Origin of the sequence: Pseudomonas quebecensis (assembly GCF_026410085.1) — a bacterium.
GTDB lineage: Bacteria > Pseudomonadota > Gammaproteobacteria > Pseudomonadales > Pseudomonadaceae > Aquipseudomonas > Aquipseudomonas quebecensis.
Window position 1 is genome coordinate 3067833 of sequence record NZ_CP112866.1, and the last position, 57353, is coordinate 3125185.

A 57353-nucleotide genomic window follows, 5' to 3' on the forward strand; every position below is an offset into this window, starting at 1 on the left:
CGAGCTGACCCGCAGCTTCGGCGGCATGCCGGTGTTTTACGGCGACCCGCAGCGCCCGGAAATCCTGCACGCGGCCAAGGTGGATCAGGCCGAATTCTTCGTGATCGCCATGGATGACCCGGAGATCAACATCAAGACCGCCGAGCTGGTACGCAACCTCTACCCGCACATGAAGATCATCGCCCGCGCCCGAAACCGTCAGCACGTCCATCGCCTGGTGGACCTGGACGCCTCGCCGGTGCGCGAGACCTTCTACTCCAGCCTGGAAATGAGCCGCCGCGCCCTGGTCGGCCTGGGGCTCAGCCAGGCTCAGGCCGATGCACGCATCACGCGCTTCAAGAACCACGACCAGCAAGTGCTCGCCGCCCAACACGCGGTGTACGACGACGCCGCCAAAGTGATGCAGACCGCCCAGGAAGCTCGGGCGGAGCTGGCGCGGTTGTTTGAGATGGACCGACTTGAGGAAGAGTCCGACAAGGTGTGAGGTAAGGGATGAACGATATTGCGAAATTTCTGACAGAATACGGCGCAATTTCGTTTATCCCTGGAGCGCTTCATGGCCACCTTCACCAAGACCGCCATCCTGCTGGCCCTTGCGCTTACCGCCGGCAGCGTATTCGCCGCCGCCAAGCCGACCACGCAAACCATCACCACCCTGGGCGGCAAATTCAACTTCATGCTGCCCAAGGCTTACGTCGCCGACACCCTGCCGGTCGACAAGGCCCAGGACGGCACCGGTGTCACCCAAGGCACGATGTACGCCAACCAGACCAGCAAAAGTGTGGTGATCGTCGCCGAAACCGTGCGCAACGATGGCATCGACGTCCAGGACAACGACGCGCAGTTCCTTGATGGCGCCGTGGCCGGTTTCGTCAAGGATCAGAGCGCCGCCCTGCCCGATTTCAAGAAACTGAGCGAGAAAAAACTCACCTTCAAGGGCCTCGGCCTGCGCCAGGTCGACAGCACCGCCACCCAGGGCGGCGGCAAGACGCTTAACTCCACGTTCCTTGGCGGTTCAGGCAATCACTTGCTGGTGATCCAGGCCATCTCGCGGGCGGACGATGTCAAGGGTCACGCGGCGCTGGTCAAGCAGATTACCGGCGGCAAATAACCCGACTCGCTAGTTGTGCAGAAGATGAGTATCGACCCATCGGGGGCAAGCCCCCTCCCACATTTCCGGTCTACCGTGGGAGTGGGCTTGCCCCCGATGGCGGTGTGAATTGCGCCCCAAAAGTTGGATCAGGCATTACTTCAGGCTGTCTTCCAACCAAACCTTAATGTCCTGCACTTCTGCTTCGCTGATGGTATGCGGCATCCCCGGATAGCCATGAAACGTCGGTTCAAGCCCCAACCCGCTCAACACCTCGTTCGCCCGCGTCGCCGATGCGTACGGCAGCGCCTGATCCAGGGTGCCGTGGCCGATAAAGATCGCCAGCTGATTCAAGCGCGGATCCGGTTTCAGCTCGGCCTTGAGCGCCGGCAAAACACTGCCGCTCAACGCCGCGATGCCCCGTACGAGTTGCGGGTCACGCAACGCTACTTCGTACGTCATGATCGCGCCCTGGCTGAACCCGACCAGGAACACCCGGTCACTGCGGGTGTGGTATTTGGTGGTGGCTTGGCTCACAAAGTCTTTGATCAACCCGGCACTGCGCTGCAGGTCGGCGGGCTCGCCGTCGTATTCGCCATCCCCCGGGGTCTTGGTGAACCAGCGGTAACCGCTGGGCGCCACCGGCATCGGGGCGCGTGCGGACAGGTAGGTCCAGGTCGACGGCAGCGCGTCCTTGATGCCGAACAAGTCTTGCTCGTCGCTGCCGAACCCATGCAGGAAGATCACCAGCGGCTGGTTACGCGACTCGCTCCGGGCCTGCTCCAGGTAGGCCAGCGGCAAATCAGTGTGCAACGCAGTGTCGGCATGCGCGGCACCCGCCACCAGTGTCAGCGTCAGAGCGAACCATTTGAACATCAGGCGTTACCTCAGGGTTTGCGCAGCAAATAAGTATCCATGATCCAGCCATTGGCCTGGCGCGCCGCCTTGCGTACGCGCTGGATATCGTCCGCGACTTCGGCGACCTTGCCGCTGATCAGTATTTCATCCGGCGTGCCCAAATAAGCGCCCCAGTAGATCTCCAGGTCTTGATCGGCCACGCTGCGGTAGGAATCTTCAGCATCCAGCATCACCACCAGGGTATCGGCGTCGCTGGCCTGCCCTGCCGCCAGACGGCGCCCGGTGGTGATCTCGACAGACTTGCCGATGCGATTCAACGCGACCTTATGCTGGGCCGCCAGGGCCTGCACGCTGGTGATGCCGGGGATCACTTCGAATTCAAACACGCAACGGCCACTGGCCAGGATCGCCTGCAGGATGCGAATGGTGCTGTCGTACAACGCCGGGTCGCCCCAGGCCAGGAACGCACCGACTTCGCCGTCAGCCATTTCCTCGTTGATCATGCGTTCGAAGGTGGCTTGCTTGTCGCGGTTGAGGTCTTGCACGGCGGTGGTGTAGTCGATATCGCCGCGCACGCGCTCGGGGCAATCGGCCTCGACAAAGCGGTAGCCGGGCTTGGTGATGTAGGTCTGGCAGATCTCGCGGCGCAGGTCGATCAACTTGTCTTTGCTTTGGCCCTTATCCATCAGGAAAAACACGTCGGTGCGGTTCAGCGCCTTCACGGCCTGCATCGTGATGTAGTCAGGGTTGCCGGCGCCAATGCCGATGATCAGGATGCGTTTCATGGGGTGCTCTCAGTGCGGGGCGTGGATTTTGCCATGTTCACCCACTCAAGCGTGAGTTTCCAGGCGCAGGCGCCACACCTGGTTGAAGCGCAACTCGACGGCGGACAGCGGCTCCACGTCTATGCGGTAGAACATCGCCGCCGGAAACTGCATGACGCACAGCATCGCCGCACGGATCACAAAAGGATGAGTGATCGCCACGCTATGGCCCGGCTGGCACTCAAGAGACTTCAGACACAACGCGACACGGGCGCAGAGCTGATCGACCGACTCGCCACCGTGGGGCGAACTGGCGCTGTCGGCACGCCAGCGGTCCAGCGCGGCAGGGTCGAGTGTGCGGATATCGCGCCCCCGCCATTGGCCCAGGTCAATGTCGCGCAGCGCCTCGTCGATCTCGGCATGGGCGCCGAACAACCGCGCCGTTTGCCGGGTCCGCGCCTCCGGCCCGCTCAGCAGCCGCGCGCCTGGCTTGTAACGAGCGGCCAGTGACAGCGCGGCGCCCTGCCAGTCCATCGCTACCGATTCGTCATCGGCAAAACGCCCCTGCTTTTGCAGGGGCGTGACGGCATGGCAGATCAGGGTCAAACGGGTGGCCCGCATCGCAGGTCGCTCCAACGCAGCAGTCGAGGCCCGCAAGCCTGGCGCAGTTGGCGCAACGATGCAACGCCTGACAAAGCCACCCTCACACCGCCCGGCGTCAGGCCGCGTGGCTTTCTTTCTTCAAGCTGTCCATATCGATCACGAAGCGGTACTTCACGTCGCCCTTGAGCATGCGCTCGTAGGCTTCATTGATGCCCTGGATGTCGATCATTTCCACGTCCGAGACGATCCCGTGTCTGGCGCAGAAGTCCAGCATATCCTGGGTCTCCTGGATGCCGCCGATCAGCGAACCGGCCAGGCTGCGGCGCTTGAAGATCAGGTTGAATACCGTGGGCGATGGGTGCGGGCTGTCGGGGGCGCCGACCAGGGTCATGGTGCCGTCGCGCTTGAGCAGGTTGAGAAACGCATCCAGGTCGTGGGGCGCGGCGACCGTGTTGAGGATGAAATCCAGGCTGTTGGCAACCTTGGCCATTTCATCCGGGTTCTTCGACACCACGACCTGGTCGGCGCCCAGGCGCAGGCCGTCTTCGCGCTTGTTGGGCGAGGTGGTGAACAAGGTCACATGGGCGCCCATGGCATGGGCGATTTTCACCGCCATATGGCCCAGGCCGCCAAGGCCGACTACGCCGACTTTCTTGCCCGGCCCGACCTTCCAGTGATGCAGCGGCGAATAGGTGGTGATGCCGGCGCACAGCAGCGGCGCCACCGCGGCCAGGTTGCTGTCATCGTGGGAGATGCGCAGCACGAACTTCTCCTTGACTACGATGTTGTCCGAGTACCCGCCGTAGGTGTTTTCACCGCCGAACACCGGGCCGTTGTAGGTGCCGGTAAAGCCGTTCTCGCAGTACTGCTCTTCGCCTTCGGCACATGACGCGCAGTGCTGGCAACTGTCGACCATGCAACCGACGCCGGCCAGGTCGCCGACCTTGAATTTCTTCACATTGGCGCCCACCGCCGTTACGCGGCCGACGATTTCGTGCCCCGGCACCGATGGATAAAGGGTGTTGTTCCACTCGTTGCGCGCGGTATGCAAATCGGAGTGGCAGACGCCGCAATAGAGAATGTCGATTTGTACGTCATCCGCCCCTGGGGTGCGGCGCTCGAAGGTAAAGGGCTTGAGCGAGTCCTTGGAGTCCCGAGCGGCGTAGCTGTAAGTCTTGGCCATTTCGTTCACCTGTGTGATCTGACGTTGAGGTCAGTGGACCAGCATAGACGCTGAAACGTTCAACCGAGCACGCCCGTACAATTCCCCTCGCGCCACGCCGCCTAACCTCACGACTTTCGATCATCTGGAACACGGAGAGCAGGCATGGTTAACAGAGCAATCAGGGTAAGCCTGGCAGTGACGCTGCTGGCCGGCGCGGTGATGGGCACTGCAGTCGCGGCGACACCGAGCGTAGCGGTGGCCCCGCAGTACGACACCAGCCACGTGTATGTCGCTCCGGCGGATGTCGACCGGTTTGCCCAGAGTTTCCTCGCTACCTTTGGCGGCAAAAGTACACCCCAGGTGGTGGTCAACGTGTTGCCGGTGCCGAGCAGCACCACCTCGCAATTGCTGCAGACGCCGGCCGGCACCGTGTCGCTGTTCGGCTTTACCACGCCGATCCCGCACCCGTTCGGCCAGGAACGTAACGGCTATCTGGTCAAGGATATGGACGTGGCGCTCAAGGCCGCCCGCGAAAATGGCGCGGCGGTGATCGTCAGCGACTTCCCCGACCCCATCGGGCGCGATGCGGTGGTGCAATGGCCGGGCGGCGTGAACATGCAGCTCTACTGGCACACCAAGACCCCGGACTACGCCGCGTTCCAGACCGTGCCGGAAAACCGCGTGTACCTGTCAGCCGACCGCGCCGATGCGTTTATCAAAGCCTTCCTGGGGTTTTCCCACGGCAAAATCCTGGCCGACAACCAACAGGCACCCGGCGTGGACGTAGGGCAAGGCAATGGCACCTACCGTCGCGTGGACATCGAGTCTTCGTTCGGCCGCATGGCCGTGCTGGTCACCAACGGTCAACTGCCCTACCCCTTCGGCCATGAAACCACCGGTTACCAGGTCGCCGACCTGAACGCCACCCTGGGCAAGGCCACCGGCTCAGGGGCCAAAGTGCTGGTGCCGACGTTCGACAGCAAGGGCCGTCGCAGTGCATTGGTTGAATTCCCCGGCGGTTACGTCGCCGAGATCCACCAACTCAACGCGGCCCAATGATTCGTTGCACAGGCTGGAGCCTGGCCGTGCTGTGGCCGCTGCTCGTAGGCGGCGTCCACGCCGACGAGCAGCCGACGCGCCCGTCCATCAAGGCCAATCGCTGGCAGGAAGACTGGTCGGTACTCAAGGACCCGGCGCTGCGCACGCAGCCGCTGGACAACCTCAAGTACCTGCCGTTGTCCAGCGCCAACCCGTTCACCTATCTGTCGTTGGGAGCGACCTTGCGCGAGCGCTTCGAAATGAACGACGCCAGTGGCTTCGGTGTGAAGAACGTGGACCGTGATCGTTACCTGATCCAGCGCTTGCAGGTCCACGCCGACCTGCACCTGAACGAGCACTGGCGGGTGTTCACCCAGCTTGAGGACGTGCGCGCCTACGACAAGACCACGGTCGGCGGCGCCGACCAGAACCGTGTCGATCTGCGTCTGGCGTTCGCCGAGTACGTCAACACCTTCGACAGCGGCACGCTCAAGGCCCGCGCGGGGCGCCAGGATTTCGCCTTCGACCTGCAGCGCTTTATCTCATCGCGCGACGGGCCGAATGTGCGTCAGTCATTCGATGCGTTGTGGGCCGACTGGGAGACGTCTGACTGGCGCTTTATCGGGATCGCCAGCCAACCGGTGCAGTATCAGGACGGCCGGCATTTCGACGACAAGTCCAACAGTGACGCGCGCTTCCATATGCTGAGGGTCGAGCGCCTGGTGGGCGGCAAGAACGAGTTGTCGGCCTACTACGGCGTGTATGAACGCAGCGCCGCGCACTATCTGGATGCAGACGGCGACGAGGCCCGCCACCTGTTCGACGCACGTCTGGGCGGCGCGGCCATGGGTTTTGACTGGGACATCGAAGCGATGCTGCAAAGCGGCTCGGTGGGCAGCAAGGACATTCGCGCCTGGGCCGGCGGCAGTCGCACCGGCTACACCTTCGACAGCCTGGCCTGGAAACCGCGCATCGGCCTGCAACTGGACATCGCCTCGGGCGACCGCAAAACCGGGGACGGCACAGTCGGCACGTTCAATCCGCTGTTCCCCAACGGCTACTACTTTTCCCTGGCCGGCTATACGGGCTACAGCAACCTGATTCACGTCAAACCGTCGATCACCGTCAAGCCCATCGACAAGCTCAGCGTGCAGACCGCCGTCGGTCTGCTGTGGCGCCAGACCACCAGCGACGCGGTGTACACGCAACCGAATCTGCCGGTCGCCGGCACCGCAGGCCAGGGTGAACGCTGGACCGGTGCCTATGGTCAGCTACGTACCGACTATGTGTTTACACCGAACCTCACCGGCGCCGTTGAAGCAGTGCATTACGCCGTGGGCCGTACCTTGCGCGATGCCGGCGGCGATGACAGCAATTACCTGGGGGTGGAACTCAAGTTCAGCTGGTGAACCCAGGCAAGCACACCCGTACAAGCCCCAGGCCCGGTTTCGGGCAATAGTGAGGCGGGTTTTTCAGTCCCTCAATCAAGGAGTTTTCAATGAGCACATTCGTTGCCAAAGACGGTACCCAGATCTACTTCAAGGATTGGGGCAGCGGCAAGCCCGTGCTGTTCAGCCACGGCTGGCCGCTGGACGCCGACATGTGGGAATACCAGATGGAGTACCTCAGCAGCCGCGGCTTTCGCACCATCGCCTTCGACCGTCGCGGGTTTGGCCGTTCGGACCAGCCGTGGACCGGCAACGACTACGACACCTTTGCCGACGACATCGCGCAGTTGATCGAGCACCTGGACCTCAAGGACGTGACCCTGGTGGGTTTCTCCATGGGTGGCGGAGACGTCGCGCGCTACATCGCACGCCACGGCAGCGCACGGGTGGCCGGCCTGGTGTTGCTGGGCGCCGTGACGCCGATCTTCGGCCAGCAATCCGATTACCCGCAGGGCGTACCGCTCGACGTGTTCGCTGGTTTCAAAGCCGAACTGCTCAAGGATCGCGCGCAATTCATCAGCGATTTCAATACGCCGTTCTATGGCCTCAACAAGGGCCAGAACGTATCCGCAGGCGTGCAGACCCAGACCTTGCAAATCGCCCTGCTGGCCTCCCTCAAGGCAACGGTCGACTGCGTCACCGCGTTCTCCGAAACCGACTTCCGCCCGGACATGGCCAAGATCGATGTACCGACCCTGGTGATCCACGGCGACGGCGACCAGATCGTGCCGTTCGAAACCACCGGCAAGGTGGCGGCCGAGATGATCAAGGGCGCTGAACTGAAGGTGTACAAGGATGCACCTCACGGCTTCGCGGCCACCCACACCCAGCAGTTGAACGAAGACCTGCTGGCCTTCCTGAATCGCTGAAACACCCGCACCTGATGATCACTTGCACGTTCTGCGTGCAAGCGATCATCACCCGTGCATCACCCTCTCCTTATTTTGGCCGGGCTTGCCCGGCCGTTTTTTTGCTCAAGAAAAACGCCGGCTCAGCACCAAGCGCCCAGGCCCTGCGATCAGCACGCTGGAAAAAATGATCAGCAGCAGCCAACCGAACTGCCCCTCAAACAACGTCCACTCCGGATGCACCACCACCATGGCGATCAACAGCACCGCCAGGATCGGCAGGCACGCCAGGCGCACCAGCACGCCGGCAATGATCAGCAGCGGGCACAGCACCTCGGCAAAAATCGCCAGCAGCAAAGTGAACTGGCCCCCCAGGTGGAACGGGTCTTCGATCAGCTTCAATTGCCCGCTGTAGTCGAGCAGTTTGGGCAAACCATGCACCCACAGCAGGAACAGCGCCCCGCTGCCGCGCAAAAACAACAGCCCCAAATCCTGACATTTTGATTCGTTCATGCGTGCTCCCTGTTGGATGGCCTCTAACGCCATCCATTGTCCGGGCAGCGCTGCACGCACGCTTGCAAGCCTGTGCTGACTAGTCTCCCGTTCCCGCAAACCCCACGACAATTTCATCGATCACCGCCCGCACGCGCGCGGTGTGACGCAGGTCGGCGTGGGTCACCAGCCAGACATCGTAGGGCAGCGGCCGGGTGCGCTCCGGCCACAACCGCACCAGCCCGTCGCGCTCGCCGGTGAGGATGGGGATCTCGCCGATGCCGATCCCGGCGGCGATGGAGCGACGTACCAACAGGCTGGAACTCAGGGACGCGACGATGCGCCCACGGCCCAGGGGTTCGCAGACCAGGGTCATGTCTTTCTGGCTGTGCAGGTACGGTTGATACACCACCAGGTCATGCCCTTCAAACAGGCCGCCCGGCTGCGGCGAGCCATGACGATCGATATAAGCCTGGGAAGCAAACAGCCCCACCGGCCAGCGTGCAATGCGACGAGCGATCAGGTCGGGGTTGTCCGGACGCGTGTTGCGCACGGCGATATCGGTTTCACGTTTGGCCAGGCTCAGGAGCTGGGTAGACGCGTCCAGCTGCACGCGCACATCCGGGTGCCGGTCGTGCAGCCGCGCAATCGCCGGGATCAGGAAATCGATCGCCAGGGAGTCGGTGGTGCTGACCCGCACGGTGCCGGTCAGGCGATCATCCAGGCCCTGGATCTGACGCTCCAGCTCCAGGGCCGAGCGCTCCATTTTTTCCACCGAGTGCAAGGCGGCCTCGCCAACGGCGGTCAGGGCATAGCCTTGCGAGGTGCGCAGGAACAGGGTTGCACCCAGGGATTTTTCCAGGGCATTGACCCGGCGCCCCACGGTGGCCTGGTCGACACCCAGTACCCGCGCGGCTGCGCGAAGGGTCGACTCACGGCAGACCGCGAGGAACACGCGTGCATCATCCCAATTCATGTGCGCTCCCATGCTGCATATATGCATCATTATGACGTGTAATCGCTGCATTATTGCATCGATAAATCTGGATATGCTGGGCGCCGGACAAAATACCCAGGATTGTCATCATGCTCGACACTCACCTTCCCTCCCACAGCCCTTCATGGCTGGCGATTTTCGCCGGCCTGTGTGCCAGCCTGGTCAGTATCGGCCTCGCGCGGTTTGCCTACACGCCGCTGATTCCGTCGCTGATCCAGGCGCACTGGTTCAGCGCCAATGACGTGGTGTACCTCGGTGCGGCCAATCTTGTGGGTTACCTGGTCGGCGCGCTGATCGGGCGGCCCCTCGCCCGGCACACCTCGAACACGACGGCGCTGCGCGGCATGATGGTGGCGGTGACCCTGGCGTTCTTTGCCTGCGGCTTCCCGCTGTCGGTGGTGTGGTTCTTCATCTGGCGCCTGCTGTCGGGGATCGCCGGTGGCGCAATCATGGTGCTGGTGGCGGCGACCGTGTTGCCCCATGTTCCGGCCGCGCGTCGAGGCGTGGCCAGTGGTGCGATTTTCCTCGGTATCGGGCTGGGCATCGCCGGTTCCGGCACCCTGGTGCCGCCCCTGTTGAGCCTGGGCTTGCAACAGACCTGGTTCGGCCTGGGCCTGCTGGCGCTGGGGCTGACCGCCGCCAGCTGGTTTGCCTGGCCCACAGGCACGCTGTACGAAGCCCCGGCGCAATCGGCCACGGCGGTGCCAACGCCGCCGGGGGTGTACCTGTTGTTTGCTCAATACGCTTTTATGGCCGCGGGCCTGGTACCGGCCATGGTCTTTCTGGTGGATTACGTCGCCCGAGGGCTGGGCGCCGGGGCCCATATAGGTGCGATGATCTGGGTGATGTACGGCCTGGGCTCGATTGTGGGACCGGTCACGTACGGTTTCCTGGCCGACAAGCTCGGTGCTCGGGTGAGTATCCGCCTGGTGCTGGCAGTGCAGGCGATTGCCGTCGGCTTGCTGGCCGTCTCCAGTTCGTTCACGGCGCTGGCCGTACTGGCCGTGATCCTCGGCTCATTCCCGCCGGGTATCGTGCCGCTGGCGCTGGCGCGGGTTCACGAACTGATCCCCACTCATCACCAACAACAGGTAGCGTGGAGCCGTGCTACGGTGTCCTTCGCGACGTTCCAGGCGGTCGCGGGGTTTGCCTATTCCGCGCTGTTCAACGCCAGCGGCGGTCAACATGCAGTGCTGTTCACGATCGCCGCCGGCGCCATTGTGATCGCGTTGCTGCTGGAACTAGGCATGCTCCTGCTGAACCGCAAACCGCCTGATGCGGTCCCAACCCATACGCTCATCGTTGCAGGTAACTTCAAATGACGCTTCCCACCGAAATGACCCTTATCGAAATCACCACCCCCGGAGGCCCCGAGGTGCTGCAACCACGCCAGGCGGCGGTGCCGGTGGCTGGCCCTGGCGAGATCCTGATTCGCGTGCACGCGGCCGGGGTCAACCGCCCCGATGCCCTGCAACGCGCCGGCAAGTACCCGATGAAACCCGGCATGAATCCGCTCCCAGGCCTGGAAGTGGCCGGTGAAGTGGCCGCCCTGGGTGACGGCGTGACCGAATACGCCTTGGGCGACAGGGTCTGTGCCCTGACCAACGGCGGCGGTTATGCGCAGTTCTGCGCCGTGCCGGCCGGCCAGGCCTTGCCGATCCCCGAAGGCATGGACTGGATCCAGGCCGCCGCCGTACCGGAAACCTTTTTTACCGTCTGGGCCAACCTGTTCGGCCTGGGCGACGCCCACACCGGCCAGCGTGTGCTGATCCACGGCGGCACCAGCGGCATCGGCACCACTGCGCTGATGCTGTGCCGCGAGTTCGGCATCCAGGCCTTCGCCACCGCCGGCAGCGCCGATAAATGCGCGGCCATCGCCACACTCGGCGGCGAACCGATCAACTATCGCGAACAGGACTTTGCCGACGTCATCGCCGAGCAGACCGACGGCCATGGCGTGGATGTGATCCTGGACATCATGGGTGCCTCGTACCTGAACAATAACCTCAAGTCACTGGCCATGGACGGGCACCTGGTGATGCTCGGTTTCCTTGGCGGCGGCAAGGCCCATGATGTCGACCTGCTGAGCATCCTCAGCAAGCGCGCGGTGATCACCGGCTCGCTGCTGCGCGCGCGCACCGGGGCCGAAAAAGCCGCCATCGCCGACCAACTGCGTGAATACATCTGGCCGGTCCTGAGCGCCGGGCGTTGCCTGCCGATCATCGACAAGGTCTACCCCTACACCGACGCCGCCCAGGCCCATGCGCGGATGGAAGGCGGCGATCATATCGGCAAGATTGTGTTGCAGGTCGCCTGATTCAAAAACACTACAAATCAATGTGGGAGGGGGCTTACCCCCTCCCACATTGATTGCGTGATTAGTCGCAATAGGTGGGATAGTCGATATAGCCCGCCTCACCGCCACCGTACATCCCCTCCTCCCGCAACGGGTTCAGCGGCCAGCCATTGAACAGGCGCTGGGGCAGGTCCGGGTTGGCAATGAATGGCCGCCCGAACGCGATCAAATCCGCCAGCCCCGCCTGCACCAGGCGCTCGCCGCGTTCGGCGGTGTAGCGCCCGGCGTAGATGATGCGGCCGCTGAAGGTGCTGCGCACTGCCTCACGAAACGTGTCAGGCAGGTCCGGCGCGTTGTCCCAGTCGGCTTCGGCGATGGACACGTAGGCAATCCCCGACTCTTCCAGCACCTTGATCGCTTCGATGTAGGTGTGATGCGGATCCTCTTCCACCAGGCCGATGTACACACGGTCTTGATCGGTGCCGCTGAACAGTGGCGAAAAACGCACGCCCAGGCGTTGCGGGCCGACGACTTTGCACACTGCTTCGACGATCTCGCGCAGGAAGCGCAGGCGGTTGTGCAGCGAACCGCCGTATTCGTCGTCTCGGGTGTTGGAATGGGCCGAGATGAACTGGTTGACCAGGTAACCGTTGGCCGAGTGGATCTCCACCCCATCAAAACCGGCATCCAGCGCGTTGCGCGCAGCCTGGGCGTACTGGCCGACCAACGCTTCGATTTCCAGCACGCTCAAGGCGCGCGGCACCGGCGGTTGCTTCAGCTCGCCGACGCCCGGCGCGGTTTCGATAAAGGCTTTGGCCTGCAAGGCCGGCAGCGCGGACGGGGCCACCGGCGCCGCACCGTCCGGCTGCAAGGCGTTATGGGACACACGCCCTACATGCCACAGTTGGGCGAAGATCACCCCGCCGTCGGCATGCACTGCATCGGTCACCTTGCGCCAACCATCGATCTGGGCCGGTGAGTAGATACCCGGCGTCCACGCATAGCCCTGGCCGCGTGGTTCGATCTGGGTGCCTTCGCTGACCATGAATCCGGCGCCGGCACGCTGGCGGTAATATTCGGCCATCAGCGCGGTGGGAATGTCGCCGGGTTGCGCGCTGCGCTGGCGGGTCAGGGGCGGCAGCACGACGCGGTTGTTCAACGTGTGATGCCCGAGCTTTACCGGGGTGTTCAAGAGACTGTCAGTCATTGCGATATTCCAAATTCAAGGCGAACACAAGCATTGGCGACTCGTTGGAGTCGCCAATGAATACAGCGTGAGGGGGGTTAACTTAAGCGGTGAGTTTCAGCAGGGCCTTGGCCACATCGGCGGAGCTGGCCGGGTTCTGGCCGGTGATCAACAGGCCGTCTTCAAGCACGAAGGATGACCAGTCGGCCCCCTTCTCGTAACGGCCGCCGAGCTTCTTGAAATCATCTTCAATCAGGAACGGCACCACCTCGGTCAAGCCCACGGCAGCTTCTTCGGAGTTGGAGAAACCGGTGACGCGACGCCCCTTGACCAGCGGCTCGCCATTGACCGCCTTGACGTGGCGCAACGCACCCGGCGCATGGCAGACGAACCCGATGGGCTTGCCGGCGCGCTCGAAGGCCTCGATCAGCGCGATGGAGGTCGGCGACTCCGCCAGGTCCCACAGCGGGCCGTGGCCGCCTGGGTAGAACACCGTGTCGAAGTCGGCGGCATTGACCGAGTCCAGCTTGACCGTGTTGGCCAGCGCCTGTTGGGCAGCGGGATCGGCGGCGAAACGGCGGGTCTGCTCGGTTTGTGCATCCGGCGCATCGCTGACCGGGTCCAGCGGCGGCTGGCCACCGGCTGGGGATGCCAGCACCAGCTCGGCGCCGGCGTCCTTGAACACGTAATACGGCGCAGCAAACTCTTCGAGCCAGAAGCCGGTCTTGCGCCCGGTATCGCCGAGCTGGTCGTGGGAGGTCAGTACCATTAATACTTTCATTTTCCAGTGCCTCGATCGGTGTGGTTATCGGTGTGTTCGGGGCCGCCCAACAGCTGTTGGGTCAGCCAGAGCGCCTCGTCGAACGGCGCCGGTGTACGGGTGATCTTGCTCATGACGCTGCTGCCCAACCACAGCGCATAAAGACGCTGGGCCAGGTGCTGCGGGGGCTGTGTGAAACTCAGGGAGCCGTCGTCAATCCCGCGTTGCAGCGCCACCGCCAGCAACGCGATGGTGCGTGACGTGCCACGTTGCAACGCCAGGCGCATCGGCTCTGAAAGGTCTGACACCTCGGCACCGAGTTTGACCGCAAGGCATTTGCCCGCATCGGTGCAGCCGGTCTGGTTGTCGATCCAGGCTTGCCAATAGCGCATCAATTTGGCGTGCTGGCTAAGCCCCGGCTGGTCGAATAACTGCTGCATGCCGTGCACGTAGTGGTCGAAGTAGGTGTCGAGCAACACCACGCCGAACGCGTCCTTGGAACCGAAGTAGTGGTAGAACGAGCCTTTGGGCACGTCGGCGCTCTGCAGGATTTCATTGAGCCCAACCGCGGAAAAACCCTTACGGCCGACGATCGCTTGCGCGGTCTCCAGAATCGTGCGGCGCGCGCTTTTACTTGGGTTGTGCATGCTTGGCTCCTTGCGATTAGACCAGTCGTCTAGTGCGTGGAGCCATGGTAGGAGGCGGGCCGGCGTCTCACAATGTCAGATCCGCAAGGATTTCGGACATAGCGCTGCGCCAGTTGCCGTTTACCCGGCACACGCCGACAATCCCACCTCCCGCGCCCCTTGGAGAAATAACGATGCACAGCGTTGCGCTGATGGTTTACCCGAACTTCCAGTCCCTGAGCCTCAGCCTGGGCTCGGTGTTCGAGTGCGCGAACCTGCTGAGCGGCGAGCCGGCCTATGAGTTTCATCTGGTATCGGAAAGCGGCGGCGCGGTGATGACCTCCCAGGGGTTTTCGGTAAATACCTCGCCGATTCGGGCACAGGGCTACGACACGCTGATCGTCAGCGGTTACCTGGAATTCCGTCTGCCGGAGGCCAATCTGCTGGACATGGTCAAGGCCGCGTCCGCGCAATCGCGGCGCGTGGCCTCGCTGTGCATGGGCATCTTCGTGCTGGCCGAGGCCGGCCTGCTGGCGGGCAAGCGCACCACCACGCACTGGATTCACGCGCCGGCCTTTCGCAAACGCTACCCGGACATCCGCCTGGAAGACGACAAACTGTTTGTAGTGGACGGCCAGGTCTGGACCGGCGCCGGCATGAGCGCCGGCGTCGACATGGCCCTGGCCATGGTGGAGAACGACCTGGGCGTCGACCTCGCCCGGCGCATCGCACGCAAGCTGGTAATCGCCCAGCGCCGTGGCAGCGAGCAGTCGCAATTGTCGGCGCTGCTGGAACTGGACCCCAAATCCGACCGCGTGCAACTGGCCCTGGCCTACGCCCGCGAGAACCTGACCCACGACCTGTCCGTGGAGGCGTTGGCCGAGGTTGCACGGTTGAGCCCGCGTCAGTTCAGTCGGGTATTCCGCGAGGAAACCGGGCAAACCCCGGCCAAGGCCATCGAAGCTCTGCGGGTGGAAGCCGCCCGGGCAATGATGGAAACCAGCCGGCACCCGGTGGAAGTGGTGGCGCGCGAGACCGGCTTCGGTGATCGCGAGCGCATGCGCCAGGCATTTCTAAGGGCGTTCGGACAGCCGCCGCAGGCGATGCAACAAACGTTTAATGCAGCACCGCCCGCGTAACCCGGTAACTCATCAACTGCGGATCATCCGCCAGCTCAAGGGCTTGCACCGGACGCGGCAGGTTATCCAGCACCGCGCGCCAGAACGCCTGGGACACTTCGTCCTGATCATAAAACCGCACCAGCCAATCCGCCTCGCCGCTGCACAGCACCTGGGTGGCAATGGCGCGCCCGATGCCTTTGCGGCGGTAGCGCTTGAGGATAAACAGGTCGGCCAGTTCCAGGGCCTCGATGCCCGGTAACTCACACCCTTCGATCAGCAGGAAGCCGGCGATATAGCCGTCGACCAGCAGCAGGTTGGCGCTCCATTGCGGGTCTTGCCAATAGCGGTTGAGGTGCTCGTCATGGATGTAGAAACGCCCATCCGCCTCGACGTCTTCCTGCTCCCAGTCCGAAGACTCATAGGCGTAGTACTGGTAGAGATTGCGGATCAGCTCGGCTTCTTCGGGGCCGGTCTGGATCAATTCCACGGTGGTTTCAGGCATGGGGCGCTCGATCAGAAAAAACAGGGCGCCATTGTTCACAAAACACCGGCAGCGGCCAAGAGCGCGGCGAACCTTTCTACTGGCTGAACGGATTGCAGTTAGCCATGGCCTCGGCCGAATTCTTGAAACATTTCGAATAAACTTCGCCGGTTCGCCACTTTTTCAAGGACACGCACTTTGAGCAACGTCTGTACCGCCGGCCTGGATGTGGGCTTCGCCTCCCTGGATTACCTGCAGATCTTCATCCTGGGCGTGGTCCAGGGCATTACTGAACTGTTGCCGGTCTCCTCCACCGCCCATATGCGCGTAATACCCGCCCTGCTCGGCTGGCAGGACCCCGGCTCGGCATTTTCGGCAGCCATGCAGTTGGCGGCGCTGGCAGCGGTGGTGAGTTATTTCTGGCGCGATGTACGCCAGGTGACCACGGGCAGCATCAATGCGGTGCGCCGGGGTGACTATAACGATCAATGGTTCAAGCTGGCCGTGGCGATTGTATTGGCGACCATCCCGATAGGGATTGCCGGCCTGGCCTTGTCGTCGACACTGAATACCTGCAACTCACCATTGCGCGGGTTGATGGTGATTGGTATTTCCTGCGTCGTCATGGCGGTGTTGCTGGCGGTGGCCGAGTTGCGTGCGCGGCATACCCGCGAGGTCAGCCAGATGCGCCTGCGTGATGCGTTGATCGTGGGCGTCGCACAGATTGGCGCTTTGATTCCAGGCGTATCACGTTCCGGTTCTACCTTGACCGCCGCGCTGTTCCTCAACTTCAAACGCGAAGAAGCCGCACGCTTTTCCTTCCTGCTGGGGTTACCCGCCATTGCCCTTGCCGGCTTGAAGGAGCTGTGGGTGTTGTTGCACGCCGACCTGCCCGCCCACGCCTGGCCACATCTGCTGTTCGGCCTGGTGGTTGCCAGCATCTCGGCGTTCTTTGCCATCTGGGGCCTGATGAAATTCCTGGAGCGGTTCTCCACCTGGCCCTTCGTGATCTACCGCGCGCTGCTGGGGGTGTTCCTGATCGTGGCGGTCAGCACCGGGCTGCTGAGTTGATATAACTCGTTCTAAAACCTGCATAAATCTCCTGTGGGAGGAGGCTTGCCCCCGATAAGGGTGGGTCAGTTGATACATCTGTGACTGATCCACCGCTATCAAAGATCGTTCCCACGCTCCCGCGTGGGAATGCAGCCCGTGACGCTCCGCGTCACCTGTGCGCAGCCGCCAAGACTTGCAGCGGCCGGCGGGACGCAGAGCGTCCCAGGAGGCGTTTCCACGCAGAGCGTGGGAACGATCAAGACCACGGTGGATCGCTCTATCAACTGCCTGAAACACGGTTAGACAATGTGGGAGGAGGCTTGCCCCCGATGAGGGTGGGTCAGTTGATACATCTGTGACTGATCCACCGCTATCAAAGATCGTTCCCACGCTCCCGCGTGGGAATGCAGCCCGTGACGCTCCGCGTCACCTGTGCGCAGCCGCCAAGACTTGCAGCGGCCGGCGGGACGCAGAGCGTCCCAGGAGGCGTTTCCACGCAGAGCGTGGGAACGATCAAGACCACGGTGGATCGCTCTATCAACTGCCTGAAGCACGGTTAGACAATGTGGGAGGAGGCTTGCCCCCGATAAGGGTGGGTCAGTTGATACATCTGTGACTGATCCACCGCTATCAAAGATCGTTCCCACGCTCCCGCGTGGGAATGCAGCCCGTGACGCTCCGCGTCACCTGTGCGCAGCCGCCAAGACTTGCTGCGGCCGGCGGGACGCAGAGCGTCCCAGGAGGCGTTTCCACGCAGAGCGTGGGAACGATCATCGGCGGTTCAATCCAGATCACTTGCGTCATGCCGCTCAGCCAACTGCTCATGGGGCTCGCCCGAGACCCGGTTCACCCGCCGCCCACGCTGCACTGCCGGGCGTGCTTCAATCGCCTCGGCCCAGCGCTGTACGTGCGGGTACTCGTGCACCGCCAGAAACTCGGCCGCCCCATACAAGCGGCCTTTGACCAACCCACCGTACCAGGGCCAGATGGCGATGTCGGCGATGGTGTATTCGTCCCCGGCAATGTACTCGCTCACGGCCAGGCGCTTATCCAGCACATCCAGCTGGCGCTTGGTCTCCATGGCAAAGCGATTGATCGGGTATTCCATCTTGCTTGGCGCATACGCATAGAAATGCCCGAAACCACCGCCCAGGTACGGCGCGCTGCCCATCTGCCAGAACAACCATGACAAACACTCTGCGCGGGCCGCCGGTTCGGTGGGGAAGAACGCGCCGAATTTCTCGGCCAGGTACTGCAGGATCGCGCCGGACTCGAACACCCGAATCGGCGTGGCGCCGCTGTGGTCCATCAGGGCCGGGATTTTCGAGTTCGGGTTGACGTCGACAAAGCCACTGCCGAACTGGTCGCCGTCGCCGATCTTGATCAACCAGGCATCGTATTCCGCACCGGTGTGCCCCAGGGCCAGCAGTTCTTCGAGCAGGATCGTGACCTTCTGCCCATTGGGCGTGGCCAGGGAGTACAGCTGCAACGGATGCTTGCCGACCGGCAGCGCCTTGTCGTGTGTGGGACCGGCAATCGGCCGGTTGATGCTGGCGAAGGTGCCGCCGCTTTCGGTGTCCCAGGTCCAGACTTTAGGGGGTACGTAATCGGTCATGCTTACTACTCCAGAGGCGTTTGCGAACAGCTGAGCGCTTCAGACTAAACCAAAGACCGGGCGTGCGTCACACTCCCTGCCGACGTATGCCGAGGCACCTGCACACGCAGCGCGATCAACAGTGCCGCCAGCAGCATCAGGCACCCTGCGCCCAGGAACACTCCGTCGATGCCCGTGGCACTGAACATCGCGCCCCCGCCGGCCGCACCCGCCGCGATGGCCGATTGCACCGACGCCACCACCATGCCACCGGCACTTTCCGCCTGATCCGGCACTGCACGAGCCACCCAGTTCGACCACGCCACCGGCACGCCGCCAAACGCCATGCCCCACAACGCCAGGAGTAATGCCTGGCCCGGCAGCGACGCGGGCAGCAACACCAGGGCCAACGCCGCCGCCCCCACCAATGCCGGCATCAACACCAGCGTGCCGCGCGGGTTACGCACCAGCCACCAGCCGGCCAACAGCGTGCCGACAAAATTCGCCGCGCCGAACCCCAGCAGCATCAGGGCCAAGCCTTCAGTACCGACCCCGGTGGTGCTTTCCAGAAACGGACGAATGTAGGTAAACAGCGCGAAGTGCCCGGTGTGCACCAGCACGCAGCCGAACATGCCAATGGCAATGCCGGGGCGCAGCAGTACGTCCAGCACGGTGCGCAGCCGCGCGGTGCCGCTGGGTGCCAGGCGCGGCAGCGTGAACAGCTGGAACGCCAGGGTCACCACGCCGACGGCGGCCGCAGCCACGAAGGCGCTGCGCCAGCCATACAGGCCGCCGAGGTAGCTGCCCAGCGGCACAGCGACGACGGTACCCACTGCAATGCCGCTGAAGATAATCGACAGCGCCCGTGGCAGCGACGCCGCCGGCACCAGGCGCATGGCAACGGCCGCCGCCATGCTCCAGAAACCGCCAAGGGCAATGCCCAGCAGGATGCGCATCAACAACAGCACCACGAGGCTGGACGAGAACGCCACCAGCAGGTTGGACGCAATCATCAGCGTGGAGAACCCCAACAGCACCAGGCGCCGGTCGATGCCGCGCGTCAGGCCGGGCACCAGCAACCCGGCGAACAAGGCCACCACCGCCGTGACCGTGACCGCTTGGCCGGCCAGCGCTTCCGATACGCCCAGGTCCAGGGCCATCGGTGTCAGCAGGCTGGCCGGCAGGTATTCGGCCGTGAGCAGGCCGAACACGCCCATCGCCAGGGAAAACACCGCCATCCAGGCCGGGGTGGTCGGCTCGACCCTGTCATGGGCAGGGGCATGGCACACACAATCATTCATCACAAACCATCCTCAGGTATTAGCGTGACGGCCAGTCTAGGTTTCACTACCTGGATGATCTATGATTCAAACCCTTGAGTTTTTGACCGAAACCCCGAGCATGCCAACCGACACTGCATTCACGCTGTCTTCCGAACTGATCAACGAACTGCTGCGCAGCATGCGCCTGCGCGGCGTGCAGTACCGGCGCATCCAGGCCGGGCCGGTGTTCGGCATCGGCTTTGCGACCAAGCCGGGCCATGCGTATTTCCATTTCCTGGCTGCCGGCTGCGCGACCTTGCGAATGGAAGACGGCAGCCTCTTTGAGCTGTCGGCGGGAAACGCGGTGTTTATCGCCCACGGTGGCGCGCATGCGCTGTTATCCAACCCGGCTGACCCCGTGCAGGACATCGCCAGCTTCGACGCCGCCCCGCTGGGCGATACCGTGTGTGCCGTGAACGCCTCGCCCGACGAGCCTGCCAATACCCTGCTGTTCAGCGCCTGCATGGAGTTCGAACTCGACAGTATCCAGGGCCTGGGCAACCTGATGCCGGCCTTGATGCTGATCGATGCGGGAGGCCAGCGTTACCCCGGCCTGATGCCGATCCTGGCGGTGATGGAACGCGAAGTCTCCAGCGCCCGCGTCGGGTATGCCGGCATCCTGGCGCGTCTGGCCGATGTGGTGGCGGCGATGATCGTGCGCGGCTGGGTCGAATGCGCCTGCGCCAACGCGTCGGGCCTGGCGGCCGCCTTGCGCGACAACCGCCTGGCGGGCGCCCTGCTCGCCCTGCACCAGCAACCGGGCCGCGACTGGAGCGTGGCCGAACTGGCGGCGCACTGTCATACCTCGCGCTCGGTGTTCGCCGATCGTTTCCAGGCCACCCTGGGGGTGCCACCACTGCGTTACGTGACCGAGCTGCGCATGCGCCTGGCCAGCCAGTGGCTGACCCTGGAACGCCTGCCCATCGAGGAAGTGGCGTACCGCCTCGGCTATACCTCACAGGCCGCTTTCAGCCGCGCCTACAAACGCATCACCGGGCAACCGCCGGGCGCCAGCCGGCAGGGATTCAGAAGCCCGGCATAAAGGCCCGACCCGTCGAGCTGTTGAGCGGCGGATAGAGGCCGATCAGCCATTGCGCGGCGCGACCGAGGAACCTTAATCTCTGAATCCCTCACCCTGACAGCAATGGAGGCTTCATGAAACTGATCGGCATGCTGGACTCGCCCTACGTGCGCCGCGTGGCTATTTCCCTGGAGTTATATGGGGTGGATTTTGTGCACGAGCCCTTGTCCGTGTTCCGCACCTTCGATGAATTCGCGCAGATCAACCCGGTGGTCAAGGCGCCGACCCTGGTGCTGGACGATGGCACGGTGTTGATGGACTCCAGCCTGATCCTGGAATACCTCGAAACCCTGGCCCCGGCTGATAGGAAGTTGTTGCCCCAGAAGCCTGGCGCACTTGCCCGCGACCTGCACATCCTTGGCTTGGCCCTGGCAGCTTGTGAGAAAAGCGTGCAGATCGTTTATGAGCACAACTTGCGCCCGGCCGAGAAACTGCACGCGCCGTGGCTTGAACGCGTCAGCGGGCAGTTGCTCGCGGCCTATGGGTTGCTGGACAAACAGTTGGGCGACAGCGAAGCGCTGACCCAGGCGTCGATCACAGCCGCCGTCGCCTGGTCGTTCAGTCAGTTCACTGTGGCCTCGGTGGTCAAGGCGGATGCGTTTCCCCATCTGCAACGGCATGCCGAGCGCTTGGAGCAGCATCCCGCGTTCAAGCGTTACCCGATCGCCTAAGCGCCGCAGTTCAAATGTGAGAGGGGGCAAGCCCCCTCCCACATTAATCTGGGCTGCCTGAACTTAAGGTGTTCGGCTCAGACCCAGCCGCCATCGACAATAAAGTTCTGCGCCGAACACATCGCCGACGCGTCGGAGGCCAGAAACAACGCCATATTGGCGATGTGTTCGGGCAGTACGCTGCCAGGCAGGCACTGGCTGCGCGCGATCAGGTCCTTGGCGGCGTCATCGACCCACATGGCCAGTTGCTTTTCGGTCATCACCCAGCCCGGCACCAACGTGTTGACGCGGATGCGGTTCGGGCCCAGTTCGCGGGCCAGGGCGCGGGTCATACCGTGGGCGGCGGCCTTGCTGGCGGCGTATACCGGGTAACCGGCGGAGGCCATCATCCAACCCACCGAACCCAGGTTGATGATCGAGCCGCCGCCTGCGCTTTTCATCATCGGCACCACGGCCTTGGCCGCGAAAAACGCGTGCTTGAGGTTGACCGCGATGAGTCGGTCGAAGGTGTCCGAGTCGACTTCTTCCAGGGTATGGCGCACATCGTTGGCGGCGTTGTTGACCAACACAGTGATCGGGCCGAGGGACTGTTCAAAGCGACCGATGGCGGCCTTGTAGGCGATCTCGTCGGTAATGTCACAGCAGACGAACTCCACCGCATGCCCGCGTGAACTCAACAGCGCCGCCAGGCGTTCGCCCTGGCTTTGCGCGCGGTCCACAAAACCTACCCTGGCGCCCTGTGCGGCAAACGCACGCACCATGAATTCGCCGATCCCCGAGGCACCTCCAGACACCAGTACAGTCTTGCCCTTGAGGTCGGGGTAAACGGCGTGCTCAGTACTCATACAGTGATGCCTCGCTTAATTAGTCTTATTTTATTTTACGAAACGACGGTTAAAGGCTATAAATTCGCTGTCACAACGACAAAATATCGCTATTAGTAGAACTATTCCACTCAAAACAACAAAAGGAAGTTCGATCATGAAGCACCCTCGATACCTGCTCTCCGGCCTGGCGCTGTCGATGCTGATTGCCAGTGGCGGCGCTCAGGCGACCGGCTTGTCCAGCGAGCACAAACCTTTCGGTAAAACCAACGACGGCACGCCGGTCGAACAGTACATCCTGCGCAACAGCCACGGTATGCAAGCCACGGTGATTACCTACGGTGGCGTGCTGCAATCGCTCAAAGTGCCGGACAAGCATGGCAAGGTCGATGACGTGGTGCTGGGCTTCGACGACGTGCAAGGCTATCAGAGCGGTACCGCGTTTTTCGGCGCCACCATCGGACGCTTCGGCAATCGCCTGGCCGGCGGTGCTTTCGAACTGGACGGCAAGCGCTACCAAGTGCCCCTCAACGACGGCCCCAACTCGCTGCATGGCGGCGCCCAGGGCTTCGACAAGCAGGTGTGGAAAGCCGAATCGGTCAAGGACAAGGACTCGGTCGGTGTGAAGCTCAGCTATCTGTCCAAGGACGGTGAGATGGGCTTCCCCGGTAACCTGACCACCGAGGTCACTTACCGCCTCAACGACAAGAACGAACTGCACATCGACTACAAGGCCAGCACCGACAAACCGACGGTGCTCAACCTCACCAACCACAGCTACTTCAACCTCGCCGGCGCGGGCAATGGCGACATTCTCAAGCAGGTCGCGACCTTGCACGCCAGCCACTACACTCCGGTGAACGCAACGTTGATTCCTACCGGTGAACTGGCACCGGTCAAAGGCACGCCGATGGATTTCCTGAAACCGACACCTATCGGTGAGCACATCAAGGAAGACCATCCGCAACTCAAATTCGCCGAGCCGAAACAAGGCGGCTTTGACTTCAACTGGGCGTTGGACAACAAGGGTGACGTTAAACAACTGGCCGCCGAGGTACACGACCCCGAATCCGGCCGACGCCTGCAGCTGTACACCAGCGAACCGGGCGTGCAGTTCTACACCAGCAACTTCCTCGACGGTTCGGTGAAGGGCAAGGCCGGCAAGACCTACCTGCACTGGAGTGGGTTCACCCTGGAGACTCAGCACTTTCCGGACGCACCTAACCAGCCCAAGTTTGCCTCGACCCGTCTGAATCCGGGGCAGACGTATACCCAGAACACCGTCTTCAAGTTCAGCGCTGATTAAAACCGCCTTACCGTGGCAGGGGGCTTGCCCCCGATTACGGAGTGTCAGTCTGCATTTTTGCTTCTGATACACCGCTATCGGGGGCAAGCCCCCTCCCACCTTTTGATTTCACATGACCCGGGCTCAGCTTTGTTTCATGGACTCAATCACCGCTGCCAGCAACAACATCGAACCGCTTTACTGTGGGAGGGGGCTTGCCCCCGATTACGGAGTGTCAGTCTGCATTTTTGCTTCTGATACACCGCTATCGGGGGCAAGCCCCCTCCCACTTTTGATGGTCATTGCCTGGGCTGGATCAACTGAGTTCTTAACTGACTGGCATTAGGGCAAGCGCCCCCCACATTCAGTCCTCACATGGCCTGGAGTCAGCGTTGTTTCATGCGGTCGATAACCACGGCCAGCAGCAGGATCGAACCTCGAATCACATATTGGTAGAAGGTGTCGATGTTCTTCAGGTTCATCGCGTTTTCGATGATCGCCAGGATCAGCACGCCCGCGATCACATGGCGGATCATGCCGATGCCGCCGCTCAGCGACACGCCGCCCAGTACACAGGCGGAGATAACCGTCAGTTCAAAACCCTGGCCGATCATCGGTTGGCCCGAGGTCATGCGTGAGGCGAGGATCACGCCGGCGAGTGCGCCGATCAGGCCGTGCACGGCGAAGATCAGGATTTTGGTGCGGTCCACGTTCACGCCCGCCAGCAGCGCCGCTTCCGGGTTGCCGCCGATGGCCATGGTGTTGCGCCCGTAGGTGGTGTAGTTGAGCAGCCAGCCGAAAAACAGGAAGCACACCAGGGTGATCAGGATTGGCACCGGCACGCCGAACAACTGGCCGTTGCCGAAGATGAAGAACTGCTCCTGGGACACGCCCACGGCCTTGCCGTCGGCAAATATGTAGGCCAGGCCGCGCACGATCTGCATGGTCGCCAACGTGGTGATCAGCGCGTTGACCCGCAGTTTGGCGATCACGATGCCATTGATCAGCCCGACGACCAGGCCCATCAGCAATGCTGCGCCAATGCCCAGCATCACGCTGTCGGTATCGCGCATGACGATGGCCGCGACCACGCCGGCACAGGCGATCACCGAGCCCACCGACAGGTCAAAATGCCCCGACGCCAGGCAGAACAGCATGGTGCACGCGGCGATGCCCACGGTCGACACCGCCAGGCCCAGGCCGCGCATGTTCAGCGGCGAGAGGAAGTTGTCGATCAGCAAGGCGCACAGCACGAAGATGCCGATGGCCGCCAGCAGCATCGCCCAGTTGTCGAGCAAGGCGCGCATGTCCAGGGGTTTGCGTGCGCGGGGCAGCGCGTTGTTTTGAGTGGTCATGGTCTTCTCTCAGTTCGTCACGCGGCGCGGCAAGGCCAGCTGCAGCAGGTTGGATTCAGTGGCGTGTTCACGCAGTTGTTCGCCGCGCAGGGCGCCTTCGCACAGCACCAGGATGCGGTCGGAAATGCCCATGACTTCCATCAGGTCGCTGGACACCACAATCACCGCAATGCCCTGCGCCGCGAGGTTATGGATGATCTGGTAGATCTCGGCCTTGGCGCCGATATCGATGCCCCGCGTCGGCTCGTCGAGCAGCAGCACTTTCATCGGCATCGACAGCCAGCGGCCCAAAATGGCCTTCTGCTGGTTGCCGCCGGAGAGGTACAGGATCTTTTGCGCGGCGTTCGGGGTTTTGACTTTCATCGCCTGGATCTGCTGCGCGGCGTTGCCCTTCTCCCAGCCCTCGCGCAGCAGCCAGCCGAAGCGCGAGTGGGCGCCACGGGCACTGATGTTGATGTTCTCGGCCACGCTGGACAGCGGGATGATGCCTTCCTTCTTGCGGTCTTCGGGGCACAGCAGCACCCCGGCGGCGATGGCGTCGCGCGGCGAACGCAGTTGCAATGGCTCACCACAGAGCTCAAGGCTGCCGGCGCGGGCACGCTCCAGGCCGCTGAGCAGACGGAACAGCTCGGTACGCCCTGCCCCGACCAGGCCGAACAAGCCGAGTATTTCGCCTTTGCGCACCTGGAAACTCACCGGCTCGCGCAAGCCTGGCCCAAGCAGACCGTCGACCTTGAGCGCCACCTCGCCCTGCTCGCGCGGGCGGTAGTCGTAGATGTCCTGAATGTCGCGACCGACCATGCAGGTCACCAACTGGTCGTGGGTCAGCGCGCTCATGTCCTCGAACGTGCGCACGTAGCGGCCGTCCTTGAACACCGTGACCGCGTCGCAGATGCGGAACACTTCTTCCATGCGATGCGACACGTAGAGCACCACTTTGCCCTCGTCGCGCAGGCGCGTGATGATCGCCATCAAGCGGTCGATCTCCCGCGCCGACAGGCTGCTGGTCGGCTCGTCGAAGGCGATCACATGGGCACCACGGGACAGTGCCTTGGCGATTTCCACCAATTGGCGCTGGCCCAGGGACAAGCGCCCCAGCTTCTGGTCCGGGTCGATCTCATCGGCCAGGCCCTTGAGGCACGCCAGGGCCTGCTTGCGCAGCAGGCCACGGTTGACCACGCCCCAGCGCGTGGGCAAATGGCCGAGGAACAGATTCTCGGCCACGCTCATTTCCGGCACCAGATGCAGCTCCTGGTGAATCACCGCCACGCCGCTGGCGATGCTGTCGGCGGCGCATTTGAAGGCCATGGTCTGCGCGCCGATCTGCACCGTGCCGCTGCTCGGGATATAGGCTCCGCCGAGGATCTTCAGCAGCGTCGACTTGCCCGCGCCGTTTTCGCCCATCAAGGCGTGTACCTGCCCCGGGTGGGCGGTGAAGCAGATACCGTCCAGCGCCTTGACGCCGGGGAAGGTTTTGCCGATGCCGTCGAAGCGCAGACTGGCCCCGGCCGTATGTTGTTGATTGACTTGCGCGTGCATAACCACCTCATCACACCGATCAGGCGGCACCGTTACCGGCACCGCCGAGGAAAGCGAGCTGCCTTATTTCCACAGGCCGATCTTTTCCAGTTCCTGCTTGAAGTTCTCACGGGTGATCAGCGTCACTTCGTCCATGGCCGTGTATTTAGGCGGTTCGGTGCCTTTGGTTACCCACTCGTACATCATCTCTGCGGTTTTGTAGCCTTCGATATGCGGGCTTGGCAGCATCGAGCCGAAGAAACCGCTGTCGGGTTTTTTCAGCTCGCCGATGGCGTCGGTGCCGTTGATGCCGATACCGATCACATTAGCCGCCTTGAAACCGGCCGCTTCGGTGGCGCGTACGCCGCCGAGCACGGTGTTGTCGTTCATACCGCCGATGATCAGGTTTTTCACGCCGCTTGGAAGTTTGACCAGGGCCGAGTTGGTGGCGTCCATGCTGCCCGGTACATCCAGGGTTTTCAGCGCAGCGGTAAGGATGTGGTCTGCAGGGAAACCGGCTTTTTTCAGCGAATCAATCGAACCGTCGGTGCGTTTTTTACCGGTATCGAGTTCATTGAAGGTGTTGACCACCGCGTAGGTATCCTTCCAGTCCCAACCGCGCTTCTTCGCTTCGGCGGCCATGGCGGCGCCCTGCTTCTGGCCCACTTCGAAGGCCGCCATACCCAGGTACGGCACGTCTTCCATAAACTTGCCCTTGGCGTCGACGAAACGGTCGTCCACCGCCATGACCTTCATGTCGTTGAGCTTAGCCTTGGCCACAATCGCCGGGCCCAGAGACACATCCGGCGGGCAGATCACAAAGCCCTTGGCGCCGTTGGCGGCCAGGCTGTCGATGGCCGAGAGGGTTTTCTCGCCGTCGGGCACGGCGATCTTGATCAATTCAAAACCCTTGTCCTTGGCGGCTTTTTCAGCGAAAGCCCACTCGGTCTGGAACCACGGCTCTTCAGCCTGCTTGACCAGAAAGCCGATTTTGACTGCATCAGCGGCCAGCACCAGCCCGCTCAAGCTCATGGCCGATACCGCTACAGCGGCGCAGCACAGGGAACGGATACCACGACGACGATTCATACGGGTGACTCCTTGTTATTGTTTTTAGGGCTTGGGTTAACCGGCAAAGCGATGGCAAGGTTTGCCAGGTACATCGACATCGATAGCCAGCACGGCACCGTCCAAGGGGTGATCCAAAGGGCTGGCCGCGCTGGTGATAAACAAGGTGGTGAGCCTGGGCCCGCCGAACACGCAACTGGTGGGGCGGCTGACCGGCAGCTCGATGACTCGATCCACCTCGCCCGTGGGCGTCAGGCGCAGCAGGCAACTGCCGTCCCAACGGGCGTTCCAGATATAGCCATCGGCGTCCATGGCCGAGCCGTCCGGCCCGCCACGCGGATGCGGACCAAACCACACCGTGGGCGATGCCAGACCGCCGTCGGCCTGGATACCGTGCTGATAAAGCGTGCCGTCGAGGCTGTCGCCGAAGTGCACCTGGCTGCCGTCGTCGCTCCACAGCAACGTATTGGGAATCCCCAACCCTTGCAGCAACGGCGTGACCGTGGCGTCGGCGTCCACGCGAAACAGGCCGCCGGAACGCCGCGTGATCGGCAGGTCCTCGCCGTGCTCGCCGATGTTGTTCTGCATGGTGCCCAACCACAGCCGGCCCTGGGCATCGCAACGCGCTTCATTGCCACGGTTGCCAGGGTGCGGATCGGCCTGGCACAGCAGGGTCAGCGCGTCGGTGGCCAGGTCCAGACGGTAGACGCCACTGCTCAACGTCACCAGCGCATCGCCGCGTTCACAGGGGATAAACGCCGAGACATGCTCGGGCATCCGCCATATACGCAACTCCCCGTCCTTAAGGCGCAGCGCCTGCTTGCCGGCGATATCCACCCAATACAACGCCTGGGTCGGGCCGTCCCAGAACGGGCCCTCCCCCAACTGCGCACGGTGTGCGGTCACTGCGCTCAACGACATGAAACCTCCTGGACGCCGGTTATGTGGTTACAGCGGATCGCGCGACGGCGTGCCATCCACCAGACGCTGGATACGCAACGGGTTGGCATTTTTCAGCGCGTCGGGCAGCAGGCTGTCCGGGTAGTTCTGGAAGCACACCGGACGCAGGAAGCGGTCGATGGCCAGGGTGCCGACCGAGGTGCCACGGGCATCGGACGTCGCCGGGTACGGACCGCCATGCACCATCGAATCGCAGACTTCCACGCCGGTCGGGTAGCCGTTGAGCAGGATGCGCCCGACCTTCTGCTCCAGCAGCGGCGTGAGTTCGGCGAACTGCTGCAAGTCGCCCGGCTCGCCGATAAGGGTTGCCGTGAGCTGCCCATGCAGGCCGTGCAAGGCCGCGCTGAGCTGGGCCTGGTCGGCCACTTCGACAAATACCGTGGTGGGCCCGAAGACTTCTTCCTGCAGTGCCTCATCGCCATTGATCAGCAAGCTGGCGTCGGCTTTGAACAGCTGGGGTTGCGCCTGATTGCCGGATTGGGCATTGCCCGCCAGGTGCTGGATACCGGGGTGCGCCAGGAGTTTTTCCAGGCCCTTGCCATAGCTGCTCAAGGTGCCGGCGTTGAGCATGGTTTGCGCCGGTTGCTCGCCGATCAATTGCGCCACTTGCCGGGTGAATGCGCTGAATTCGGGCGAGGCGATACCGATCACCAGGCCCGGATTGGTGCAGAACTGGCCGCAGCCCTGCACCACCGAGGCGGTCAGGTCGCGCGCCACGGTGTCTGCCCGTGCCTGTAGGGCCTGGGGCAGCACGATCACCGGGTTGATGCTCGACATCTCGGCAAACACCGGGATCGGCTGCGGACGCGCCGCCGCCATGTCGCACAGGGCACGGCCGCCTTTGAGCGAGCCGGTAAAGCCCACCGCCTGGATCGCCGGGTGCTTGACCAGCGCCTCACCGACGCCGCCGCCGAAGATCATATTGAACACGCCGGCGGGCATCCCGGTGGCCTCGGCCGCACGGATGATCGCATCGGCCACGCATTCGGCCGTCGCCATGTGCCCGCTGTGGGCCTTGAACACCACCGGGCACCCGGCCGCCAGCGCGGCTGCGGTGTCGCCGCCGGCGGTGGAGAACGCCAGCGGGAAGTTGCTCGCACCGAACACCGCCACCGGGCCGAGGCCGATGCGGTATTGACGCAGGTCCGGACGCGGCAGCGGCTGGCGGTCCGGCAAGGCTTTGTCGATGCGCGCACCGTAGAAATCACCGCGACGCAGCACCGTGGCGAACAGGCGCATCTGGCCGCTGGTGCGGCCGCGTTCGCCTTTGATGCGGGCGGCCGGCAGCGCGGTTTCGCGGCACACCAGCTCGACAAAGTTATCACTCAGGGCATCCAGCTCGTCGGCAATCGCGTCGAGGAACTGCGCACGGCGCGCGGCGCTCAGGGCGCGGTACGCCGGGTAGGCAGTGGCGGCGGCCTGGGCGGCGGCGTCGACTTCTTCCGGGGTGGCCTGGAAGAAGTCCTGGGGCAAGGTTTCACCGCTGGCGGCGTCGACGCTGTGCAGCTTGATGCTGCCCTTGGCGCTGCGCTGGCCGCCGATGTAGTTGTGGCCGAGAAACTGACTCATGAGGAGCTCCTTAAAGAGTGATGACGTGACCGGGTTCGAACACCGCATCGGCCTGGCCGACGCTGTTGATCAGCGGCGCGCCGAATTCGGCCTGGCTGATCTCGAACACATCCCCCGGTTGGGTACGTATACCGTCGGCGAATGACAGCGTGGCGGTGCCGAAGAAATGAATGTGCACATCGCCCGGCGTGAGGAACTGACTGTACTTGAAATGGTGATACTCAAGGTTTTCCAGGCTGTGGCACATGTTGGCCTCGCCACTGAGAAATTCGTTTTCCCAGATCACCTGGCCGTCGCGCAGCAGGCGGCTGGTGCCGGCCAGGTGCTGGGGCAACTCACCCACGCGCAGTTCCGGGCCGTAGCTGCAACTGCGCAGTTTGGAGTGGGCCAGGTACAGGTAATTCTTGCGTTCCATGACATGGTCGGAGAACTCATTGCCCACCGCGAAACCCAGGCGATAGGGTTTGCGGTCGGGACCGATGACATACAGGCCGCCGATCTCCGGCTCTTCGCCGGCATCTTCGGCAAACGGTGGCACCGGGAACGCCTGGCCAGGGCGCACCACGATGCTGCCGTCGCCTTTGTAGAACCATTCCGGTTGCACGCCCGCCTGGCCCGCTGCGGGCTTGCCGCCCTCCACGCCCCATTTGAAGATGCGCATGGTGTCGGTCAACGTGGCTTCGTCGCCGGCCTGCTGGTGCATCTTGTCGCGGGCGGCGGCGCTGCCCAGGTGGGTCAGGCCGGTGCCACTGATCAGCATGTGGGCCGGGTCCGGGTGGTCCAGGGGCGGCAGGATCTTCTGTTCAGCAAGCAACGCGGCGTAGTCATGGCTGTCGCCCAGGCCCAGGCTGTCGACCTGCCGCTGCAACGAGGTGCCGGCCTGGATGGCGGCCAGGGCCAGTTCGCGCACGCTATGGGCGCCCTGCACTTCACGCAACCGGGTGCCATCGACAACGCCGACCCGGCGCTCGCCGTTATTGAGTTCGAACTGCACTAGACGCATCAGGTTTCTCCTTGAATTAAGTACGGGTGGCGCCACGGGCGCTGGCGGCGAACTGGTCGGCCGGCAGCACATGTTTGCGCTCCAGCACGCGGTAGACCACGCCGGTCAACACCAGGCCAAACAGCATCACGCCGCACAGGAAGTACAGGCCCGAGGCCAGGTTGCCGGTGTATTCCTTGAGCGCGCCGATCACGAACGGACCGATATAACCGCCCAGGTTGCCCACCGAGTTGATCAATGCAATGCCCGCCGCCGCACTGGCGCCGGCGAAGAAACGCCCCGGCAAGGTCCAGAACACCGCGGTGCAGGAAAACATTGCGAACGCCGCCAGGCACAACGCGGCCATCTGCAGCACCGGCGCGCCGAGCCAGGCGCTGAAGAACAGGCCGGTGGCGCCCAGCACATAGAGCACGGCAAGGTGGCCGTAGCGGTCGTTCAAACGGTCGGAACTGCGCGGAATGATCAGCAGGCCGATGATCCCGAAGATATACGGCACGGCAGAGATAAAGCCGGTGACCAGGTCAGTGCCGCCGAACTGTTTGATCAGGGTCGGCAGCCATAGGCCCAGGCCGTAGATGCTCAGAGTCACTGGCAGGTAGAACAGCGCCAGCAGCAACACACGTTTGTCCTTGAGTGCATGCAACGGGTTGCCGTGACGGGTCTGGCCGTAGGTTTGCAGGTCTTTGGCCAGCTCGCCGGTCAGCCAGGTTTTTTCGTCCTCGCTCATCCAGTTGACCTGTTTGGGGCCGTCCGGCAGGAAGCGCAGCACCGGCCAGGTGAGCAGCAGCGCCGGGGTGCCGATCACGATGAACAGCCACTGCCAACCGTGCAGGCCGAGGATGCCGTCCATGCCCAGCAGGCCGCCGGACACCGGGCCGGTGATCATCATGGCAATGGGTTGGGAAAGGATGAACAGACCGAGGATCTTGCCGCGATGGCGCACCGGGAACCATTGGGTGATGTAGTACAGCACGCCGGGGAAGAACCCGGCTTCCGCCGCGCCGAGCAGGAACCGCATCACATAGAAGCTGTGCGGCCCCTGCACAAAGGCCATGCCGATGGTGATGGTGCCCCAGGTGATCATGATGCGCGCGAACCAGCGCCGCGCGCCGAAGCGGTCGAGCATCAGGTTGCTGGGAATCTCGAACAGGAAGTAGCCGATAAAGAACAGGCCCGCGCCTAGGCCATAGGCGGCGTCACCGATGCCGACGTCGGCGCCCATGTGCAGCTTGGCGAAACCCACGGCGGAACGGTCCACGTAGGCGATCAGGTACAGCAGGATCAGGAAGGGAATCAGTTTCAGCGTGATGCGCCGAACAAGCCGCAGTTCCTGGCTCATGGGGTCGATCTCCGATTGTTGTTTTTATAGAAGCTCGGGGGACGCCTCTCGCGAAAATTCGCCAGGGTCATACCTCAGGTGAGATCGACTATATAGTAGTACTATTTACGAAACAACACTTCCAAATGGAAGATTTTGCGCTTATGTTTAGCCGCAGAGAGAACATATAGTCATACAATAAGAGAAACCATCATGTCTGATAAAAAGCCCGGCCTACGCTCCGCCCAGTGGTTCGGTACCGCTGACAAGAACGGCTTCATGTACCGCAGCTGGATGAAGAACCAGGGCATTGCCGACCACCAGTTCCATGGCAAGCCGATCATCGGCATCTGCAACACCTGGTCGGAGCTGACCCCGTGCAACGCGCATTTCCGCCAGATCGCCGAGCACGTCAAGCGCGGTGTGATCGAGGCTGGCGGTTTCCCGGTGGAATTCCCGGTGTTCTCCAACGGCGAATCGAACCTGCGCCCTACCGCCATGCTCACCCGTAACCTGGCGAGCATGGATGTGGAGGAAGCCATTCGCGGCAACCCGATCGACGGCGTGGTGCTGCTGACCGGCTGCGACAAAACCACCCCGGCCCTGCTGATGGGCGCCGCCAGTTGCGACGTGCCGGCAATCGTGGTCACCGGCGGGCCAATGCTTAACGGTAAGCACAAGGGCCAGGACATCGGTTCGGGCACGGTGGTGTGGCAACTGAGCGAGCAGGTCAAGGCCGGCACCATCACCCTGGACGATTTCCTCGCGGCCGAGGGCGGCATGTCCCGTTCGGCGGGCACCTGCAACACCATGGGCACCGCGTCGACCATGGCCTGCATGGCTGAGGCCCTCGGCACGTCCCTGCCGCACAACGCGGCGATCCCGGCGGTGGACGCGCGTCGTTACGTGCTGGCGCATATGTCGGGCATGCGCGCGGTGGAGATGGTGCGCGAGGACTTGAAGCTGTCGAAGATCCTCACCAAAGAGGCATTTGAAAACGCGATACGCGTCAACGCCGCCATCGGTGGGTCGACCAACGCCGTGATTCACCTTAAAGCCATCGCCGGGCGTATCGGCGTGGAATTGGACCTGGACGACTGGACCCGCATCGGTCGCGGCATGCCGACCATCGTCGACCTGCAACCGTCGGGGCGCTTTCTGATGGAAGAGTTCTACTATGCCGGCGGCCTGCCTGCAGTGCTGCGTCGCCTGGGTGAAGCCAACCTGATCCCGCACCCGAACGCGCTGACCGTCAACGGCAAGACCCTGGGGGAAAACACTCAGGATTCGCCGATCTACGGCCAGGACGAAGTGATCCGCACCCTGGACAACCCGATCCGCGCCGACGGCGGCATCTGCGTGCTGCGCGGCAACCTGGCGCCACTCGGTGCGGTGCTCAAGCCATCGGCGGCCAGCGCCGAACTGATGCAGCATCGCGGCCGTGCGGTGGTGTTCGAGAACTTCGACATGTACAAGGCGCGCATCAATGATCCGGAGCTGGATGTGGACGCCAACTCGATCCTGGTCATGAAAAACTGCGGGCCCAAGGGTTACCCAGGAATGGCCGAAGTCGGCAACATGGGCCTGCCGGCCAAGCTGCTGGCCCAAGGCGTGACCGATATGGTGCGGATTTCCGATGCGCGCATGAGCGGCACGGCCTACGGCACGGTGGTGCTGCATGTGGCACCGGAAGCCGCCGCCGGCGGGCCGCTGGCCACGGTGCAGGAAGGTGACTGGATCGAGCTGGACTGTGCCAACGGCCGCTTGCACCTGGACATTACCGACGCCGAGCTGGCGGCGCGCATGGCCGACCTCAAACCACCGCAGAACTTGATCGTCGGCGGTTATCGCCAGCTGTACATCGACCATGTGCTGCAGGCCGACCAGGGCTGTGACTTCGACTTCCTGGTGGGGTGCCGTGGGGCGGAAGTCCCACGGCATTCCCACTAATTGGGATGCTATGATGCCGCGAATTTAAGCCAGAGCATCCCTGTCGTTATGGATCAACAGCCGTCCAAACCGCGCAAGAGCATGCATGCCCAGATCGTCCAGGACTTGGGCATGCACATCGTTTCCGGTCGCTTCAAGCCAGAAGAACGCCTGCCGATGGAGGCCACGCTCTGCGAGGAGTACAAGGTCAGCCGTTCGGTATTGCGCGAGGCGACCCGCGTGCTCAGCGCCAAGGGCCTGGTGTATTCCAAGCCACGGGTGGGCGCGGTGGTGCGGCCACGGCTCAAATGGCACCTGCTCGACCCGGACGTGCTGTCCTGGTTGATGCAGTCCACGCCCCATAGCGAGTTTTTCAACACCCTAGCCGGTGTGCGGCGCATCCTCGAACCGGAAATCGCCGCCATGGCCGCGACCACCGCCACCGATGAAGACATCGCTATCATCGAAAAGGCTTACTGCGGCATGGAAACCGCCAAGACTCACGAACAGCTGCTGCAGGCCGACCTGGACTTCCACCGTGCCATCGCCGACGCCACGCGCAACGACCTGCTGGCGTATATGTGCAACATGCTATCGCTGCCGTTGCGCGAATCGATCAACATCACCAACCGCCGCCCGGACATCCAGGGCCTGAGCCTGCCTCGGCATAAAGCCATCCTCACCGCGATCCAGAACCGCGACGCGCTGGGCGCGCGGCATGCGTCGCTGGTGCAGCTGGATGACACGCGGGTGGCGCTGGATACGGTGATGAACGTGCTCACCCCGCTCTAAAACCGAGTGAAAGAAAAGGTGGAAGGGCGCAAGCCCCTCCTACCTATCTATAAGCCGTAGGCCTGAATACCCACATCGTACAGGTGACTTTCCTTGGCCCAGAACACCCGGTCGCCGGCGCCGTCGAAGCCGATCACGCCTCGGTAGCCGTCCACGGCCAGACGTTTCCAGGACTGGCCCCAGTCCTTGGAATAAAATACCGCTCCCGCCGAGATGTTGGCGTCGCCCCACCAGTACAGCCAGCGCGGTGGGCGGTGTTCGCTGTAGGTGTTGATCATCAAACTGTTACGTCCCACCCATAACTGCTGGGCCTGGGTGCTGGAGGCCAGTGGCGAGAACACGCTGGGCACCTCGCCCAGGGGTTGCCAGGCCAGGGTGGTGGTGTTCATTTCAGCGACGACGGCGTGGCCATGGGGGCCCTGGTCGATCAGGCCCAGTACACGGCCGTCGCCGTTGTTCGCCAGGTCGTTGATGTACAGACCTTCTTCACGCTGCACCGCCCCCACCTGCCACGCTCCGGCCGCGCGCGACAGCTCGACGCGGGTGGTGACGCTGAACGCCAGGTTGTCGCCCTTGCCGTCGGGGTTGCTGGCCCAGAAGCGCTGGGACACCCAGATATAAGCGCGCCTGGCATCCAGTTGCAGCACATGGGTCACCTGATCGTTGGAATCGTGCCACTCCTTGATCTGCGGGTGCTGGCTGCTCACGAATTCGGGCCCCACCACCAGAGAGTGTGGCGTGGCGATCGGCGTGCTGTGCTGGCCGCCATCCAGTGAGTACGACACCCCTGTCTGCACGCTACGGCCTTCCTCCTCGATTTCGTCGGGGTTGCGCCAGGCCCAGACCTCGTTCTGGCTGTAAAAGTACGGCGCGAGTTGGGTCAGCACCCCGCCCAGCTCGGGGAAGAATCCTTCGGCCAACCAGGTCCAGGTCTTCCCCTGGTCATCGCTGCGAAACACCACCTCCTGGCCCTCGGCTTCCTTGGGTCGCTTGAGGTCGGTGAGCAGGAACACGCGCTCGCCATCGGCGCTGGACACCAGGCATGCGGTGCCACTGACCTGCGCCACGGGCTTGAACGCGCCGTCGGCATCCAGCCGCGACACAAAGGTGGTCTCGGGTTTATCGCGCGGGAAGAAGCCGGAATAGCCACCCTCCTCTTCCTGCGCCTTCGGCGTCTTGCCGTAAAGCTGCTCGTTCAGGTTGACCTGCCCGGGGGACGGCGTAAACGTGTGATATTCGTCCTCGACCCGACCCAGCAGCCAGGTACCTTGCCTGGTCACGACAACACCTGTGCAGGACTCGCTGACGTGACGCGGGCTGAGCCCCGGCAGCACGCCTATCTGCTGCTGATCCGGGCTGGCACCGCCGATACCCAGCTTGGCGCTGGTGATGATCCAGATGTACCACAGCGCCGCGCCGATCAGCAGCGCGACGACCAGGCGAGCGATAAGGGTTGAACGAGGCATGGGATGTCCATCTGCGGGGAAATGGGCAAGCTTTTCTCATCTATCGATGGGCGCGTAAACGCTTATTTGCGGGGACGCGCGGTTTTCCGTCGCGGCTGTGACGTGGCTTGCAATCGCAGCGAGGCCATTGCAAGCCGATAAGGCGCGTTACAGGGTGTAGGCGATGCCCACCTGCACCGTACGCGGCGCGCCTGGGTAGGCGTAGATATTGCCGAACGCGCCCTCTTCGTACTCACGGTTGAACAGGTTCTTAACGTCCAGGTTCAGGCGCATTTTGTCGTTGACCTTGTAATAGCCGAGCAGGTCGATGACGGTGTAGGCGCCCATGGAAAACGCGGTGTTGGCGGTCTGGCCGGCGCGTTCATCGACGTATTTGCCGCCGGCGCCGAGGCCCAGGCCCTTGAGTGCGCCGTCCTGGAATTCGTAGACGTTGAGCAGGCTGAAGCTGTTGCGCGGGATGTTCAGCAAGCGCGTACCACTGCGCAGGGTATTGTCCCGGGTGACCTCGGCATCCACGTAGGCATAGCCGCCGATCACGCGCCATTCGGGGGTAATGTTGCCGGCAACGTTGAGGTCGAAACCGCGACTGCGGACCTGGCCGGCGGCGACGCTGAAGGTGGAGTCCACCGGGTCGGTGGTCAGCACGTTCTTTTTGTCGATCTGGTAGATCGCCGCGTCGACGCTGAGTTGGCGGTCCAAGGCTTCCCACTTGATGCCCATTTCATAGGATTTGCCCTTCTCCGGCGCAAAACCTCCCCCTTCACGGCTGGCGCCAGTGTTGGGCTTGAACGAACGCGCAGCGTCGGCGTAGACGGCGACGGTGTCGGTCAGGTCGTAGATCACGCCCAGCCGTGGAGTCACGGCGTTGTCCGCGGCCTGCCAGGGTTTCACACCCGCCACATAACTTTCGTAGTTATGCTCGAACCGCTCGAAACGCGCACCGGCCAGGACTTTCAAGCGTTCGGTCAGCGCCACCTGGTCCTGCACGAAAGCCGCGTAGGTCTTGAGATTTTCTTTATCGTGGGTCGGCGTGCGTGTCAGCGGTGGACGCGCCTGGCCGTAGACCGGATTGAAGATATCGATGGGGTAGGTGCCGGCGGCGGCGCTGGAGCGCTGGATGATCGACTGATAGTCGTAGTCCTCGTACTCGACGCCGGTCAGCAAGGTGTGATCGAGGCCGCCGGTGGAGAAGTGCCCGGTCAGATTGAGTTGGTAGTCCTTGTCGGTCCATTCCAGCTTGCGGTAGTTGAAGTTGCGTTGCAGCGTGCGGCCGTCGGCGCCCAGGCTGCCTGGGCCGTTGGCCTCGATGGCATTCCCCTGCAACGTCCCATCCAGCCACTGGAACCCGCCGCCCAACGTCCAGCTGTCGTTGAGCATATGCTCGAAACGCAGCTGGGCCATGTTGTTATCGTTGTGCAGCTTGCCTACGTCCTTGTCGCCCCAGAAGGTATCGCGCGACGGCGTGCCGGCCTGGTTGGCGAAACGCGTCAGGCCACGGTCCAGCGGATGGTTATTGCGCATGAAATCGCCTTCGAAGATCACCTTGGTGTCATCGCTGGCCTGCCAGGTGATGACCGGCGTCACGCCGTAGCGCTCGGTCGACACATGGTCGCGGAAGGTGTCGCCGCCCTCACCCACGACGTTCAGGCGATAGGCCAGGCGCCCCGCGTCGTCCAGCGGACCGGAGGCGTCAAGGGTGCCGCGCTGCATGCCCTGGTCGTTCAACTGGCTGCCGAGGGTCACCGTCGGTTCGGCCAGCGGCTGCTTGGACACCACATTGAAAGTGCCGCCCGGATCGCCACGACCGTAGAGCATGGTGGCCGGGCCGCGCAGCACTTCCAGACGTTCGATGGTGTTGGCGTCCGGCATGTTCGGGTAACCACGGTTGATCGGAAAGCCGTTGCGGTAGAACTCGCCGGTAGTAAAGCCGCGCACGGTAAACGTGGTGAGGCCCTGCCCGCCGAAGTTGTTGGCACGGCCCACGCCGCCAGCGTAGTCGAGGGCATCCTGCAGACGGGTCGCGCCGAGGTCTTCGACCACGTCCTTGGACACCACGCTGATGGATTGCGGGGTTTCGTGGATAGAGGTGTCGGTGCGCGTCGCACTCGCCGAACGCGTGGCATGGTAGCCCTTGACGGGACCTTGCGCCGTCTCGTAATCGCCATCGCCAGTGACAGTGGTCGCTTGCAATTCAAGGCTCGCGGGCGCTGTGGAAACCTCCTCTGCCCAGCCAAGAGGGGAAAACGCCTGAAGGACACACAGGGAAATCAGCGTACGACGCATGGTTGTTGACCTAGTGAATGAGCCAGATGGGACGGCAAACCTGCCAAGAATTCGCCGCGAATGGTATATCAAGTCATTCGTGTTTGATATCTATTCTCATTCGTTATCTTTTATGTATCCCGTGTGTATCCACCTCAAACGCCAGCCGTAAAAAAGCCACTCGATTGAGTGGCTTTCATTACCTCGGCATGGGCTCAGCGATAGCGCTCAAGCCAGTGCGCGTATGGGGCCGGCAAGGTCCAGGCGGACTTCTCCACACCCAGCTCCTTGGCGGCGAAATACGCCCAGTGCGGATCGGCCAGGTGCGCGCGCCCCACCGACACCAGGTCCAGCTGACCGGCCTGCAACGCGCCCTCAGCCAATTGCGGGGTGCCAAAGCCCCAGGCCGAGGTCACCGGAATACCGGCCTCACGGCGTACGCGTTCGGCAATCGGGCCCATAAAGGCCGGGCCCCACGGAATGTTAGTGTCAGGAATGGTGAAACCGACGCTGACGCTCAGCAAGTCCAGGCCGCCAGCTTTGAAGCGGCGCGCCAGTTCGATGGATTCGGTGAGCGTCTGTTCGTCACGGCCGTCGTACTCGATCACGCCGAAACGCGCGGTCAGCGGCAGGTTTTCCGGCCAGACCTCACGCACGGCGGCCAGGGTTTCCAAAAGGAAACGGCTGCGATTGTCGAAGCTGCCGCCGTAGGCATCGGTGCGCTGGTTGGAGTGTTCAGAGAAGAAACTCTGGCCCAGGTAGCCGTGGGCGAAGTGCAGTTCGATCCATTCGAAACCGGCGTCGCGGGCCCGGCGGGCGGCATCGACGAAATCCTGTTGTACGCGGGCGATGTCTTCCAGGGTCATGGCGCGCGGTACGTTGGGCAGGTTGGCACCGAACGCAATCGCAGACGGCGCGATGGTTTCCCAACTGCGGGCATCGGAGGCAGGGATATGGTCATCGCCTTCCCACGGGCGATTGGCGCTGGCCTTACGCCCGGCATGGGCGATCTGGATACCCGGCACCGAACCCGCCGCCTTGATAGCCTGCACCATCGGCACAAAAGCTTCGGCGTGGGCATCGCTCCAGATACCGGCGCAGCCTGGGGTGATACGGCCTTCCGGGGCAACGGCGGTGGCTTCCACCACCAGCAGACCGGCACCTCCACGCGCCATGCCGGCCAGGTGGACGTGGTGCCAATCGTTGACCACGCCGTCTTCGGCCATGTATTGGCACATCGGCGGGATGGCGATGCGATTGCGCAGGGTGACGTCTTTGAGGGTGAAGGGTTCGAACAAAGCGGACATCGTGAACTCCAGAAGCAGGTGACTGATTCGATAGTTCGATGGTAATCGAACAATAGTATTGAGCGATACCCCCCTGTTATCATTCATTTCATGCGAGCCTTCAAACACCCTACCCTGCAAGACCTCACACTCGAACGCGTGCTCTACGCCCTGAGTGATCCGGTGCGCCTGGAGATCGTCCGGTGCCTGGCCGCCGTGCCGGAAGCCACCTGCGGCGAATTGGATGGCGGACGGCCCAAGTCGAGCATGTCCCACCACTTCCGCGTACTGCGCGACGCCGGCCTGGTGCACAGCCGCAGCGTAGGCACCACCCACATGAATTCGTTGCGCAGCGATGAACTTGAAAGCCGCTTTCCGGGATTGCTCGCGTCCATTCTTGCCCAGCAATAAGTCTATTCACTCCAGCAGTGACACCAAGCGAGCATCGATAGTGCCCTCGCCCATCTCCAGCAGCGCCAGCGTCACCGGCAACTTGAAACGTCGGCGCCCCGCGCTGCCGGGGTTTACATACAGAATGTCACCGCGCCACTCGATCAACGGCTTATGCGAATGCCCGGTAATGACCAGGCGCGTGTGAGGAGTGAGCAACGCCGGGACATCGGCGATGTCATGCACCAGCAACGCCTGGCAGCCGTTGAGCGTAACGTGCAGATGGTCCGGCACCTGGCGTGCCCACGTCGCATCCTGATCATTGTTGCCGCGCACCACGTGCAGCGGCGCGATGCCGGTCAGTTGCTCGATAATGTCGGCACTGCCAATGTCGCCCGCATGGACGATCTGCTCGCAACCTTGCAGGGCCGCCACGGCTTCGGGCCGAAGAAGGCCGTGGGTATCGGAAATCACGCCGATCTTCATAGGGTTCACTCTCTAGGGTTTGATTCTGGATGCATAGGTATCTGCACAAGTCTTAAAGGCTGACACATAACTCTGAGGCCGCCATACATTCAGCCAGGCCACGATTCTCAAACCTGCTGCCATCGGTGCCAAAATTGTTCCGCCCGACGGCTTAAACGTTTCAGGTTGCGGCGAACCTAACGGGTTCGTCGGCGTCCGAGCTAAGGCACTGTCGCTTAACGTTCGTCGCGAGGTTGTCATTTGAAAGCCGCCATCATCAAAAAGTACCGCCTGGTCATCAAGACCATGGGCTACGTCGGCTGGTCGTTGTTCTGGCTGTTGCTGTGGGACGTGGCCGTCACGGTGGACTTCATGCTGTTTCTCACCACCAAGATCAACCTGCCGCTGATGCCCCTGACCCTGCTCGGCTCGGCCCTGGTGGTGCTGATCAGTTTTCGCAACAGCAGCGCGTACAACCGCTGGTGGGAGGCCCGTACGCTGTGGGGAGCGATGGTCAACAATTCGCGCAGTTTTGCGCGCCAGGTGCTGACCCTGCTGGACGACCCTGGCAGTGAGGTCAACCCGGTCAAATCCACGCTGTTGCGCCGGCATGTGGCGTATGTGAACTGCCTGGCCGCCCACCTCAGGGGCCAACCATGCCCTGACGAAGTGCGCGCGTTCATCCCCGCCGAGGAGTTTGCGCGCAATGGCGCAACCAATAATTTCGCCAACGACCTCCTCACCGGCTCGGCGGCGTTGCTGGCGCGCGAATACAAGGCCGGCCACCTGGACAGCATTCGCCTGGCACGGCTGGAGTCGACCCTGGTAGACCTGTCCAACGCCCAGGGTGGCATGGAGCGCATCGCCAACACGCCGCTGCCCTACCCGTACGTGTATTTCCCGCGCCTGTTTATCACGCTGTTCTGCCTGATCGTACCGGTGGGCCTGGTGGAATCCCTGGGCTGGTTCACCCCGCTGGCCTCCACGGTGGTGGGCTTTATGCTGCTGGCCATCGAACGCATCGGCACCGACCTGCAAAGCCCGTTCCGCTCCAGCGAACATCAGATCCAGATGGAAGCCATCTGCGAAACCATCGAGAAAAACCTGCAATCGATGCGCCGCGACACCCTGGCCGAGACCGTGATCGGCTGAAACCGCCCCCACGTCCTAAAGTGCGTGCCCTCTCGGTCGATAACGAGGGTACGTACGCAAGGACCCTACCCTTCATAACAACCCCTGCGACGCTCAGCACTACCGTTTGCCTTGCCAAAACTATAAATACCCGCGGGTGAAAGTCATGAATATCAAGCAGAAGCTGACCTGGGCGTTCGCGGCTATCGCGTGCGTGCCGGTCATCCTGGTAGCGGTACTGGTAGTGTTGAACCTGCGCGAGGGGGCCCAGGCTAATTTCCTCGACAGCAGCGGGCGTGAAATCCGCCAGATCGACAACGGCATGAAGCAGTTCTTCGACGGCATCAGCCAGAACGTCGAGTACGTGGCCAAGGACCCGCGCGTGGTCGCGGCCAAGGAGCTCAAGAGCTACGCCAGCGCCGACGCCGCGCAGATCCCGCTCACGCCGACCAATAAAGAGCTGCTGGCGATTTTCGATCAGTTCGCCAAAAGCCACCCCACCACCGCCTACCTGTCTCTCGGCCTGGCCGACGGCGGCTACGCCAGCTGGCCCGACGACGCCAAGCTGACCAACTACGACCCGCGCGTGCGCCCCTGGTACAAAGCGGCGATTGCCGCGCCCGGCACCACCGTGCGCACCGGTGCTTATTACTGGGCACCGGACGACGTGGTGCTGATCGGCACCGTGCACACCGTGGCCGACGCCAGCGGCAATGTGCTGGGCGTGATCGGCCTGGATGTGTCGCTCAAGCAACTGACCGAACTGGTCAAGAACATTAAGCTCGGTGACAGCGGTTACCTGATGCTGGTGGAAGGCAACGGCAACGTGTTGGTCGACCCCAGCGATGCCAAACACAATTTCAAACCCCTCGCCGACCTGGGCCCCAACTACGCCGAACTGGCCAAGCGCGGCGACGGCGTAACCCAGATCGACATCGACGGCGTGGCCTACATGGCCAACGTGGTCAGTTCCAAAGACCTGGGCTGGCGCTTTATCGGCCTGATCAAGCGCGACGAAGTGATGGCCGGCGCCACCCGCCTGACCTGGTTGATCGCCGCCATCGCCGCGGCGCTGGCCGTGGTGTTCGCGATTGTCGGTGCCAGCTTTGCCAGCGTTATCGTGCGGCCGATTCGCGGCGTGGCCGATGGCCTGCAGGAAATCGCCGAAGGCGAAGGTGACCTCACTCGGCAACTCAAGGTTCAGGGCAAAGACGAAACCGCCACCCTGGCCGGCTGGTTCAACCAGTTCCTGGGCATGATCGCGCAACTGGTGCAGCGCATCGGCAGCGCATCCTCCGACCTGCAGAGCGCCGCCGCCGACACCAGCGAAGTGGCCAACAACATGAATCAGGCCGCCGGACGCCAGCGTGAAGCGGTGGAACTGGTGAGCACCGCCTTCAACGAAATGGTGGCCACCGCCAACGAAGTCGCGCGCTCCTGCAGCGCCGCCGCCTCGAGCGCCGACGAAGGCTACCGTGACGTGCACGACGGCCAGCAACATATCGGCGAAGCCACCGGCAGCGTACTGCGGCTCAGCGAAGACTTGCAGAAGTCGACCCAAACCATGCAGCAGTTGGAGCAGGACAGTAAAAACATCAACACCATCCTGGATACCATCCGCTCGATTGCCGAACAAACCAACCTGCTGGCGCTCAACGCCGCCATCGAAGCCGCGCGGGCCGGTGACCAGGGCCGTGGCTTTGCGGTGGTTGCCGATGAAGTGCGCGCCCTCGCCCGCCGCACCGCCGACTCCACCGGCGAGATCGACAGCCTGCTGGGCAACCTCGCCCGCCGCACCCAGGAAGTCACGCAGCAGATGCAGGGCAGCCTGCTGGTGTCCCACACCAGCGTGGAACGCATCCAGCAGGCCCGTGACAGCTTCGACAAGATCCGCGGCTCGGTAGACTCGATCCGCGACCAGAACACCCAGATCGCTACCGCCGCCGAAGAGCAGCATCAGGTCGCCGAGGAGATCAACCGGCACATCGCGCAGATCCATGCCGATGCGCAACTGGTCGAAGGCTTTGCCCACTCGGCGCAGACCGGCTCGGGTCGTCTGACTGATATTTCCGCTCAGCTCAAGGGGTTGGTGGGGCGCTTCAAGTTCTAGCCAAACAACCGAAGGCGATCAATAAAGCCGCTTGTTTCTGACGGAACAAGCGGCTTTTTCATGCGCCCGCACTCACCACGGCCGTTGAAGTCGGCCGACCAGCAAAAATGTACTAACTAGTTACTTGTCTTGCTAACATTGCGCCTTTGCCCTCTCTCACTCGAGTCCTTTCGATATGAAACGAGCATCGCGCGCCACTGGCGTCTCTAGATTTATCCTGCTGGGCCTGGGTGTGATCATCGCCCTGCTCGGCCTCGCGCTGGCCGTCGGCGGCGCCAAACTGGTCAGTCTCGGCGGTTCCTGGTACTTCCTGGTGGGCGGTGTGGCCATGGCGGTTGCCGGGCTGTTGATTGCCCGTCGAAAACCGGCCGGCGCGTGGCTGTTCGCGGGTTTTCTGCTGGGCACGGCGGTGTGGGCCGTGGCGGACGTTGGCCTGGTGTTCTGGCCGCTGTTCTCGCGGCTGTTCATGTTCGCGGTGATCGGCCTGGTGGTGGCGCTGGTGTACCCGCTGCTGGCGGGCAAGCCCGCCCGCGGCGCGTATGGCGTGGCCGCCGTGCTGGCTGCGGGCGTGGCGATTGCCGCAGGCAACATGTTTGTCGCGCATCCGAGCGTGGCGCCTACCGGTGCAGGCCCGGGCGTTACGCCGGTGGTGGCGGCCGAGGCGCAGAAAGACTGGGCGCACTACGGCAACACCGAAGGCGGCAGCCGCTTTGCCGCCCTGGATCAGATAAACCGCGACAACATCGGCAAGCTCAAAGTGGCCTGGACCTATCGCACCGGTGACGTGGCCATCAGCGACGGCAACGGTGCCGAAGACCAACTCACACCCCTGCAGATCGGCAACAAAGTGTTTATCTGCACGCCGCACAACAACCTGATCGCCCTGGACGCCGACACCGGCAAAGAGCTGTGGAAGAACCAAGTCAACGCCCAGTCGGCGGTATGGCAACGTTGCCGGGGCCTGGCGTATTTCGACGCCAGCGCGCCGATCGTCCAGCCGACCCAACCCGGCAGCTCGCCGATCATCGCCGCCAGCGTTGCCCCCGGCGCACAGTGTCAGCGTCGGTTGCTGACCAACACCATCGATGCGCGCCTGATTGCGGTGGACGCCGACACCGGCCAATTCTGCGAAGACTTCGGCACCCATGGCCAGGTGGATCTCAAAGCAGGCCTGGGCAATGTGCCGGACAGTTACTACCAACTGTCCTCCGCCCCGCTGATCGCCGGGACTACCGTGGTGGTCGGCGGCCGCGTCGCCGATAACGTGCAGTCCGATATGCCCGGCGGCGTCATCCGTGGCTTCGATGTGATCAGTGGGCAAATGCGCTGGGCCTTCGACCCGGGCAACCCTGAGGACAAACACGCGCCGGCAGACGGCAGCACCTATGTGCGCAGCACGCCCAACAGCTGGGCGCCGATGTCCTACGACCCGCAGATGAACACGGTCTTCCTGCCGATGGGCAGCTCGTCCACCGACATCTACGGCGTGGAGCGCACCCAACTCGATCACACCTATGGCGCGTCCGTATTGGCGCTGGACGCCTCAACCGGTGCCGAGAAGTGGGTGTACCAGACCGTTCACAATGACCTGTGGGACTTCGACCTGCCGATGCAACCGAGCCTGATCGACTTCACCCCACCGGGCAGCGACACCGCTGTACCGGCAGTGGTGATCGGCACCAAGGCCGGGCAGATCTATGTGCTTGATCGCGCGACCGGCCGGCCGCTGACCGAGGTCAAGGAAGTACCGGTCAAGGCCGCGAATATCCCCAACGAACCCTACTCGCCGACCCAGCCTGAATCGGTGGGCATGCCGCAGATTGGCGCGCAAACCCTGAGCGAGTCGGACATGTGGGGCGCCACCCCGTACGACCAATTGCTGTGCCGCATCGACTTCAAGGGCATGCGCTACGACGGCCTGTACACCGCGCCGGGTACGGACAAATCCTTGAGCTTCCCTGGCTCTCTGGGCGGCATGAACTGGGGCAGCATCTCCACTGACCCGGTGCACGGGTTTATCTTCGTCAACGACATGCGCCTGGGCCTGTGGATCCAGATGATCCCATCGCAGAACAAGGCGCTGGCCGCGTCCGGTGGCGAGGCGTTGAACACCGGCATGGGCGCGGTCCCGCTCAAGGGCACGCCGTATGCGGTGAACAAAAACCGCTTCCTGTCGGTGGCCGGCATCCCATGCCAGGCGCCGCCGTTCGGCACCCTCACCGCCATCGACATGAAGACCCGGAAAGTCGCGTGGCAAGTGCCGGTCGGCACCGTCGAGGACACCGGGCCGTTGGGTGTTCGCATGCACCTGCCGATCAAGATCGGCCTGCCGACCCTTGGCGGAACGCTATCGACCCAGGGCGGCCTGATCTTTATCGCCGGCACCCAGGACTTCTACCTGCGCGCCTTCAACAGCGGCAACGGTGACGAAATCTGGAAGGCGCGCCTGCCCGTCGGGAGCCAGGGCGGCCCGATGACCTACGTGTCGCCCAAAACCGGCAAGCAATACATCGTGATCACTGCCGGCGGTGCACGCCAGTCCACCGACCGGGGCGACTATGTAATCGCCTACGCCTTGCCGTAACCCCAGCGTGCGCTCCGGCACTGCTTGAACATGTGGGAGGGAACAAGCCCCTCCCACACAGCAGCGCATGTAAGGCCCTAATCAGGCACGGGCAACGCCCACTCCTCGCCTTGCTGGTACTCACGCGGCGTGCAGCCGAATTCACGGCGAAACACGGTGTGCAGGTACTGCGCCGACTTGAAGCCGCACTGTGTCGCCACGTCGGCAATCGGCCGTTCGTGGTTTGCCAGGCCCTTGGCGGCGGCGGCGAGTTTAAAGCGCAGGATCTCGTCATGCACGCTGCAACCGCGCACCTTGCGAAAGTGTGATTCCAAGGATGAACGCGACACGCCGACATAGGCCGCCACCTGCGCGGTCTTGATGCCCTGGCAGGCGTACTGGCGGATAAACAGCAGCGCCTGCATCACGTACGGGTTGCCCAAGGGCTGATGCAGGCTGGAGGCCTGCACGTTGATCGCCTCCGGGGCCACCAGGATCTGCGTGCCACTGGCGGGTTTGCCGTGCAGCATCTGGTGCAACAGCGCGGCGGCGGTGCGGCCCATGGTTTCGGTGCCCTGGATCACGGAACTGAGCGGCACCCGCGTGAGGGTGCGGGTCAGCGGGTCGTTGTCGATGCCGATCAGCGCCACTTGCTCCGGCACCGCGATACCAGCGGTGAGGCAGGCTTGCAGCAATTGCCGGGCGCGGGCGTCGGTGACGGCGATGATGCCGATGGGCTTGGGCAGGCTGTGCAGCCAGGCGATCTGCTGCTCCACCGCGCTGTCCCACAATGGCGCGCTGGTGCCCAGGCCGCGATACACCTCCACGTGCAGACCATCGCGCTGCATCAGGCGACGAAAGGCTTTTTCGCGCTCCTGGGCCCAGCGGTTGGCCTGGGCCTCGGGCAGGCTGAAACAGGCAAACCGGGTCAGCCCGGCCTCGATCAGGTGCTCGTAAGCCAGCTTCATCAACCCATGGTTGTCGGTGGCCACGTAGGGAATGCCCTTGGGATAGGCGCGTGCATCCTCATAAGAACCGCCCACCGCCACCACCGGCACCTTGCTGTGGGCCAACGCTTCGCCGATCAGCGGGTCATCGAAGTCGGCGATGATGCCGTCGCCCTGCCAACGCTCGATGCCTTTGAGCCGACACAGAAAGTCCTCCTCCAGGAACAAGTCCCAGGACGCACGCGTGCTGCTCAGGTAATTGCCGATGCCGGCGATGATGCCACGGTCGTAGATTTTGCTGCCGTTGAACAGCAAGGCGATGCGGTGCACGGGCGGTAGGGTTTTCATTGTTATTGTCCTGGGGCCAGTCGGCACAGAGTAGCCCTCACCACTCAAAATCGCACCCTGCCTTGGTGATTTTCATAATCGGCGGGCGCGGTGCCGTTGCTAGTATCCAGACACCGCCAAGAACAATAAGGAAAACGCCATGACGTACTTCCCCGGTGTCGAGAAGGTTCGCTTCGAAGGCCCCGACAGCGATGCTCCCCTCGCCTTTCGCCATTACGACGCCAACAAGCTGATCCTCGGCAAACCGATGCGCGAGCACCTGCGCATGGCCGCGTGTTATTGGCACACCTTCGTGTGGCCGGGCGCCGATATGTTCGGGATGGGCACCTTCAAGCGCCCTTGGCAGCGCAGCGGTGAGCCGATGGATGTGGCCATCGGCAAGGCCGAGGCAGCCTTTGAGTTTTTCTCCAAGCTGGGCATCGACTATTACAGTTTTCACGACACCGATGTGGCGCCAGAAGGCAGTTCGCTCAAGGAGTACCGCAACCACTTTGCGCAGATGGTCGACCACCTGGAGCGCCATCAGGAACAGACCGGCATCAAGCTGTTGTGGGGCACCGCCAATTGCTTCAGCAATCCGCGCTTTGCGGCCGGCGCCGCCACCAACCCGGACCCGGAGGTATTTGCCTATGCCGCGGCCCAGGTGTTCAGCGCGATGAACGCTACACTGCGGCTCAAAGGCGCCAACTATGTGCTGTGGGGCGGTCGCGAAGGGTATGAAACCCTGCTCAACACCGACCTCAAGCGCGAGCGCGAACAGCTCGGGCGCTTTATGCGCATGGTGGTGGAGCACAAGCACAAGATCGGCTTCAAGGGCGACCTACTGATCGAACCCAAGCCCCAGGAACCGACCAAGCACCAGTACGATTACGACAGCGCCACGGTGTTCGGCTTCCTGCACGAATATGGTTTAGAACATGAGATAAAGGTCAACATCGAAGCTAACCACGCGACCCTGGCCGGGCATAGCTTTCACCACGAAATCGCCACCGCCGTGTCCCTCGGCATCTTCGGCAGTATCGACGCCAACCGCGGCGACCCGCAGAACGGCTGGGACACCGACCAGTTCCCCAACAGCGTCGAGGAAATGACCCTGGCCACCTATGAAATCCTCAAGGCTGGCGGCTTCAAAAATGGCGGCTATAACTTTGACTCCAAGGTGCGCCGCCAAAGCCTCGACGAAATCGACCTGTTTCACGGCCACGTCGGCGCCATGGACGTGCTCGCCCTGGCGCTGGAACGCGCGGCGGCCATGGTGCAGAACGACCGGTTGCAACAGTTCAAGGACCAACGCTACGCCGGTTGGCAGCAACCCTTGGGCCAGTCGGTACTGAGCGGCGAGTTCAGCCTGGAATCCCTGGCCGAACATGCGTTTGCCCATGAACTGAACCCCCAGGCCGTGAGCGGTCGGCAGGAGATGCTGGAGGGGGTGGTCAACCGGTTTATTTATCGGTGACATTTTCACGACAAATCCCTGCACGGAGCGTCGAAGGACGCTCTACAGTTTTACCCGCATCACGCTGTGTCTTTCCAACAACAATAAAAGGACGCACCACCATGAAATCATTCAAACGCACCCTGCTCGCCACCGCCCTGGCCCTGTTCGCCCTGCCGGTCATGGCCGATTCCGCCCATCCGAAAATCGGTTTTTCCATCGACGACCTGCGCCTGGAGCGCTGGTCCCGCGACCGCGATTACTTCGTGGCGGCGGCGGAAAAACTCGATGCCAAGGTTTTTGTGCAATCGGCCGATGCCAACGAGCAGAAGCAGATTTCCCAGATCGAAAACCTGATCTCGCGCGGCGTCGATGTGATTGTGATCGTGCCGTTCAACGCCACGGTGCTGACCAACGCGGTCGCCGAAGCGAAGAAGGCCGGAATCAAGGTGGTGTCCTATGACCGCCTGATTCTCAATGCCGACATCGATGCCTACATCTCCTTCGATAACGAAAAAGTCGGCGAGATGCAGGCCAGCGGCGTGCTGCAGGCGGCGCCCAAGGGCAATTATTTCCTGCTCGGCGGCGCGCCTACCGATAACAACGCCAAGGTGCTGCGCGAAGGCCAGATGAAGGTGCTGCAACCGGCCATCGACAAGGGCGATATCAAGGTGGTCGGCCAGCAGTGGGTCAAGGAATGGAACCCTACCGAAGCCCTGAGCATTGTCGAAAACGCCCTGACCCGGAACAACAACAAGATCGACGCCATCGTCGCCTCCAACGACGCCACCGCCGGCGGTGCGATCCAGGCCCTGGCCGCGCAGAAGCTGGCGGGCAAGGTGCCGATCTCCGGCCAGGACGCCGACCTCGCCGCCGTCAAGCGCGTGATCGACGGCACCCAGACCATGACCGTGTACAAGCCGCTCAAGCTGATCGCCACCGAAGCCGCCAAACTTTCGGTGCAACTGGCGCGTAACGAGAAACCCACCTACAGCTCGCAGTACGACAATGGCAGCAAGCAGGTCGACACCATCCTGCTCACCCCGACGCCATTGACCAAGGCCAATATCGACCTGTTGGAAAAGGACGGTTTCTACACCAAAGAGCAGATCGGCGGGCAATGACCGTCATGGCTGCCGACTACCTGCTGCAAATGAACGGCATCGTCAAAACCTTTGGCGGTGTCCACGCGCTGAACGGCATCGACATCACGGTGCGGCCGGGGGAATGCGTCGGTCTGTGCGGCGAGAACGGTGCCGGTAAATCCACCTTGATGAAGGTGCTGTCGGCGGTCTATCCCCACGGCACCTGGGAGGGAGAAATCCTCTGGGACGGGCAGCCGCTCAGGGCGCACTCCATCAGCGAAACCGAGGCCGCCGGCATCGTGATCATCCACCAGGAGCTGACCCTGGTGCCTGACCTCTCGGTGGCCGAGAACATTTTTATGGGCCACGAACTGACCCTGCCCGGCGGCCGCATGAACTACCCGGCGATGCTGCACCGCGCCGAAGCGCTGATGCGTGAACTCAAGGTGCCAGACATCAACGTGGCGCTGCCGGTGTCGCAGTACGGCGGCGGCTACCAGCAACTGGTGGAAATCGCCAAGGCCCTGAATAAAAAAGCGCGCCTGCTGATTCTCGACGAGCCCTCCTCGGCCCTGACCCGCTCGGAAATCGAGGTGCTGCTGGACATCATCCGCGACCTCAAGGCCAAAGGCGTGGCCTGCGTGTACATCTCCCACAAGCTCGATGAAGTGGCGGCGGTGTGCGATACCATCACGGTGATTCGCGATGGCAAGCACATCGCGACCACGGCCATGGCCGATATGGACATCCCGCGCATCATCACCCAAATGGTCGGTCGCGAGATGAGCAACCTCTACCCCACCGAGCCCCATGACATCGGCGAGGTGATGTTCGAAGCGCGCCATGTCACCTGTTACGACGTGGACAACCCCAAGCGCAAACGCGTCGACGATATTTCCTTTGCGCTCAAGCGCGGCGAAATCCTCGGCATCGCCGGGCTGGTGGGCGCCGGGCGCACCGAACTGGTGTCGGCCCTGTTCGGCGCCTACCCCGGCCGCTGCAGCGCCGAGGTGTGGCTGGACGGTGAGGTGATCGATACGCGCACGCCGCTCAAGTCGATCCGCGCCGGACTGTGCATGGTGCCCGAGGACCGCAAGCGTCAAGGCATCATCCCGGATCTTGGCGTGGGCCAGAACATCACCCTGGCGGTACTCGACACCTATGCGCACCTGACCCGCATCGACGCCGAAGCCGAACTGGGCAGCATCGACCGGCAGATCACGCGCATGCACCTCAAGACCGCCAGCCCGTTCTTGCCGATCACCAGCCTGTCCGGCGGCAATCAGCAAAAAGCCGTGCTGGCGAAAATGCTGATGGCCAAGCCCAAAGTGCTGATCCTCGACGAGCCCACGCGCGGGGTGGACGTGGGGGCCAAGTATGAAATCTACAAGCTGATGGGCGCCCTGGCCGCCGAAGGCGTGGCAATCATCATGGTCTCCTCGGAACTGGCCGAAGTGCTGGGGGTGTCCGACCGCGTGCTGGTGATCGGCGACGGCCAGTTGCGCGGCGACTTCGTCAACGAGGGGCTCACCCAGGAACAGGTACTCGCCGCCGCGCTCAGCCAAAACAATAACAATCGGAAGACCGCGTAGATGAATCAGGTCAAACAGCTGTTTACCCGCTACAAAATGCTCGCTCTGGTGATTGCCGTGGCGGTGATCTGGCTGTTCTTCAGCTGGCAGACCGAGGGCGGTTTCCTCACCCCGCGCAACTTGTCCAACCTGCTGCGGCAGATGTCCATCACCGGCATCCTGGCCTGCGGCATGGTGCTGGTGATCATCAGCGGCGAAATCGACTTGTCGGTGGGCTCATTGCTGGGGTTGCTGGGAGGGCTGGCGGCGATCCTGGACGTGGTCTACCACATTCCGCTGCTGGCTAATTTGAGCCTGGTGGCGCTGTGCGGCCTGATGATCGGCCTGGCCAACGGTTACATGACGGCGTACCTGCGCATCCCGTCGTTCATTGTCGGCTTGGGCGGCATGCTGGCGTTTCGCGGGGTTCTGCTGGGGATCACCGGCGGCACCACCATCGCGCCAGTGTCGCCATCGCTGGTGTACGTGGGCCAGGGGTATCTGCCGCATTCGGTGGGGATTGGGCTTGGGCTTTTGCTGTTTGCCCTCACACTGTTCTTGACCTGGAAACAACGACGCAACCGCGCGCTGCACGGGCTGGCCGCGCACTCATTGATGCGCGACGTGCTGCGCGTGGTGGTGATCGGCGCAGTGCTGGCCGGTTTCGTCAGCACCCTCAACAGCTACGATGGCATCCCCGTGCCGGTGTTGCTGTTACTGGCGCTGCTCGGCGTATTCAGCTATGTCACCAGCCAGACCGTATTCGGCCGCCGCGTGTATGCGGTGGGCAGCAATATGGAAGCCACGCGGCTGTCGGGCATCGACGTGCAGGCGGTCAAACTGTGGATCTTCGGCATCATGGGCGTCATGTGCGCCCTCGCCGGCCTGGTCAACACCGCACGTTTGGCGGCGGGTTCACCGTCGGCGGGCAATATGGGCGAACTGGACGCCATCGCCGCCTGCTTTATCGGCGGCACATCGATGCGCGGCGGGTCCGGCACGGTGTATGGCGCATTGCTGGGGGCGCTGGTGATTACCAGCCTGGATAACGGCATGTCGATGCTGGACGTGGACAGTTACTGGCAGATGATTGTGAAGGGCAGCATTTTGGTGTTGGCGGTTTGGGTGGATGTGAGTACGCGGGCGGGTCGGCGCTGAACCCGTTCTCATCGGCCCCACATTGACCGCATTCCATTGGAGGCTTGGTGGCGTTTGGTCATGGTTTGTAAAGGGCCAGCAAGCCACATCCCTTTTAATTGCAGGACGTTTCCTAGACAATCCTCGCCGCCTTGTGCCTGTTGGAATCGATGGCTAGTCTGCGGTCCGTCACTACTCATCAGTGATCGGGTTTAGTCGCCCGGATTCAGAACAGGCGCATGTTTCCCATGAAGCTTTATGGTGGCTGTGCGCAGGGCGCCTTCGGGTGCGCCGGGTTCCTGTTCTGACCGGTCGACTAACCTGCGTACAGCCGCCACCTTCGTTTAGTCGCAAAGCGTGTCGGCTCCTTGATCAGACAGGAACTACACCATGAACAAAGTCGTCCCCGATCCACCCTTCGATCCCGCCAAAGACCGCGCCGCCTTCAACCGCGCCATCGACCATTACCTACCGACCCAAGGCTTTCACTCCATCAACGAAGACCTGAGCTTCGAAGACGCCCTGCTCTACACCGCCAGTTTGCTCGATAGCGCATCGGCGACGGCGTTGGATTGTGGCGAGCAACTGACGAGCCCAGAGCGAGCGAAAATCCTGGCAGTGTGGCACTTGCTTGAAATTGCCAAAACCACGGTAGATCGCTCAATCAACTGCCTGAAACACGGTTAGAAAATGTGAGAGGGGGCTTGCCCCCGATAGCAGTGGGTCAGCTACACAGAAGCTGACTGATCCACCGCCATCGGGGGCAAGCCCCCTCCAGTCGGGTTGGTTTACAACTGATGAATCAGGCTGACCGTTGCGCTGCTGTCATTGGCTCAACACCACATCGCGCATCGGCGGGATGTAACCGTAGTCATACGCCTCCTGCACGAACGAACGATCCCCCTTGAGCACAATCCTGACCGTCGGCGCTTCGGTGCCGCCGATGCGGTAGTCGCCGCCGGCGGTGGGCACGCTGTCGATAAACGATGTGACCAGGCCATTGGGCATCACGCAGTGCGAATAGGTCTGGAACGGCTGCGACGGCGGGTTGCCCAGTACCAGGCCCGAAGCATTCATCGGTGTGTAGGGGCCGAACAGATGATCGCCGACAAACCCGTAGACCCCATCCGGGCCCGTTATGCCATCGGCATAGGTGAACTTGTGACTGATGGTAAACAGGTAGTACTTGTTGTCCTGAAACACGTAGTGCGGCCGCTCGGTCTGATCGTTCACCCCGACGGCGGTGACCAGGGGCGGCAGGAGTTCCCATTCATCGCCATTGAGGTCCTTGGCCACCGCAAGGCCGATGCAACCCACCTGGTAACGCGCACCGCCCACATGTTCATGCCCTGGCGGCACCAGGCCCAGTTCGTTCGCGCCCACTTCGTGAGTGCCGCGCTCACCTGCTACGTTGCCTTCGAACACCATGTACAGCTTGCCGTCCTTGGGATCGATAAACGGGCTGGGGTCGCGGAAGTTCCAGGTCGCGTTCTGCGCTTCGGTCTGGTAGTAGGTGCCATCGGCTTCGAACAGGGCCTTGACCTGAGTGAAACCGCGCAACTCGACACCGCTTTGGGACGTGACCACCTGGCCTCGGACCTTGGCAATCGTCGCGCCCGGAGTGACGCAGGTGTAATACAGGTCGATGTCGCCGTTGTTATTGAGCAGGATCGGTGTACCTGCCCATTCACGCGTGGTCGGCGATACGCCTTCGGCCATCACGCGGCCGCCGAAGATCCAGTCTTTGCCGGTGCGCGAGTACCAGTAGCAGATGCGCGCATGACCATGGCGATCTTCCCAATCGCGCTTGATGTCGTAGCGACCATCGGCATTGATGAATTGCGGATCATGGGGGCGACGGTCGGCCGTCAGGGTGAAGATCACGGACCAGCCGTTGACCGAAACCACCGTGCCGTCCAGGGTGCGCAAGGGCATGGTGTCCCAGATAAACACCGTGTCGCTCATCACCGGGAAGTCGGCAGGCACCAGCGGTTGAGTCGTGGTGGGGTCATTTTCATTCACTTTGAGCGCATCTGCGCGTGTCCAGCGAGTGGGGATAATAGTGGCGTGTTTCATGATGAAGTCCTTTTCATTGACGCTTGGATACGGCCCGTCGTGGCGAGCCAGCGTATTGAGTTGATCCATTGACCTACACACAGTGCCCAGCGGGGCTGAAGCGTCCTTCCTGGACAATCAGTGCTTAAAAACTGTGTTTATATACAGTATTCGGCATTCGCCTGGGCGTCAACTCTTGAGTGAAAATATCCAGAGGTGGGAGGGGTTTGCTCCGATAGCAGCGTGCCAACCAGTAACGAAGACCACGGTGAATCGTTAATTGGATATTTCGGTGCAGTGAAGCCCTGGACTTAAACAGCCAAGCCCAGGTTAGGCGCGAGCTTACTTACGCCTGCCCGATGTCAGCGCTTTGTCGTCGTTGAAGAATTTAAAAACTACCCACACACTTCCACGCTCTAATACCAGAATGTATTTTTCCGATTACTGGCCTTACAAACGTTAGCCTTACTAACGAAAATTCTGAACTCTCGCGCCTAAAGGAATGTAAGAAAAATCCTCGAAAAGTAGGATGCTTCCTTCAATAAAAAATATTCCTAGGAAATTTCGGATTTTTTTAAAAATCTTTGACCGATTTCTGTTTTGGGATTATAGATTAATGGCGCAGCGCACTCCCTGTACTTAAGCAAAGGAGACAACGTATGAGTAATGAAAAAACTGTTACCGAAGTCGATCTGGCGAAAGTATTTAGCCTGAACGGCGAAAATGGAAAAGTAGTATTGGCGGTGGTCAACTAATCTGCATCGCCTATAACAAGAGCGGCATGCTTAAGGAAGGTGCCGCTCTTCCTTACCAGGAGTGCGACATGATCGATTTTACAAACTGGTTATGCGGAGAAAAAATAAATATCATTGATATCGGAGCTCGGATGACGCCAGGGGAAGCACCGATATATCAAAACCTGATCAAAAATAATCTATGTACGATTACTGCAGTAGAGCCAGACACCAGCACGAATGAGCTACTAGTCAAACTATCAAATGCAAAAATTTATAATTTAGCGCTAGGTACAAAAGGGCTTTCTTATCTGAACATCTGCCAACTACCTTCGTGTTCATCGCTCCTAGAGCCAGATACAGAAACACTATCCAAATACTCAGGCATGGAATACTTTTACAACGTCATAGACCGCGTCAGCCTACATGTAGATGAAATGGACGACATTTTCCAGGATGAAATCTTTGATTTCCTCAGCATAGACGTCCAAGGAGCCGAGTTAAATGTCCTGGAAAATGGAAGGAGAAACTTATCCAACCTTCTGGGGATTCATATTGAGGTGTCGTTTATTGAAAAATATAAAGGACAACCCTTATTTCGTGACGTCGATACTTTTTTAGCCGGCAATGATTTTTCCTTCCATTGCTTTACAGGATACGGCACGAGGTCCCCACGGGGAATTGAAATAGATAACTCTCCCATAAATGGAATAAACCAGTGGCTTTGGGCAGACGCTTTCTATTTTCACAATTTATATGATATAGACTTTTGGAAAGAACCTGGAAAACTAATAAAACTCGCCTGTATCTTTCATAACCTGTATAAATCCTACGACTTCTCAGCTCATTGTTTAAAAATTCACGACCATCAATTTGGCTCAAATTATCTCTCGGAATATGCGTCACTTATATCCAATCTCACAAATACATGCATCAAATCAAGCAGTGACGAAAATACATATTTAGCCAAAATAGCGCAAAAAATAAATTACAACTAAAACCTGAACGGAAACTCAGAAAATGAAAGATCCATTTAACTCAGAGCAAGAAAAACCTGAAAATGAATCAATTTTAAAAATAAAAGAATCAATTAAAATTACAGATAGCCTAGTTGCATCAAGAAAAATATTTATAACGGGAGAAATAAACCACAACCTAGCCTACAATACAGCTAGAGAACTTCATGCGTTATCTCATATTAGCGACGATCCAATATTTATTTTTATCAGTTCTCCAGGCGGACACGTTGAGTC

The 57353-nt window shown here is 62.0% G+C and carries 51 protein-coding genes and 1 pseudogene (2 of these 52 cut by a window edge); 26 read left to right on the forward strand and 26 right to left on the reverse strand.

From position 1 onward, the window contains the following. Both OSC50_RS14185 and OSC50_RS14190 read left to right on the forward strand, forming a co-directional pair. Positions 1 to 484, forward strand: the end of a protein-coding gene (locus OSC50_RS14185) for a monovalent cation:proton antiporter-2 (CPA2) family protein (RefSeq protein ID WP_266248897.1). Its footprint begins 1325 nt before the window's first position; only the last 484 of its 1809 coding nucleotides appear in the window; its start codon lies beyond the left edge, outside the window; the stop codon is at positions 482 to 484. A 72-nt stretch (positions 485 to 556) separates the two neighbouring features. Beyond that, entirely contained in the window at positions 557 to 1111 is a 555-nt protein-coding gene (locus OSC50_RS14190) for a DcrB/PsbP domain-containing protein (protein WP_266248895.1), read from the forward strand. Positions 1112 to 1246: 135 nt separating this feature from the next. Here the strand turns inward: OSC50_RS14190 and OSC50_RS14195 are convergent, their stop codons facing one another. The 4 genes from OSC50_RS14195 to OSC50_RS14210 form a co-directional block, all read right to left on the reverse strand. Continuing rightward, a complete protein-coding gene (locus OSC50_RS14195) occupies positions 1247 to 1966 on the reverse strand; it encodes an alpha/beta hydrolase (RefSeq protein ID WP_181077010.1) in 720 nt (239 codons plus the stop codon). A gap of 11 nt (positions 1967 to 1977) precedes the next feature. Further along, positions 1978 to 2733 (reverse strand): precorrin-6A synthase (deacetylating), encoded by a 756-nt coding sequence (gene cobF / locus OSC50_RS14200; protein ID WP_253506724.1) that lies wholly within the window; start codon positions 2731 to 2733, stop codon positions 1978 to 1980. A gap of 45 nt (positions 2734 to 2778) precedes the next feature. Continuing rightward, positions 2779 to 3333: a histidine phosphatase family protein gene (locus OSC50_RS14205; RefSeq protein WP_266248892.1), complete on the reverse strand. Its 555-nt coding sequence runs from the start codon at positions 3331 to 3333 to the stop codon at positions 2779 to 2781. A gap of 97 nt (positions 3334 to 3430) precedes the next feature. After that, positions 3431 to 4498: an NAD(P)-dependent alcohol dehydrogenase gene (locus OSC50_RS14210; protein ID WP_181077004.1), complete on the reverse strand. Its 1068-nt coding sequence runs from the start codon at positions 4496 to 4498 to the stop codon at positions 3431 to 3433. Positions 4499 to 4642: 144 nt separating this feature from the next. On the opposite strand from OSC50_RS14210, the gene OSC50_RS14215 reads away from it, so the two are divergent. From OSC50_RS14215 to OSC50_RS14225, 3 genes are all read left to right on the forward strand, one after another. Then, positions 4643 to 5539 (forward strand): VOC family protein, encoded by an 897-nt coding sequence (locus OSC50_RS14215; RefSeq protein ID WP_181077002.1) that lies wholly within the window; start codon positions 4643 to 4645, stop codon positions 5537 to 5539. Then, the gene (locus OSC50_RS14220) at positions 5536 to 6927 is read left to right on the forward strand and encodes an alginate export family protein (protein WP_266248890.1); all 1392 of its coding nucleotides are present in this window, start codon (positions 5536 to 5538) and stop codon (positions 6925 to 6927) included. Before OSC50_RS14215 ends, OSC50_RS14220 begins: the two co-directional genes overlap by 4 nt. 89 nt (positions 6928 to 7016) lie before the next feature. Further along, positions 7017 to 7835 (forward strand): alpha/beta fold hydrolase, encoded by an 819-nt coding sequence (locus OSC50_RS14225; RefSeq protein ID WP_253506717.1) that lies wholly within the window; start codon positions 7017 to 7019, stop codon positions 7833 to 7835. A 105-nt stretch (positions 7836 to 7940) separates the two neighbouring features. Here the strand turns inward: OSC50_RS14225 and OSC50_RS14230 are convergent, their stop codons facing one another. Continuing rightward, positions 7941 to 8327: a DoxX family protein gene (locus OSC50_RS14230; protein ID WP_266248888.1), complete on the reverse strand. Its 387-nt coding sequence runs from the start codon at positions 8325 to 8327 to the stop codon at positions 7941 to 7943. Between the two features lie 79 nt (positions 8328 to 8406). Then, complete coding sequence (locus OSC50_RS14235; RefSeq protein ID WP_253506713.1) at positions 8407 to 9282, reverse strand: LysR family transcriptional regulator; 876 nt, start codon at positions 9280 to 9282, stop codon at positions 8407 to 8409. A gap of 110 nt (positions 9283 to 9392) precedes the next feature. Between OSC50_RS14235 and OSC50_RS14240 the strand changes: the two genes are divergently transcribed. Beyond that, a complete protein-coding gene (locus OSC50_RS14240) occupies positions 9393 to 10625 on the forward strand; it encodes a YbfB/YjiJ family MFS transporter (RefSeq protein WP_266248886.1) in 1233 nt (410 codons plus the stop codon). Beyond that, the gene (locus OSC50_RS14245; protein ID WP_181076991.1) at positions 10622 to 11620 is read left to right on the forward strand and encodes an NAD(P)H-quinone oxidoreductase; all 999 of its coding nucleotides are present in this window, start codon (positions 10622 to 10624) and stop codon (positions 11618 to 11620) included. Before OSC50_RS14240 ends, OSC50_RS14245 begins: the two co-directional genes overlap by 4 nt. Positions 11621 to 11681: 61 nt before the next feature. Here OSC50_RS14245 and OSC50_RS14250 read toward each other — a convergent pair whose 3' ends face one another. From OSC50_RS14250 to OSC50_RS14260, 3 genes are all read right to left on the reverse strand, one after another. Beyond that, entirely contained in the window at positions 11682 to 12806 is a 1125-nt protein-coding gene (locus OSC50_RS14250) for an alkene reductase (protein WP_266248884.1), read from the reverse strand. An 82-nt stretch (positions 12807 to 12888) separates the two neighbouring features. After that, entirely contained in the window at positions 12889 to 13566 is a 678-nt protein-coding gene (locus OSC50_RS14255; RefSeq protein WP_181076988.1) for a type 1 glutamine amidotransferase domain-containing protein, read from the reverse strand. Beyond that, positions 13563 to 14192, reverse strand: a complete 630-nt coding sequence (locus OSC50_RS14260; RefSeq protein ID WP_181076986.1) for a TetR/AcrR family transcriptional regulator — start codon at positions 14190 to 14192, stop codon at positions 13563 to 13565. The genes OSC50_RS14255 and OSC50_RS14260 overlap by 4 nt, the downstream gene beginning before the upstream one ends. 173 nt (positions 14193 to 14365) lie before the next feature. Here OSC50_RS14260 and OSC50_RS14265 point away from each other — a divergent pair, with 173 nt between their 5' ends. Beyond that, complete coding sequence (locus OSC50_RS14265) at positions 14366 to 15310, forward strand: GlxA family transcriptional regulator (protein ID WP_266248881.1); 945 nt, start codon at positions 14366 to 14368, stop codon at positions 15308 to 15310. On the opposite strand, the gene OSC50_RS14270 is transcribed toward OSC50_RS14265, so the two are convergent. After that, positions 15288 to 15794, reverse strand: coding sequence for a GNAT family N-acetyltransferase (locus OSC50_RS14270; RefSeq protein ID WP_266248879.1), 507 nt, complete (start codon positions 15792 to 15794; stop codon positions 15288 to 15290). The genes OSC50_RS14265 and OSC50_RS14270 overlap by 23 nt on opposite strands. A gap of 177 nt (positions 15795 to 15971) precedes the next feature. On the opposite strand from OSC50_RS14270, the gene OSC50_RS14275 reads away from it, so the two are divergent. Next, positions 15972 to 16844 (forward strand): undecaprenyl-diphosphate phosphatase, encoded by an 873-nt coding sequence (locus OSC50_RS14275; RefSeq protein WP_266248877.1) that lies wholly within the window; start codon positions 15972 to 15974, stop codon positions 16842 to 16844. Positions 16845 to 17607: 763 nt separating this feature from the next. On the opposite strand, the gene yghU is transcribed toward OSC50_RS14275, so the two are convergent. Then, the gene (gene yghU, locus OSC50_RS14280; protein ID WP_181076979.1) at positions 17608 to 18441 is read right to left on the reverse strand and encodes a glutathione-dependent disulfide-bond oxidoreductase; all 834 of its coding nucleotides are present in this window, start codon (positions 18439 to 18441) and stop codon (positions 17608 to 17610) included. 44 nt (positions 18442 to 18485) lie between these two features. Next, on the reverse strand, positions 18486 to 19721 hold the full coding sequence (locus tag OSC50_RS14285; RefSeq protein ID WP_181076977.1) for an MFS transporter: 1236 nt from the start codon (positions 19719 to 19721) through the stop codon (positions 18486 to 18488). 100 nt (positions 19722 to 19821) lie between these two features. Between OSC50_RS14285 and OSC50_RS14290 the strand changes: the two genes are divergently transcribed. Together OSC50_RS14290 and OSC50_RS14295 are read left to right on the forward strand one after the other, a co-directional pair. Next, complete coding sequence (locus OSC50_RS14290) at positions 19822 to 20784, forward strand: AraC family transcriptional regulator (RefSeq protein WP_266249714.1); 963 nt, start codon at positions 19822 to 19824, stop codon at positions 20782 to 20784. Between the two features lie 113 nt (positions 20785 to 20897). Beyond that, complete coding sequence (locus OSC50_RS14295; RefSeq protein ID WP_253506688.1) at positions 20898 to 21494, forward strand: glutathione S-transferase family protein; 597 nt, start codon at positions 20898 to 20900, stop codon at positions 21492 to 21494. A 77-nt stretch (positions 21495 to 21571) separates the two neighbouring features. On the opposite strand, the gene OSC50_RS14300 is transcribed toward OSC50_RS14295, so the two are convergent. Continuing rightward, positions 21572 to 22339 carry an SDR family NAD(P)-dependent oxidoreductase gene (locus OSC50_RS14300; RefSeq protein WP_181076972.1) on the reverse strand — a complete coding sequence of 256 codons (768 nt, stop codon included), beginning with the start codon at positions 22337 to 22339 and terminating at the stop codon, positions 21572 to 21574. Positions 22340 to 22475: 136 nt separating this feature from the next. On the opposite strand from OSC50_RS14300, the gene OSC50_RS14305 reads away from it, so the two are divergent. Further along, entirely contained in the window at positions 22476 to 23624 is a 1149-nt protein-coding gene (locus OSC50_RS14305; protein WP_253506685.1) for an aldose epimerase family protein, read from the forward strand. A 365-nt stretch (positions 23625 to 23989) separates the two neighbouring features. On the opposite strand, the gene araH is transcribed toward OSC50_RS14305, so the two are convergent. The 7 genes from araH to OSC50_RS14340 form a co-directional block, all read right to left on the reverse strand. After that, positions 23990 to 24958 (reverse strand): L-arabinose ABC transporter permease AraH, encoded by a 969-nt coding sequence (araH, locus tag OSC50_RS14310; RefSeq protein WP_181081933.1) that lies wholly within the window; start codon positions 24956 to 24958, stop codon positions 23990 to 23992. Between the two features lie 9 nt (positions 24959 to 24967). Continuing rightward, positions 24968 to 26497, reverse strand: a complete 1530-nt coding sequence (gene araG / locus OSC50_RS14315) for an L-arabinose ABC transporter ATP-binding protein AraG (RefSeq protein WP_266248874.1) — start codon at positions 26495 to 26497, stop codon at positions 24968 to 24970. Positions 26498 to 26560: 63 nt separating this feature from the next. Continuing rightward, a complete protein-coding gene (locus tag OSC50_RS14320; protein ID WP_253506674.1) occupies positions 26561 to 27565 on the reverse strand; it encodes a substrate-binding domain-containing protein in 1005 nt (334 codons plus the stop codon). A 36-nt stretch (positions 27566 to 27601) separates the two neighbouring features. Then, the gene (locus tag OSC50_RS14325; RefSeq protein ID WP_253506671.1) at positions 27602 to 28465 is read right to left on the reverse strand and encodes an SMP-30/gluconolactonase/LRE family protein; all 864 of its coding nucleotides are present in this window, start codon (positions 28463 to 28465) and stop codon (positions 27602 to 27604) included. A 27-nt stretch (positions 28466 to 28492) separates the two neighbouring features. Beyond that, on the reverse strand, positions 28493 to 30073 hold the full coding sequence (locus tag OSC50_RS14330; protein ID WP_253506668.1) for an aldehyde dehydrogenase (NADP(+)): 1581 nt from the start codon (positions 30071 to 30073) through the stop codon (positions 28493 to 28495). A 10-nt stretch (positions 30074 to 30083) separates the two neighbouring features. Next, on the reverse strand, positions 30084 to 31076 hold the full coding sequence (gene araD1, locus OSC50_RS14335; protein WP_253506665.1) for an AraD1 family protein: 993 nt from the start codon (positions 31074 to 31076) through the stop codon (positions 30084 to 30086). A 16-nt stretch (positions 31077 to 31092) separates the two neighbouring features. Further along, entirely contained in the window at positions 31093 to 32415 is a 1323-nt protein-coding gene (locus OSC50_RS14340; protein WP_253506662.1) for an MFS transporter, read from the reverse strand. Between the two features lie 192 nt (positions 32416 to 32607). On the opposite strand from OSC50_RS14340, the gene OSC50_RS14345 reads away from it, so the two are divergent. After that, positions 32608 to 34344: an IlvD/Edd family dehydratase gene (locus OSC50_RS14345; protein WP_253506659.1), complete on the forward strand. Its 1737-nt coding sequence runs from the start codon at positions 32608 to 32610 to the stop codon at positions 34342 to 34344. A 48-nt stretch (positions 34345 to 34392) separates the two neighbouring features. After that, the gene (locus OSC50_RS14350; protein WP_181080821.1) at positions 34393 to 35115 is read left to right on the forward strand and encodes a FadR/GntR family transcriptional regulator; all 723 of its coding nucleotides are present in this window, start codon (positions 34393 to 34395) and stop codon (positions 35113 to 35115) included. Positions 35116 to 35162: 47 nt separating this feature from the next. Here the strand turns inward: OSC50_RS14350 and OSC50_RS14355 are convergent, their stop codons facing one another. The 3 genes from OSC50_RS14355 to OSC50_RS14365 form a co-directional block, all read right to left on the reverse strand. Beyond that, positions 35163 to 36581: a hypothetical protein gene (locus OSC50_RS14355; protein ID WP_253506656.1), complete on the reverse strand. Its 1419-nt coding sequence runs from the start codon at positions 36579 to 36581 to the stop codon at positions 35163 to 35165. A 147-nt stretch (positions 36582 to 36728) separates the two neighbouring features. Next, positions 36729 to 38864: a TonB-dependent siderophore receptor gene (locus OSC50_RS14360; RefSeq protein WP_253506653.1), complete on the reverse strand. Its 2136-nt coding sequence runs from the start codon at positions 38862 to 38864 to the stop codon at positions 36729 to 36731. A gap of 194 nt (positions 38865 to 39058) precedes the next feature. Continuing rightward, the gene (locus tag OSC50_RS14365; protein WP_181080818.1) at positions 39059 to 40150 is read right to left on the reverse strand and encodes an NADH:flavin oxidoreductase/NADH oxidase; all 1092 of its coding nucleotides are present in this window, start codon (positions 40148 to 40150) and stop codon (positions 39059 to 39061) included. A gap of 90 nt (positions 40151 to 40240) precedes the next feature. Between OSC50_RS14365 and OSC50_RS14370 the strand changes: the two genes are divergently transcribed. Then, the gene (locus OSC50_RS14370) at positions 40241 to 40540 is read left to right on the forward strand and encodes an ArsR/SmtB family transcription factor (protein ID WP_181080816.1); all 300 of its coding nucleotides are present in this window, start codon (positions 40241 to 40243) and stop codon (positions 40538 to 40540) included. Between the two features lie 6 nt (positions 40541 to 40546). Here the strand turns inward: OSC50_RS14370 and OSC50_RS14375 are convergent, their stop codons facing one another. Then, positions 40547 to 41005, reverse strand: a complete 459-nt coding sequence (locus tag OSC50_RS14375) for a metallophosphoesterase family protein (protein ID WP_253506650.1) — start codon at positions 41003 to 41005, stop codon at positions 40547 to 40549. 240 nt (positions 41006 to 41245) lie between these two features. On the opposite strand from OSC50_RS14375, the gene OSC50_RS14380 reads away from it, so the two are divergent. The 4 genes and pseudogenes from OSC50_RS14380 to OSC50_RS14390 all read left to right on the forward strand — a co-directional run bounded on the left by OSC50_RS14380 (position 41246) and on the right by OSC50_RS14390 (position 46809). Continuing rightward, complete coding sequence (locus tag OSC50_RS14380) at positions 41246 to 42136, forward strand: bestrophin family protein (RefSeq protein ID WP_181080813.1); 891 nt, start codon at positions 41246 to 41248, stop codon at positions 42134 to 42136. Between the two features lie 145 nt (positions 42137 to 42281). Next, a pseudogene (locus OSC50_RS26215) lies at positions 42282 to 43364 on the forward strand (HAMP domain-containing protein); the annotation flags it as partial. 93 nt (positions 43365 to 43457) lie between these two features. Then, on the forward strand, positions 43458 to 44225 hold the full coding sequence (locus OSC50_RS26220) for a methyl-accepting chemotaxis protein (RefSeq protein ID WP_371264003.1): 768 nt from the start codon (positions 43458 to 43460) through the stop codon (positions 44223 to 44225). Positions 44226 to 44400: 175 nt separating this feature from the next. Continuing rightward, positions 44401 to 46809, forward strand: a complete 2409-nt coding sequence (locus OSC50_RS14390; protein ID WP_253506644.1) for a glucose/quinate/shikimate family membrane-bound PQQ-dependent dehydrogenase — start codon at positions 44401 to 44403, stop codon at positions 46807 to 46809. 77 nt (positions 46810 to 46886) lie between these two features. On the opposite strand, the gene OSC50_RS14395 is transcribed toward OSC50_RS14390, so the two are convergent. Next, complete coding sequence (locus OSC50_RS14395; RefSeq protein ID WP_266248868.1) at positions 46887 to 48083, reverse strand: XylR family transcriptional regulator; 1197 nt, start codon at positions 48081 to 48083, stop codon at positions 46887 to 46889. A gap of 139 nt (positions 48084 to 48222) precedes the next feature. Here OSC50_RS14395 and xylA point away from each other — a divergent pair, with 139 nt between their 5' ends. The 5 genes from xylA to OSC50_RS14420 all read left to right on the forward strand — a co-directional run bounded on the left by xylA (position 48223) and on the right by OSC50_RS14420 (position 53998). Next, a complete protein-coding gene (xylA, locus tag OSC50_RS14400; RefSeq protein WP_181080809.1) occupies positions 48223 to 49539 on the forward strand; it encodes a xylose isomerase in 1317 nt (438 codons plus the stop codon). A gap of 101 nt (positions 49540 to 49640) precedes the next feature. Further along, on the forward strand, positions 49641 to 50642 hold the full coding sequence (gene xylF / locus OSC50_RS14405) for a D-xylose ABC transporter substrate-binding protein (protein WP_181080808.1): 1002 nt from the start codon (positions 49641 to 49643) through the stop codon (positions 50640 to 50642). Continuing rightward, positions 50639 to 52195 carry a D-xylose ABC transporter ATP-binding protein gene (xylG, locus tag OSC50_RS14410; protein ID WP_253506637.1) on the forward strand — a complete coding sequence of 519 codons (1557 nt, stop codon included), beginning with the start codon at positions 50639 to 50641 and terminating at the stop codon, positions 52193 to 52195. Before xylF ends, xylG begins: the two co-directional genes overlap by 4 nt. Further along, the gene (locus OSC50_RS14415) at positions 52196 to 53332 is read left to right on the forward strand and encodes a sugar ABC transporter permease (RefSeq protein ID WP_181080804.1); all 1137 of its coding nucleotides are present in this window, start codon (positions 52196 to 52198) and stop codon (positions 53330 to 53332) included. Between the two features lie 369 nt (positions 53333 to 53701). Further along, positions 53702 to 53998 (forward strand): DUF6124 family protein, encoded by a 297-nt coding sequence (locus tag OSC50_RS14420; RefSeq protein WP_034137793.1) that lies wholly within the window; start codon positions 53702 to 53704, stop codon positions 53996 to 53998. Between the two features lie 138 nt (positions 53999 to 54136). On the opposite strand, the gene OSC50_RS14425 is transcribed toward OSC50_RS14420, so the two are convergent. Beyond that, on the reverse strand, positions 54137 to 55387 hold the full coding sequence (locus OSC50_RS14425) for a glycoside hydrolase family 68 protein (protein ID WP_253506631.1): 1251 nt from the start codon (positions 55385 to 55387) through the stop codon (positions 54137 to 54139). 802 nt (positions 55388 to 56189) lie between these two features. Here OSC50_RS14425 and OSC50_RS14430 point away from each other — a divergent pair. Together OSC50_RS14430 and OSC50_RS14435 are read left to right on the forward strand one after the other, a co-directional pair. After that, entirely contained in the window at positions 56190 to 57098 is a 909-nt protein-coding gene (locus tag OSC50_RS14430) for an FkbM family methyltransferase (RefSeq protein ID WP_253506628.1), read from the forward strand. A 22-nt stretch (positions 57099 to 57120) separates the two neighbouring features. Beyond that, positions 57121 to 57353 carry the 5' portion of an ATP-dependent Clp protease proteolytic subunit gene (locus OSC50_RS14435; protein WP_181080800.1) on the forward strand. Its footprint extends 376 nt past the window's final position, so the window shows 233 of its 609 coding nt (coding positions 1-233); its start codon is at positions 57121 to 57123; its stop codon lies beyond the right edge, outside the window.

Coding starts and splice junctions, on each gene's coding strand:
- xylG (WP_253506637.1), top strand. CDS start 50,639: ATGACCGTCATGGCTGCCGACTACCTGCTGCAAATGAACGGCATCGTC.
- OSC50_RS14205 (WP_266248892.1), bottom strand. CDS start 3,333: ATGCGGGCCACCCGTTTGACCCTGATCTGCCATGCCGTCACGCCCCTG.
- OSC50_RS14235 (WP_253506713.1), bottom strand. CDS start 9,282: ATGAATTGGGATGATGCACGCGTGTTCCTCGCGGTCTGCCGTGAGTCG.
- OSC50_RS14345 (WP_253506659.1), top strand. CDS start 32,608: ATGTCTGATAAAAAGCCCGGCCTACGCTCCGCCCAGTGGTTCGGTACC.
- OSC50_RS14240 (WP_266248886.1), top strand. CDS start 9,393: ATGCTCGACACTCACCTTCCCTCCCACAGCCCTTCATGGCTGGCGATT.
- OSC50_RS14340 (WP_253506662.1), bottom strand. CDS start 32,415: ATGAGCCAGGAACTGCGGCTTGTTCGGCGCATCACGCTGAAACTGATT.
- xylA (WP_181080809.1), top strand. CDS start 48,223: ATGACGTACTTCCCCGGTGTCGAGAAGGTTCGCTTCGAAGGCCCCGAC.
- OSC50_RS14420 (WP_034137793.1), top strand. CDS start 53,702: ATGAACAAAGTCGTCCCCGATCCACCCTTCGATCCCGCCAAAGACCGC.
- OSC50_RS14300 (WP_181076972.1), bottom strand. CDS start 22,339: ATGAGTACTGAGCACGCCGTTTACCCCGACCTCAAGGGCAAGACTGTA.
- OSC50_RS14285 (WP_181076977.1), bottom strand. CDS start 19,721: ATGAATGATTGTGTGTGCCATGCCCCTGCCCATGACAGGGTCGAGCCG.
- OSC50_RS14250 (WP_266248884.1), bottom strand. CDS start 12,806: ATGACTGACAGTCTCTTGAACACCCCGGTAAAGCTCGGGCATCACACG.
- OSC50_RS14370 (WP_181080816.1), top strand. CDS start 40,241: ATGCGAGCCTTCAAACACCCTACCCTGCAAGACCTCACACTCGAACGC.
- araG (WP_266248874.1), bottom strand. CDS start 26,497: ATGCACGCGCAAGTCAATCAACAACATACGGCCGGGGCCAGTCTGCGC.
- araD1 (WP_253506665.1), bottom strand. CDS start 31,076: ATGCGTCTAGTGCAGTTCGAACTCAATAACGGCGAGCGCCGGGTCGGC.
- OSC50_RS14320 (WP_253506674.1), bottom strand. CDS start 27,565: ATGAATCGTCGTCGTGGTATCCGTTCCCTGTGCTGCGCCGCTGTAGCG.
- OSC50_RS14225 (WP_253506717.1), top strand. CDS start 7,017: ATGAGCACATTCGTTGCCAAAGACGGTACCCAGATCTACTTCAAGGAT.
- OSC50_RS14365 (WP_181080818.1), bottom strand. CDS start 40,150: ATGTCCGCTTTGTTCGAACCCTTCACCCTCAAAGACGTCACCCTGCGC.
- OSC50_RS14255 (WP_181076988.1), bottom strand. CDS start 13,566: ATGAAAGTATTAATGGTACTGACCTCCCACGACCAGCTCGGCGATACC.
- OSC50_RS14425 (WP_253506631.1), bottom strand. CDS start 55,387: ATGAAACACGCCACTATTATCCCCACTCGCTGGACACGCGCAGATGCG.
- OSC50_RS14330 (WP_253506668.1), bottom strand. CDS start 30,073: ATGAGTCAGTTTCTCGGCCACAACTACATCGGCGGCCAGCGCAGCGCC.
- OSC50_RS14430 (WP_253506628.1), top strand. CDS start 56,190: ATGATCGATTTTACAAACTGGTTATGCGGAGAAAAAATAAATATCATT.
- OSC50_RS14220 (WP_266248890.1), top strand. CDS start 5,536: ATGATTCGTTGCACAGGCTGGAGCCTGGCCGTGCTGTGGCCGCTGCTC.
- OSC50_RS14415 (WP_181080804.1), top strand. CDS start 52,196: ATGAATCAGGTCAAACAGCTGTTTACCCGCTACAAAATGCTCGCTCTG.
- yghU (WP_181076979.1), bottom strand. CDS start 18,441: ATGACCGATTACGTACCCCCTAAAGTCTGGACCTGGGACACCGAAAGC.
- OSC50_RS14190 (WP_266248895.1), top strand. CDS start 557: ATGGCCACCTTCACCAAGACCGCCATCCTGCTGGCCCTTGCGCTTACC.
- OSC50_RS14290 (WP_266249714.1), top strand. CDS start 19,822: ATGCCAACCGACACTGCATTCACGCTGTCTTCCGAACTGATCAACGAA.
- OSC50_RS14395 (WP_266248868.1), bottom strand. CDS start 48,083: ATGAAAACCCTACCGCCCGTGCACCGCATCGCCTTGCTGTTCAACGGC.
- cobF (WP_253506724.1), bottom strand. CDS start 2,733: ATGAAACGCATCCTGATCATCGGCATTGGCGCCGGCAACCCTGACTAC.
- OSC50_RS14215 (WP_181077002.1), top strand. CDS start 4,643: ATGGTTAACAGAGCAATCAGGGTAAGCCTGGCAGTGACGCTGCTGGCC.
- xylF (WP_181080808.1), top strand. CDS start 49,641: ATGAAATCATTCAAACGCACCCTGCTCGCCACCGCCCTGGCCCTGTTC.
- OSC50_RS14390 (WP_253506644.1), top strand. CDS start 44,401: ATGAAACGAGCATCGCGCGCCACTGGCGTCTCTAGATTTATCCTGCTG.
- OSC50_RS14270 (WP_266248879.1), bottom strand. CDS start 15,794: ATGCCTGAAACCACCGTGGAATTGATCCAGACCGGCCCCGAAGAAGCC.
- araH (WP_181081933.1), bottom strand. CDS start 24,958: ATGACCACTCAAAACAACGCGCTGCCCCGCGCACGCAAACCCCTGGAC.
- OSC50_RS14295 (WP_253506688.1), top strand. CDS start 20,898: ATGAAACTGATCGGCATGCTGGACTCGCCCTACGTGCGCCGCGTGGCT.
- OSC50_RS14230 (WP_266248888.1), bottom strand. CDS start 8,327: ATGAACGAATCAAAATGTCAGGATTTGGGGCTGTTGTTTTTGCGCGGC.
- OSC50_RS14360 (WP_253506653.1), bottom strand. CDS start 38,864: ATGCGTCGTACGCTGATTTCCCTGTGTGTCCTTCAGGCGTTTTCCCCT.
- OSC50_RS14375 (WP_253506650.1), bottom strand. CDS start 41,005: ATGAAGATCGGCGTGATTTCCGATACCCACGGCCTTCTTCGGCCCGAA.
- OSC50_RS14210 (WP_181077004.1), bottom strand. CDS start 4,498: ATGGCCAAGACTTACAGCTACGCCGCTCGGGACTCCAAGGACTCGCTC.
- OSC50_RS14350 (WP_181080821.1), top strand. CDS start 34,393: ATGGATCAACAGCCGTCCAAACCGCGCAAGAGCATGCATGCCCAGATC.
- OSC50_RS14325 (WP_253506671.1), bottom strand. CDS start 28,465: ATGTCGTTGAGCGCAGTGACCGCACACCGTGCGCAGTTGGGGGAGGGC.
- OSC50_RS14355 (WP_253506656.1), bottom strand. CDS start 36,581: ATGCCTCGTTCAACCCTTATCGCTCGCCTGGTCGTCGCGCTGCTGATC.
- OSC50_RS14265 (WP_266248881.1), top strand. CDS start 14,366: ATGCACAGCGTTGCGCTGATGGTTTACCCGAACTTCCAGTCCCTGAGC.
- OSC50_RS14195 (WP_181077010.1), bottom strand. CDS start 1,966: ATGTTCAAATGGTTCGCTCTGACGCTGACACTGGTGGCGGGTGCCGCG.
- OSC50_RS14260 (WP_181076986.1), bottom strand. CDS start 14,192: ATGCACAACCCAAGTAAAAGCGCGCGCCGCACGATTCTGGAGACCGCG.
- OSC50_RS14245 (WP_181076991.1), top strand. CDS start 10,622: ATGACGCTTCCCACCGAAATGACCCTTATCGAAATCACCACCCCCGGA.
- OSC50_RS26220 (WP_371264003.1), top strand. CDS start 43,458: ATGAATCAGGCCGCCGGACGCCAGCGTGAAGCGGTGGAACTGGTGAGC.
- OSC50_RS14305 (WP_253506685.1), top strand. CDS start 22,476: ATGAAGCACCCTCGATACCTGCTCTCCGGCCTGGCGCTGTCGATGCTG.